Source organism: bacterium (assembly GCA_024742285.1).
Classification (GTDB): Bacteria; Myxococcota_A; UBA9160; order UBA9160; family UBA4427; genus UBA4427.
The window spans coordinates 1-57,671 of sequence record JANSYR010000006.1 but is presented as its reverse complement, the minus strand read 5'-3'; the positions used below and the strand labels follow the sequence as shown (position 1 = coordinate 57,671).

Genomic DNA, 57,671 nt, shown 5'->3' with positions numbered 1-57,671 from the left:
CCGCGACATCGGCGAGCTGATGCGTCGGATAGCGACGGTGGCAGCGACCGAAGTTTCCACGGTTGACGTGTGGTCGCGGTCGGACGTGGAGCATCTGATCTCAACGGCACGCGAGCACGAGCCGCAGTTTGCGCCCCAGCTTGTCATCCTCTTCAACACCGGGCTTCGCCGCGGCGAGCTTTTGGGCCTCAAATGGGACGATGTCGACTTCGAATCGATGAGAATCTCGATTCGAAGGTCGCTCTTGGACAAGGGCCATGTGAGCACTCCCAAGAGCGGCAAGTCTCGGCACGTTGCGATGTCGCCCGTGGTGGCGGACGAGTTCTTCTCGCTGCTCGCTTTTCGTCGCCAGCAGCGAATCGACAACGGTTGGGCGGAGATTCCTGAGTGGATCTTCTCGTCTCGCGCGGGCACGCAGCTCTCGCCGCGAAACCATCAGCGCGTGTGGGATCGCGTCCGTATCCGAGCCCAGGATGAGCACGGAGTTCGCCCACTCAAGCTCCACTGTACCCGCCATACCTTTGCAACGATGGCGCTCGATGCCGGCAAGAGCGTTAAGTGGGTGGCGCAGGTCCTGGGCCACTCCGACCCAGCGCTCACGCTTCGCGTGTACGCCCACGTGGTCAAGGGCGATGAGTCCGATATGAATTTCGCAGATCTTGGCGGCGCAAGACGGCGATATACGGCGCGGCCGGAAATCGATGGGGTGGGGGAGTCGCCTAACCCATTGATTTCAATGGCACGCCGGGAGGGATTCGAACCCCCGACCCTCAGGTTCGAAGCCTGCGGCCCACCCAGATCTAGGCGTTGCTCCGCGAACGCGGAAGGTCGGCTTAGATGCGCGAGATGACGCTGCGGTCAGCCGAGGCTTTCAGAGCGTTGGGCCGGATGGCCCGGCGCGAGACTTTTGACGAGTGCCGCCACGATGCTCACCAGAGCAGCCTATTGCTGATGAGCTGGCACCCGGAGGGCTCTCCTGGTGATTTCCGACTGCCCGCACACCTTCCTACCCAACGCGTAAACGTCGCAGTCCAAGGGTCGGCAAGAGGTGCTGCGCGAGCGCTGATGCCTATCGGAGCCGGTGGCCGATGGCGACAAGCCGAGATCGCGTCGGAATCTTCCGATCTCCTGGGGCTGGAACTCTCAAAGCGATCGCTCGGTTGCTTGTCCCTAGGTCCTGGAGCTCGTCCACTTGCGGCGAGTGCGGCAGGCGGGTCTCTAAGCAGTCGGGTGGTTCGCGTCTTCTTGGTGTGACGAAGGCGACTCGCGGCGCGAGAAGATGCCCACATGGGAACTCGACTACGCGCGGAGCTTCTTCGCGAGATAAACCTCTGAAGTGACTTAACCAAGCGTAGGTGTTCGAAGCCTCGTGCTTGACGTGAGTTACTGGCCAACCACGGCCGCTAAGCATGATCCAACCGGTACAGACCCATGGCGCGATTTGCCCGCCACGTGGGGCACGGACTCTGTCGATCGGGTTCGTTCTCGAAGCTGGGTGTTAATCGTGAAGCAAGGACGGTACTCGTGCGGGCAGCTGATGCGGATTCGAGTGAACGACGAGACGTTTCGCCACACCCCGGTCCGTGGGAATCCCCGATCCCCAAGCGATAGCCATACCTAGTTTGCATTCGGCCGTGGCGGCTTCATGACACTTCGATGAAGTGTAATTCGGGCTACAGAACGGTCGCTTCTCCGAGGATTGCGTCCGCACGTGAGCCCGTGCGAGTCGTTTCTGATTGTCAGTTCGTTGGTACGATGTGCGGAAGGCAGACCGAATCGATCGGTTAAGCGTCGTTGATCCGGACGGCATCGGTGTTAGGTTGAGAGGCGTTGAGCGCCGGGAAGATTTCGCATTCAACTAGCGGGGCCGCCAAGCCGGGAACTCGCGTAGAAGTCACGGTTGAGCAACTGTCAAAGATCTCTGAGTAATAGCGGCGATCACTGGTGACGAGCCGAGACTTGAGATTGAGGGCAATCGAATTGAATCCGCGTCTCATTCTCATTGAGACTTTGCTTCGTGCTCTCGGCAGACCTGTCTCCAGTGCCTGTTGCGCAGTCGGCCCGAGTCTGTCGAGCGGTAGTCGAACCAGTGTTCTTGCGGGGGTACTCGCTGCGTTCCTCCTGTCCGCGAACAGCGGAGAGTCTGCCGTGTTCGAGTTCGGCGACAACGACCCGGGAGGCAGGCCGTATACGGAAGACGACCGATTCTCGAATCTGAGGGCCCAGGGCTCTGGTTCAAGTGTGAGTCGTCGAGATCCCGACGGCGATGGCGACGTTGAGTACTACTTGCGAACGACGTCACCCGCTGCCAGTCGAACGTTTTCGTGGTTGCGGATTGGCCGTCGGGATGAAGGCCCCTTCAACGCGAATTCGGTGGATATCGAGCTTCTCGAGACTGGTTCCGTCGGTGAGGTCTACATTCGCTCTGATCGTGGCGGCGATCTATCGATCACGACGATTGGCTCGATCGACTTCAACTCGGTCGTCGACGTCGGAGACACGCGCCTCTGGGACTCTATTTCCTGGGTCCAGTTCGGTTTTGAACATCCCGCTCCCGGTTCAGCCGGTATCGCGTTCGACCGGCTTGACGTGACCTGGGTTCCCGAGCCTTCTCCGGCCGCACTTATGCTCGTTGGGCTAGCCCTTCTCTCAGGGGTGCGCGCGGCGACCTCGGAGCCAAGCGCTCCGTCCGGCCGTTTCCGGACCAACACGACCGGTCTCGAACTCAAGAACTTCCAGCAAGCTCCGGGTGAGAATGGGAGGGGTAATGACTAGCGGTCTTCGGCGGTGCCAGTTGGCAATGGCGGTTTTCGCCGTCGTATCTCTGCTGAGCGTTGCGCGTCTTTTCGTCCCCGGAGACGCGACGGCACAGACGCAGCCGAGAGTGTTTGCCAGCCCTACGGACAACGGAGAGGAGGGCAACGACGGGCCAGTCGCTGTTGATCCGGACGCGTCGTCACCTCTGTTCATCTACGCCGCCTCGGAGACGTACCCAGGGTGGCAGCTACCCAGTCAGGCGAGTGCGATCGGTACGCCGTGCGTTGACGGCGATGGCGCTGAAACTTGCGCGTTCGATCTCATCCTAGTGACCAGCGACGGCGTTGAGTTTATTGATTTCGACGAGACGCTCGGATCTGAGACAGAGTACGACTTCACGTCGCGGCGCCTGCGAGTAAACGGTCTGTCCGCAGTATCAGGCAGTCTTCCACCTGTTCGCGCCGGAGAGGTGACCGTTACGTCGGGGGCAATCTCGGAGGGCGGGACGGTCCGAATCGAGCGAGCCGAGATCGTGGACGCTGCGCTCGAGATTCGAGACGTTGCCCCCGCTGCGATCGCACGAGTCCCAGAGCCGAAGCTCACGGTCGGGATCGCGACTGCGTTTCTCGCGATGGTCCTCTTGGTGGGTCGGTCGCGAGTGGCTCGGAAGTCCGTTCTGTTCGCGTTTCTTTTGGTGATGATTCCGGGGAGCCGAGCGACCGCGGCGGACGACCTCGACTGGGACGACGACGGCATCCGAAACTACCGGGATAACTGTCCCTATGTGGCAAATCCGATGCAGGAGGACTCCAGCGGCGCTGGGATCCGCGAACCGGATGGCATCGGCGATGCTTGCCAATGCGGAGACGTCGACAACGATGGCGACGTCGATGTTCGTGATCTTGCGCTTCTGAGGCGCTTCGTCGGAGGGCAGCTCGCCAGCCTGCCCTCGCCGAGCAAGTGCAGTCTGGTTGGGACCCCAGATGATTGTTTGCAGGACGATCTCGACCTCCTGGCGGATGCGCTTGCGGAAAGGGTGTCGCCGTGGCCAGAGCCCGTTTGTCGCCCGGCGGTTTCAAATTTCTTGGGTTCGGCCGGTCCGCCCAGCGATCTGGACGTATACGTTGGTGACTCGAGGCTCGTGTTGGATTGGGAGCCGGTCCCTTCCTCGCTTGTCACGGGGTATAACGTCTATCGCGCTGATGTTCCGGGCGGGCCCTATTCGCTCATCACTCCGTCACCCACGACATGGACGAGCTTCGACGACGCGGCAGTCGTAAACGGCCAGCCGTACTACTACGTGGTTCGCGCGATCGAAGGAAGCGAGACTGCAGACTCGGTCGAAAGATCTGGCGTACCGGCGCCGAGCACCGGGCCTGTGAGCATAAATACGGACGTCGTCGCGTCGACCACCTGGACTCTTCTCAATAGCCCCTACACCGTTTCAGGAGACCGTTCGGTGCGGGCGGGCGCAGTTCTAGCAATCGAGCCGGGCGTCGAAGTCGTCTTCACAGGTGGCGCCTCTCTCTCGATCTCGACGCCCCACGAGTCCGGCGGAATCAACGCCCTTGGAGTCGAGGCTGCAGAGATCCAGATGCGTGGCGCGTCCTCGGCGCCCGGCGCCTGGGATGGTCTTCTCTTTGACGAGAACGTGCTCTCCGGGGGGCGCTTCGACTACGTGTCGATCTCCGACGCCGGCGCTGGAGGGCTCGCGGCAGTGGAACTCCGCGACCTCGGCGCCGAAGTACCCCTGCGCCATGGCTCGATATCCAACACCCTCGACGACGGTATTCTGGTTGAAGGCGGCGCGCCAGAGATTGATCACTGGTCGATTGTTGTACCGACCTGGTCTGGTGGCTCTCCCCGTTATCACAGCATTCGAACGGTTGGGCTGCCGAATATCACCCTGACCGACCTTGTCGCGTCCGGCGGGATCCGCGTGGAGCACGACGCGGACGGCGCCCTCTATCGCGATCTGACGTTTGAGAACTACGGAAGCCATTCGCCTCTTCGGATCGATGCCTCGCTTGTTGCCGACATCATGAACACTTCGACGATTACCGGCGAGGCGGTGGATAGTCACGTTGAGGTGAGGAGCAGCTACGTCCGTCGAAGCGGCGCCTGGCCCAAATTCAACTACCGAATTGACGTGGAGCTCTACATCACGGGCGACGATGAGCCGGTGTTGACGCTCGCTCCGGGGACCGTGCTTCAGTTCGATCACAACCGCGAGCTCGAAGTCGGCAGTTCGAACCTGCAGAAGCCCGGTGGCCTTGTCGCCAGGGGAACAGCCGCAGAGCCGATCGTATTCGAGGAGTTCTTGGACGACGGCGAACCGGGTTGGCGGGGAATTCGTATTCTCGAGTCCGCGCTACCCGCTACCGAGCTCGACCATGTTGTGATCAAGGATGTGGGAGTTGGTCAGACGCAGGAGTTTGTTACTTCGAGCCTTCGTCTCGTCGATGTCTCGTCATCGATATCACTACGGAACGGGACGATTCAGAGCGGAGCCTACGCAGGCATTGAGGTCGTCGGCGGGCAGCCGCGGCTCGACGGATGGACGATCTCGCCGGGTTCGTCGCAATTCGCGGTTGAAGGCGAAGATGGCGGAGTGGCGTCGATCCTGAATTCGACGCTGGAAAGCGGTGTCTACTATCCGGATGATAATGCCGCCGCGGTCTTTGAGAACGTCATTTTCGACGGGTACTCGTCTGCTCGCCAGATCTCAGTTCATCCGAATCTTGTGGCCCGCTTGATGGAGGGTTCCTTGATCAACGGTGCGAACTCGTCGAGCTACGTAGAAGCGAGTGATTCCCAGGGTGTCGATCCACCGAACCTGTCGAGAAGCGGATTGTGGAAACAGTTCCGCTATCACCTTCCAGACGGCCTTCTGGTCGGAGCGTCGAGCCCTGTCTTGTTCGGGATTGAGGCGGGCTCTGAGATCCGCGTAGGTGGCGGCGAGTTTATCGACATTGGTGGCGCAGGAAGTGAGGCGGCTTCGTTCAAGGGCACGATCACCGCGGTAGGCGCGAGCGGGAACGAGATCGTCTTCGGTCCGATTACGTCAGCCTGGCGCGGGATTCGATACCAAGATGGAGCGATATCTGGCTCCATGCTCCAATGGATCCGAGTCGAAGGAATCGGGGGAGGCAGTGTCGCGCGTGCTGTCCACTACGATTTCTCAGCGGCGACGTCGACGAGCGATCTCTACCTACTGGACAGCGAGATCGTACTGTCGCTCGCCGGCGCAGACGGTGTCAGGGTGGACCACGCGTCTCCCACGATTGAGCGAAACACGATCACGCTTACCGGCGACGCTGACGACGGCATCGTGTGCGACGAGCCGGAAGCGCGCCCGCTGATTCGCGCCAATACCATAGTTGGTCCCGGAGCGTCGGGCGGGAGCGCAAGCCCGAGAGGGATCACCTTCGACTGCAACCCCCTGATCGTCGGCAACGAGATCTCGAATTTCCAGTATGCGATTGCGGTTCGAGGAAACGGCGAACCGGCGCTACTTCGTGGGAACAACCTCTCGGGGAACTTCGACGCGGCCCTCTTTACCGAATCCCCGGTCCTCATCGACTCGCGAGCCAACTGGTGGGGAGCTGCGGGTGGTCCCGCTCCAGGCGACATCGAAGTAGACCCTGGTCCGCCTCAGGCTCCGGGTACCCTCTCGAATCCGTGGCTGGCTAGCCCGGTGAATATCGGGAGCACGGAGCCCTTCGTCGACTCAGCGGCATTTGGACCGCTCGAGTTTCCGTCTGTCGGGCTGAGTTCGGAGACGGTTTTCTCCGCCGAGTTCAGCGAGTCCGTAGACTGGACGATCGACGTTCGGAACACGGGCGGGCAAGTGGTCCGGACCTTCTCTGAGACTGCTTCATCAGTCTCGCAGCCGTGGTCGGGCGGTGATGGTGGCTCGCCGGAAAACGCACTCGCCGACGGTGTGTACGAAGTAACTCTGAGTGCAGATCGCGCTGGAGCCGCAGTAGCTGCGGCGCCGGATGTTGTCGGAACTGTCGAGATCAACTCCGCGCTGCCTGTGGCCCGCCTCACGGCGCCAGCTGAACTCGGCGTTGCGGCCGCGGGTCCGATCGCGATCGTGGGCGAAGCCGCAGGGGCTGGCGCGACCGCCTATCGCATCAAACAGGCTTACGGCTACAGCCCCGCGGAGTCCGCGTTTTCGACGATTTGCGAATCGCCCGCGGGTGGCCAACCCGGCGATCCGCCCGCATGCGATATCGCTTCGGTCCCGGCAAACGGCCAGCTCGTTTCGTGGGACGCGTCGGCTGAGATCAATGGGATCTACACGGTGAGACTCGAAGTGGACTCGCCAGGTGGAACCGCCGTTACCGACAGGACGGTGCGCGTTCTGCACGCGTCGGCTCCGGCCGCGTCCTTGGCGGTTTTCTCTCCTAACAACGACGGCGCGTTCGACAAGGTGTCGATCGAAGCAGGTTTGAGTCTGGACGATGCAAGCTGGACTCTCGACGTCTTGTCGGGTGGCTCCGTGGTCAATCAGTTCACCGGGAGTGGACGTTCTGCGGTTGGAGAATGGTCCGGACAGGTGTCCTCGGGGACCATTTCCGACGGAATCTATGACTTTCGACTCACGGCGAGTCTTGATGGCGCGCAGTACGTAGCCTCAGGTGGTTCGGTCGTCGTTGATCTGACGCCGCCGGTGGCGGCCATCGAGACGCCGAACAGTCTCACGCCGATCGTGAACTACGGCCCCGTGGAAGTGCGCGGAACCATCGACGACGATCATCCAGGAGACTATCGGCTGCTCTGGGGAGCGGGCCTTGATCCAGTGGACTTCGACGAGTTCGCGAACGATACGGGGAATGTGCAGAGCGGGCTTCTTGGATTTCTGCCAAGCGACAACGGGACGGAAGCCAGATACTCCGAAGAGGACACGATCCGGATCGTACTCCAGGTCTCGGATGCGGTCGGCAACACCAGCGAGACTGGAGTCGACGTGACGGTCGATCGTCTTGAAGTGGTTTCGTTGGAGTTCGATCGAGAAGTGATCGATCCGCTTGCTGGCGAGCAGGTGCAGATCACCTACGAGTTGTCCGCCGATGCGGACGTCACCGTCGAGCTAAAACCGTCCGGTCTCGGCGCGACGACAAAGCTGCTTGTCGACAACGAGTCAAGGACTGGAGGCACTCCCCACTCGGTAGTTTGGGACGGGACCACCGACGAAGTGCCGGTCTCCGTGGCGCCGAATGGTGCGTACTTTGTCGAGATCTCCGCAACAGACGCCAGCGGTCGAAGTGTCGTGCTCAACGATGGCAACGATCGCGCGATTGGCGATCCGCCGTTGTGGCAATTCCCGGCCCAATTCAACGGATTCGAGAATGGTGGGAGCTCGCTGAGCGGTATGCCGGAACCGATCTCGACGTTCATGAACGAGTGGCTCGAGATCGACTACACGATGAATTATCCCGGCAGGCACACGGTCAAGGTCTGCCTCTTTGAACCGGGTGATGACCCCCAGAACCCCGATCCTCCTCAGGTGCAGGTGAGTAGCGACTGTGCGACGGCGTCGCCGACGCCCGATCGTGTCGTGACCCTCCTTGGAAACGAGGTCGTCCCGAGCGGCCCTGTCTCCTTGGTGTGGAACGCGCGCGACGAGAATCGTCAATTCTCGGAGTCGGGTCTCGCATACACCGTATACCTCGAAGTCCCGGAGCCTCTCGAAAGGGACAGCGTAATCGTGAGGACTCCCCCGGCGGAGATCCGTCGGCTCGCCCTCAATCCCTACCTTTTTCGGCCCGTCTTTGGCCAGTCGACGCGGATCTTCTTCGAGCTGTTGCGGCCGGCGACCGTCGACGTCGATGTCTATAGCCCCAACAATCAGCTCATTCGGACGCTCGAGTCGAATACATCCTTTGCGGCCGGGTCGCATTTTCTCGAGTGGGACGGGTTGGACGAGAGCGGGGCCGTGACAACACTGATCGGCAAGTACCGCGTTCGGGTCGAGATCGAGGATCAGGTGACGGGCGAATTCGTTGCCGAGGACCTCGTATTTCGCGTAGACACACGTATCCCGGCTGAACCGCTTGGCGGCTCCGCCGCTTGCAACTGCCCCTGACCCGTGATGCGCGGAACGTCGAGCGTTGCCCTGGTTATCGGCATCCTCGCATTCGGTTGCGCGGGTGGCCATGCAAATCGTCCGGCGGAGAGTGGTCGTGAGGCGATCATCTACAGCCGGCTTGATATGCAGTATTGGCAGGTCTGGGTATTCGACGTCCGAGACCGCACCCATCGGAGGCTAACGACGTCCGGCTTCGACAAGAGGCGTCCGGCGTCTGATGGGCGACGGGTGTTCTTCCGCGACGGGAACGACCGGCTGTTTGTTCTCGACCTCCAAAGCGGAGGCGAAGCGCCGTTTCGGCCCGACCTCTGGCCCGCACTGACGCCGAGGCCGTCGCCGACGGGACGTCGACTTGCGCTCGCTCGGATTCGGACGGATGTCGATGATCGAAGTGCGATCGTCATTCTCGACTCGGACGACGCGTCGCCTCGCCTGGTTACGCCCTCTTCTGGCTTTATTCGTCACTACTCGTGGGCTCCGAGCGGTCGGGAGCTCGTGTACTCCAGCGCGAGCGCGGGCAGTCGCGCCGAGCTTTTTCGAGTTTCCTTGGGAAGCGACCCGAAGCCCGAAGCAATCATGGAAGAGCACTCTCGGGCTCTGGAGCCGGCAGCGGCACCTAGTGGGACCGGTCTGCTCTTCTCGTCGTCGGCCGCAGGGAACTTCGATATCTGGCGCAGAACGAGGTTCGGATTCGTTCGTCGCCTTACGGATTCGACGGACGCGGAGATGTCGCCGTCCTGGTCTCCTACTGGCGAGCAGATCGCGTATGTCCGGGTGCAAGACGGTCAGCCCCATGTGTGGAAGATGTCCAGGGCCGGCGAGCACCAGCAGCCTTTCTGGGGGGGTGACATCGTCGCGTTGGATCCCGAATGGACGATTCTCGAGGTTCAGCCGTGACAAGGAAAAACGCGCGCGGCGAGCGAGGCGAAGAGCGGATGTTGGTGGCCATCGTCGCCCTACTGCTCGCGACCATTGTCGCAGGGTGTGCGTCTCGCGCCGTGAAGGAGTTACCCGAAGCTTCGGAAGCACTCTCCAGATTCGACGCTTCCTGGAATCAGGTTGGTGGTCAGCGGATCGGACGCGTCTCGGGGCGCCCATTTCTCTTTGTGCCGGGTGATGGCGCCACGTATGAGCTTTCGTTCACCCTGCGTGCAAAGGGCAAGCCCGTCATCGTCATCTATGACGAGAGCGGGACCGCGATAAGGCTGATGGAGCTCGATGTAAGGGAGAAGGGGCGCCAGCTCGCCGAGTGGGATGGCGCCGACCAAGGCGGCGCGATGGTCGGTCCCGGCGTCTACTTCTACGCGATCGGTGTGCTGGCTCAGAATGGACAGCTCGTTGCGGCCTATGGGGCCGATCCAGTCGATGGGGGCGAAGAGGTTCTGCCGATGCGGTTTACCTTCGACGATGCGTCCGGTCGCGTCTCCTATGCGCTGCCGGAGCCGGCACGTGTGCGCTTGCGCGCCATGCTGCAGGGACTGCCGCTGCTGCGGACGATTCACGATTGGCAGCCGCAGGCCGCAGGTGAGTATGAGGTGGTCTGGGACGGAACCGACAGCTCGGGTGTGTTGGACATGTCCGGCGACTCGCGCGTTCGCTTCTCCATGCATGCATATGCCTTGGGCCGCAACGCGATTGTCGTTCCTGCGGCACACGACGAGCGTTCGCCGCGGCAGGGCGAGACATCGGCTTTTCGAAGCGGATTTAGGCATGCGCTGCACGCGCCGCGCGACTGTCACGACCCTAGATTCGCGGTGGAGCTTGTTGACCCGGATGGCCTCTCGTCTGGCGGCGTCGCGAAGATTTCGGGGCCGGCGACAGTGCGGGTCACGCTCGATCCTGAGGATCTTCCCAACCTGGTATCGGGAGGATTCGAGGTGATGTTTTTTCTTGACTCGGTTTTCCTCTTCGAAGAGGAGGAGGGGTCAAGCCCATTCAATTTCACCCTGGCGGTGGATGACTTGTCGCCTGGTCTGCACTTCTTGACCGTCAACGTTCTCACTTACGACGATCACGGGGGCGCCGTCACGGTGCCCTTCATTCTCGAGTCGTCGGGGAGTTCTTCATGATCCGAATCGGCCAATCCAAGCATCGTGCGGCGATCGCAGCGATCTCCTCCGCATTGCTTCTCCTCTCCGCGGTGGCGCACGCCTCCGATGTGGGCGGCGTGAGTCGAACTCCGCTGCTCTCGCCCCAAGCGATCGTCGAGCGGATTCAGGCGGGGGAGAAGATCCAGTTCGTTGATGTGCGAGAGCCTCAAGAGTACGCCGAAGGACATATTCCTGGTGCGGTGAACATTCCGGAGCGCGAGTTCGCGGCGAGAGTCGATGAGATCGATCGGTCAGCGCTCGTAATCCCGTACTGCAACATGGACTTTCGAGGTTTCATGGCCGTGAAAGCGCTTCGAGGCCTCGGGATATCCGATGTCGCACTAATGCAGGAGCGCGGAATCAACGGATGGCGCGCGTCGGGCCTTCCGGTTGCTGGCCCTGAGACCGGGCTGACCGACATTGACGCCTCGGCACAGATCGGGGAGGCGGATGCCGAGGTGCTGCTCGGGGAGAACTTCCGGCAGCGAGCTGAGCCGACCGGAGTGACCCACCGGATTACGATGACGGCGAGTGAGTGGTACTTCGAGCCGAACGATCTGAGTGTGGAGCCGGGGGATCGTTTGGAGATCGAGCTGACCTCGACGAAGGGCAATCACTACTTCGTCCAGCCGGACTATGAAGTCGGAGTTGAGCTTCCGGAAGGGGAGACGAGAACGGTCTCTTTCATTGCGGACATATCAGGCGACTTCAGGTTCGGCAGCTGCGAATGGGATGGGACAGACCTGCAGGTGATGAAGGGGCGGTTGCGGGTTCGGTCGGAGGTGAACCGCGATGACTCGTAGCCCGAGGGAATCCACGCTCGATCGCCTGAAGCTCGTAGGATCGTTTCTTGCCATGCTCGTGGTTTTCGGTTGCTTCTTGGTGCCGCCTGCCTTTTCAGACAACTACAACTTTACAGGTGGAGAGACGGCTGAGGAAGAGGAAGACGAAGAGGGTGAGATCGATCCGGACAACCAGAACGACTGCCCAGGAAAGACGGATCCGGTTGACGTCGTCACAGGTGAGTTCATTCTGACGCCGGAAGACCAGCATGTACCCGGACTTTTTATTCCGGGCGCGCGACCAGAGATCTCGATCGATCTTCGGCACAGCTACCGATCGGGTTCGCCGTACGACTCTCCGCTGGGCTACGGGTGGGATTTTGCGGCCAATGTTCGCTTGCGGCAGGCTCGAGAGCCGGTTTCGCCGACAACAGAGGGGAAGCTGATCGTTTCCTTCGGAAACTGCACGACGCGTGAGTATTTCCGCTTCGCGAACGAGTGGTACTCGCCCACTCGCGGAGACGAGCGCATCGTTCAGAACGGTGACGGCAGCTACACGATGACGAAGCCAGATGGTCGAACCTACGACTTCGATTCGCATGGATTGCTTACTCGGAAAGCAGACCGTCACGGCAACGAGGTCCTGTATGAGTGGGACGGGGCGCCGGGTGTGCCTGCGAAGTTCCCGCTCTACGGCCGTCCGAAGTTTTCAATCACGGATCGAATGCTGTCCGCAATCGAGGAGACAGCCCCGCCAGGGGCCAACCTGGAGGATTTCAAGACGCTCATTGGTCGCGACTATCGGTTGATTCGCGTGAAGTTCCCGGACCAGGCTGCAGCGAACGATCGTGCCGTAGATCTTCGATACGATCCCGTCACTGGACGACTGGACGAGATTGAGGACTGGACGGGCCGTATCTGGTCGTACGGACACGACTCGTTGGGCAATTTGACGACGGTGTCCAGCCCCCCGGTCCGGACGTTCGAGACGTTACCTGGCGGGGCGACGCAGGTCGTTGTCGAGCCCGCCGTCGCAAGCTTCGCGTATACCGATCCGCATGATCTCCACAACGTGACCGAAGTTACAAGCCCTGCTTTGCAGGGCTCTAGCACTCTTTTCTTGTCGCAGGTCTACGACGAAGAGGGGCGTGTCACGTCTCAGACCTATGGTGACGGGGCAGGAGTTTCGCTCGACTACACGTCGATTCCGAATACCACCGTGCTCACAGACGGAAACGCTACGGACTGGGAGTTCGAATACGATCCAAGCAACTTCAGAGTTCTGTTCGAGCGAGTTGTTACGCGTGGAGTTCGCACGGGTGAACAGGTTGGTACGAAGTACGAGACAGCGTATCTCTACGATTCGCTAGGTCGTCTAACTGATGTTACGTACCCCGAGAGTAACTCGACGCACTGGGAGTGGCCTCTCGTCTCTGGGCCCGTGGAAGAGCGTGGCAACCTGGTCTACGTCGAGGAGCGGCCCAAACCTGGGAGTACAGACCCGCCTTTGCGCACTTCATTCCAGTACACGACGCCCTACCAGCAAATAGAGACGATCATCACGCCCGAGACCCAGACAACGACGTTCGTATATGACCCGACGACCTACAATTTGACATCGATCCAGTATCCGCTCATTAGCGGCAACAACGACGCCGCGACCATCGTCATCAATTCTCGAGGCCAGCTCGAGTCCTTCGAGGACTCGAACGGGAACACGACGCGGTACGAGTACACGCCGGATCCGGGAAACCCTTCCTTGCCGCCGGATACTCGATATCTGGCGCGAGTGATTCGCGCGTACGGGTCGGCCACCGACGAGGCGACAACGTCTTACGATCCTGACGAGCTCGGGCGTCCGACCGCAATCACCACAGACAACGGGCACCGCACGCAGCTCCTATACGACGAGCTTGACCGCTTGGCGACCATTACGAGACCCGCGCCCTTCGCCTCTCAGACTGAAGAGCGGTACTACGATGCGAACGGGAACTTGAGACAACGCGCAATGCTCGACTCCGCCGTGATTCTCGAGTCATTGACATGGGAGTACGACGAAAGGGACCGAGTTGAGTTCGAACGCAACGGGCTGGCCAACAATGAGATTCAGTACTTCTACGACGGCAACGGCAATCGAACCGGGGTGGAGGATGCTTCTGATTATCGCTGGACGTTCCTATTCGACGAGCGCGACCTTCTGTACACCTCTACTCCTCCGGCGGGAACCACTCTCGGGCCGACGACTTTCGGCTATCACGCGAACGGCACGCTTGACGATGTCGTAGACGGCCGCGGAAACAGGACCGGATACGGGTACGATCCCTTCGATCGGTTGAGCTCGGTCCTGCATGACGGAGATCCCAACTCGTCTACGGACGACAAAGAAGAGTCCTTCGAGTGGGACATGAATGGCGACCTCGATCTAGTCACGACCCGGAGTGGCGTCGAAGTCGATTACGTATTCGACAATCGGCGACGGAACACCTTCCGTACGATCGCTGGAGGCGAGACTCACAGTTTCACTTACGATGGTGCAGGTCGCATGCAGACCGCAGGGGATTCGGGCATCTCGATCGTATTCGGCTACAACGAACGGGATGAGCGGACCAGCGAGACGGTGACCTTCCTCGGCTCGGGCGCACCGACGGGCTCGCGTACCGTCGAGCAGGTCATCGACGGTGCTGGCAATCGCTCCGAGCTCATATTCAGCAATCTCGAGGACTTCTTCCTTGCACATGATGCGATGGAGAGGCTCTCGCAGGTCCGAGCGGAGTCCGCGAGCGCGGCGCTCATGACGCAAGTGTTCGATGGACGTGGGCGCCGCGATTATCGCGACTTCAGCTCTGGAGTACGCCACGACTGGGTTTTTGACGCCGCGGGTCGCGTAGACTTGATCGCGGTCTACGCGCAGCACGGGCTGCCTGGCGAGACGATCCTGCTCTATCGGGACTATGAGTTGGACGCGCGTGGAGTCGTCGAGAGCATCGCGTTCGACGCGAGCCCGTCACCGGCCTCGGATATTCTGACGTACGGCCACGATGGGGCTCGGCAGCTCACAGCGGCCTCCTTCCCTTCTGCGCATGCCGCGACCGGATCGCCGGAGAGCTTCCAGTACGATGCTGCGGGGAATCGGGGCGGCGCATTCGTAGCCAACTCTCTAGATCAGTACACGACCGTTCCGGGTTCTGCTGCGACTGTCAGCTATGACGACAATGGAAACCTCGACGACAACGGCGTTCTCGACTTCGAGTGGGACGCAGAGAGTTCCCTAACCGAGATCAGATCTACGCAGGCCGGTCCGTCAATCGCGACGTATCGACATGACCCGTTCGGGCGCCGATACCAGAAGAGCGTTGCCGGCGGAGACACCACTTGGTTCCTTTGGCTCGGGGAGCAGATGATCGAAGAGCTTGACGGCACTGGCGCTTCGGTCAAGCGCTACGTCTATGATTCTGCAGCGCTGGCACCTCTGTTTGTCGAGGATGGCGTTGCGGCCAATGCGGAACTCTATGCCGTTCATCCGGATCATCTTGGAACTCCGGCCATTCTTGTCGATTCGCAGGAAGAACCTGTCTGGTCCAGTGACTATCGCTCGTTCGGTAGTGCCATTGTCGATGAGAACCCTGACGGGGACTCAGTTAATGTCTCGATGAACCTCCGATTCCCAGGTCAGTACTTCGACTCCGAGAGCGGACTTCACTACAACCGTCATCGATACTACGACCCCAGTTCAGCTCGGTACGTTAGTGCGGATCCGATTGGTCAACGTGGAGGTCTGCACCTTTATCAGTATGCAAGGAACAGTCCTAGTCAGGCGCTTGACCCGATGGGGCTCTTTACATTTAGCGTGGGGCAGTTTACGGCGGGCGGCGCAGGCGCGGGCGGACAGGCGCAGCTTGCGCTCGTTGCTGACGACGACGGAAACGTCGGAATAGCACTTACCTACGGCGTAGGGGCAGAAATCGGTGCCGGCGCATCCACTGGCATTGTGGGCGGTCTTTCAAGCGCGGACACGATTTTCGATCTAGAAGGCGATTCGACCGTAACGGGAGCGTCTGCAGGCGAGGGAGCGGTAGCTGGAGTCGACGTCGTCGATTTCAACTCCCGCAGTGGCTCCGACGAGTTCGGTGTCGAGGTTCAATTCGGGTTGGGGGCCGGCACCCCTGTCGAAGCACATGTCATTCCATCGACTACGATCGTCGAGCCCCTCTTTAACTGGAAGCGCGCGATAGAGGATCTCTTTGGTGACAATGACGACGATTCGTTGGCGGGGCAGTGTCCGTGAGCGATCTGGCTACGAGTTTTCGGGCTGGTTTGGAGCTGATTCGCACTGCTCGCCGACGATTCTGGTGGTCGGCGGCGCTTTGGTTGCCTTTGACAGGGTTGGTGCTTGCGATATCAGGTTCGGATCTGGCGACTATGGTTCTTGGTGTGGGTGGAGCCCTATGGGTTCTCGTCTGTGGAATTAGGATCGTGCTTAGCGAGTGCCCACGATGTGGAGAGCGCTACCACACAGCTAGTAGCGTTCCCGGCATCGGCGCCTCGAATCCGTGGACCCGCAACTGCATGACTTGCGGTCTTCCGCTGTACGCTTCGACTGGAAACGGCCATTTCGGGGGCGATTAGGCCGATCGGATGGAGACTAGGGCCCAGGCGTCGTCGTCCTGCAGCCGATCGTACGCACGTGACCGATGCGGGCGCTCGTGACCCTGCTACCGGCGTTTATCTGCTGACCGAGGCTGATGCTGCCTCCGCCTGAGGTCACGTCGCCGAGTAATTGCTGCCGCGAGCTCCGTCGCCTGAGGCTGATCAACTAGGCGGTAGAGGAGCTCGTCGCGGTGGCAAGAGAGTCGTGGCCTAGACGAATCTCGATGCTGATGGGTCTGAGCTACTCAACAGCCACCTACTAGTTTTTGCGCATCGATGGAGAAACGACGATTTCGGGTGCTCTGCCCTCCCGTCCCCCAGAAAGTAGACTAGGTGAGCTGGGCCGTTTCGAAGGCCTATCCCCTTTGTCAACGATCGGAGTGACGTGCTGCGTTTTCCTGCACCACTTTGGGCTTCCAGAATGGAGGTAGTAGGGTAAGCGCTCGACGAACTACGTCCTGCGGCCGGGTGCCGGATGAGCGCCGGATCGATGCTTTGGGGCAGCAGCGCCTCGACCTGATCGGGCAAGGTCGCCCTGGGCAGGGCATCGAACACGTGCCGCAGATACGCCCAAGGCTCGATCCCGTTCGCTTTGGCCGTCTCGACCAGCCCGTAAAGGTTGGCGCTGGCTCGAGATCCCGCCGTCGCGTCGGCGAACAGCCAGTTCTTCCGTCCGACCACGAACGGTCGGATTGCGTTCTCAACGCGTTTCGTGTCGAGCGGGATCCGGCCATCCGCGAACACGCGAACGAGCTTCGGCCACTGACGGTCGAGGTAGGCCATCGCCTTCCCGGTCAGGCTTTGCGGCGGGACTCGGTCGATCGAGTCGTCCAGCCAGGCGCGAAGCGCCTCGACCAACGGCACAGACTCGGCCTGCCGCACGCGGTGACGTTCCTCAGCAGACGCGTCGTTGAGCTTCCTCTCGATCCGATACAGCGCCTGGATCTGGCCCATCGCCTTTCGCGCCACGCTCTCCTTCGCCGTCTTCTTCGAACTCTTCCTGCTCTTCGACCTCTGTCCGCGAAGCGCCTCGTCGAACTTCCGTCGCGCGTGCGCCCAACAGCCCACGTGCACGACTTTGGGTTCGCGTCCGATCGCGGCATAGCCTTCGTAGCGGTCCGTCTGCAGGAACCCTTCGAACCCGCGAAGCAGCCGCTTCGGCACTTCACCGCTCCGCGAAGGGTCGTACTCACAGTAGATGAGCGGGTGCTCCTGAGGACCGCCGCGAAGCGCCGAGAGATAGGACTGGTTCTGGGCCGTCTTCCCGGGCTCCTTCAAGACCTGGAAGGGCGTCTCATCGCACTAAACGAAGTCGTAGGCGCGGATCTCATGCTTGTGATCCGATCAACCAGCGGTTCGACCAGGTCGCCCATCTTGACCATCCAGTGCGCGAGCGTCGCTCGCGAGAGGTCGAGTCCACAGGCTGACTCCAAGGCCATCTCGCCGTGCATTCCCGGAGGAGCAGTTCAATGCCAGCGATCCGGTCGGTGGGTTCGGGATGTTTCTCGGATCTATTCCCCGTGATATTCAGTCGCTGTTAAAGAAGGTCTCTGCTGGCGCGCGTCGCCTTGTCGAGAGACTCGGTAGTTGGAGCTAGATAGAACTGTTCGAGGGTCGAGTTGCTGGCCCATCCGCCAAGGCGACGAACAGTGTCGATCGGCGTGCCCGCAGCAAGGAGGTGGGACGCCCAGGATCGACGGAGGTCGTGGAGCGGTTTACAGCCCGGTGCCCAGACTTTCGCTTCCTGGGCGTGCCGTCTTGCGGCGTGACTGAGGCCCGATTCGCTCCACTGTCCGTGGTGCCGAGGAACGGCCAGTACCCAGTCCTCTGACGAACTTCGAGCCGCGCGGTGCGCTTGGAGTCGCTCAGCGAGTCGCGGCGACATAGGCACCTCGCGCTCGGCATGTGTCTTGGGCCGCCAGGTCCCCTTCGCTCGAATGATGATGGAGCTTCGTGGTGCATCGACGTCGGCCCAGGTGAGCCAGCGCATCTCCGCTGCGCGAAGTCCCGCTCCGGCCGCGAGTGCGAAGACGACCGAGAACTCGCCGGTATCGGTGACTAGCTGCTTGATCTGCGGCTTCGAGAGGACTCTAGGCACCGCCCGGACCGTTCGAAGCATCCGAATCCGCGGTGCTCGCTCAATGAGTCCATCGTCTCGCGCCTGAACCAAGGCAGCCCGCAGGCAGGCGAGCTCGCGATTCGGAGTATGCGGCCCCACGCCGTCGCGCAGCCGGGCGGCGGCATACCGATCGATCTCAGTCCTAGAGAGACTGGACGCAAGCGCTTGCGCGAAGAACTGGTCGAGCCGCTGGATCGCGGCTTCGGTCGTCCTGATCGTACGGGGTCGGCAATGGAGCCGAGTGCTGGCGAGGTATCGCTCGAGGACCAGAGAAACCGTCGGTTCAGTGTGGTCGGCGGCCTGCTCTCCGTGGTCGATCGGTGACGCGCCGTGGTCCTGGGCGTTGATCCGCGTGAGCAATTGGTCGAGCAACTCATTCGCAGCGTCGCGCGTTGGCGCGCTCCGCCGAACACGACGGCCATCCACCACAACGTCGACCTGCCACCGGTTGCCGCGCCGACGAACCGTGCCTCGCTTGTGACGCGGTGTGACCTCAGCCATGTGCAGATTCCTTCCCTAGGTGCCCGGAGTCCGGGCCTAAGGCCGCTCGCGTCACAGTTCGTCACACATAGACGAGCCGTGCCGGGCGGGAGGAATCTCCATCTACCTGACTTTGAAGAGGAAAAATGGAGCCGACGATCCGACTCGAACGGACGACCTGCTCATTACGAGTGAGCTGCTCTACCAGCTGAGCTACGTCGGCCCCGGGTACGGTCCCGTTCTCTCGTTGCCTCGCCGGCCGTCGCCCGCGAACGATTCTGATTCCTCGCTGGGAGGGAGGGAATCGCGAGATCTCGTTTCCGTGTGTCCTCTAGGGCTTTGCCCGCGTCCCGGACGCGCGTTGGCTTTTTGCGACGGTCTTCGTCGGTTCGGCCGGTGGATCCGGTGGGGCTTTGATGACCTCGGGGGCCATCGGGGCGCAGAATGTAGCGCGAGGCTTCCGGCCCGCCATCCGGGTGGGGCGATTCGGCTCACGAACCGGCGAGTCGTGTGCGACTCACAGGCAGGTGCGACAGTCCGTTTGACCCCGACACCTCGCGCGGATTAGAGTGGTCGGCAGGGGAGGGGACGAGCTTGAGGGGCGGCTGACAGGCGGAGACCACGCCGCGGCCCAGAACCCCAAGGCGTTCGAAGAGCCGGGAAAACCGGAAACGCGGAGAGACCGATGCTGCCTGTGCTTCCTCTGATGGACATGCTGATCCTGGCTGGATGGTCGTCGCTCGCCATCGGCTTCGTCCTGAAGGCGATCGCGGCGCTGACCCGCTGGCAGCCGACCATCCTCACGCTCTCGCCGATCGACTTCCTCTTCATCGCGGTCGCTTCCTTCCTCTTCGCGATCGCGCTCGCCGCCCGGACCTGGGTCGCGGAGCAGCAGCCGGCCGTCTCTGCCCAACGGCGGAAGCAGCAGACCCTCGATGCCTACGCGGCGCTCCACAGCCAGGACGCCGGTGCCGAAGTGGGCGTGGCGGGAGACGGCTACGCGGCGCCGCCGACGGCGCAGGAAGCACCCGTCGCCGACCCCGCCCGGCGTACGGGCTGAGGCGCGTCCCGGCCGGGACCTCGCCGGTCCGGCCCGGTCCAGCCGGCCCCGAAACGCGAAAACCCGGTCTCGGCTTCCTCGAGAGGAACCGGACCGGGTCTCGTGTGTTCCAGCACCGTATCCAGTGCTCGGGCGCATTCACATCCAGATGTGACGTGCCTCGGGGACCTCGCGCTAGCGGTAGGTCTCCGCGCGGAACAGATCGCTCGCGGACACTGCCAGCTCTCGGTAGAGATGGGCAGCGACGACGACGACGTTGCTGGCCTTTCGAATGGCTCGGCTCATCGTGTGGTCCTCCGTGAGTTCGGGCTCTTACTAAAAGAGATGAGGAGAAAAGAAGCGCCTCAATCGCGACCCGGCCCCGTTTCGGCGCGGGGAGATCGCGAGCTTCGTAAAGGGATGTAGACGCGAGTGGGGCTCGCGTGGCACTGAAAATTCCCCCCACGGCGCGTTCGCCCGGGCCGGGCGTCGCGGGGACCCGCCCAGGGAGGCGGGCGAGGGCTTCCCATCTGATACCTTCACGGCCGCGCCGACGCCCCGCGCGTGCCCCATGTGAGGAGAAAACCCTTTGAGTTCAACGGGTTCCGTCTATTCGGGTTCTGACAGTACGAACAGCGCGCCCGACCGCCTCATCTGGCTGGACGGGGAGCTGCGGCCCTGGGGCGATGCGACGATCCACGTCCTCTCCCACGCGGTTCAGCGTGGCTCCCTGGTCTTCGACTACATGTCCGTTCATGACCTGGCCGCCGGGAACGCCGCGGGTCATCCCGCGGGGCTCGCAATCTTCCGCCTGGCGGCGCACGTGGAGCGCTTCTTCCAATCCTGCGCGCTGATGGGGCTCCCGGTCGAGCAGGACGCCGAGGCGATCTCCGCCGCGATCCGCGAGACCGTCGTCGCGAACCCCGGCGCCAAGGCAGTCAAGATCAGCGCCTACTTCGCGTCGGTCGAGATCGACGTGATCCCCGTGGACAGCCACGTGACCGTCGCCGTCGCGGCCTACGACCCGGCCGCCGACATCCAGGCGCGCCTGCCGGTCGAGCCCGCGCCGAAGCCCCGGACGATCAAGCTCTGGATCGAGAAGGAGCGGGCGAATCGCCGCGAGGACATCGTCCCGCCCCAGGCCAAGGTGAGCGCCAACTACGCGTCGCCGATGACCGCGAAGGCCCGCGCGCGGGCCGACGGCTACGACGAGATCGTGCTCGTCGACGAAGACGGCCATCTCGCCGAGGCCCCGACCTCGAACCTCTTCTTCGTCCACGAAGGTTCGCTCGTGACGCCGCCGGCGAAGAAGGTCCTCCACGGCGTGACCCGGAGCTCCGTCCTCGAGCTCGCGAAGGCCGAAGGGATCGACGTCCACGAGCGGGCGCTCGGGCCCGCGGCGCTGCTCGACGCGAGCGAAGCCTTCTTGACCGGCACGACCGCCGGCGTCTGGCCGATCGAGTCCGTCGACGGCAAGGCCCTGGGCGCCTGTCCGGGACCGATTTCCCAGGCCCTGCGCGATCGCTTCAAGCGGGCGTCCGCGGGCGAGGATCCCGAGTTCGCCCACTGGCTGACCCCCGCCGCAGGCTGAGGGACGATTCGCTACACCCGGAGCCCGACTCCGACGCATCCCGAGAAACGAATCCATCACGATGTCCAAGAAGAAGAAAGAAGAAGCAGCCGGGCCCCCGAAGCGGCAGCAGATCGTCCTCTCCGGCACGAAGCCGACCGGCGAGAATCTCCATCTCGGCAACTACTTCGGCGCGCTTCGCCAGTTCGTCTCCCTCCAGGACGAGCACGACACGGCGCTCTACTTCATCGCCGACTACCACTCGATGACGAGCGTGCGGAAGGGTGAGGAACGGCGAAAGAACAGCCTGGCCGTCGCCCTCGACTATCTCGGCGCCGGCCTCGATCCCGACCGCGCGATCCTCTTCCGCCAGAGCGATCTGCCGGAGGTGACCGAGCTGACCTGGATGCTCTCCTCGGTCACGGGCATGGGCCTCCTCGAACGGGCCCACGCCTACAAGGCGGCCCAGGACAAGGGCGAGGAGATCGACCACGGGACCTTCACCTATCCCGTGCTGATGGCGGCAGACATCCTGCTCTACGGCTCCCACCTCGTCCCCGTCGGCAAGGACCAGAAGCAGCACATCGAGATGGCCCGCGACATGGCCACCCGCTTCAACAACTACTACGACACCGACGTCCTCGTCCTGCCCGAGCCCTACATCCTCGAGGACACCGCGACGGTCCCCGGGACCGACGGCCGCAAGATGTCGAAGAGCTACGGCAACACGATCTCGATGTTCGGCTCGAAGAAGCAGATCAAGAAGGCCGTGATGGGGATCGTCACCGACTCGACGCCGGTCGAGGATCCGAAGGACACGAACCAGAACGTGTTCGAGATCTGGAGCCTCTTCGCCAGCGAGCCCGAGCAGGAAGAGATGTTCGCCCGCGCAGCGGCCGGCGGGCTCGGCTACGGCGACGTCAAGAAGGACCTGCTCGAGCGCCTGATGGACTACTTCGAGCCGATGCGCGCCCGGCGCGATCAGTACGCGGAGAAGCCCGACGAGGTCGAGGCGATCCTCCGTGCGGGCGTGGAGCGCGCCCGCGCGCTCGCGATGCCGATCCTCGAAGAGTGCCGCCGCGCGGCCGGGCTGGGCGTTCCGCCTCGGTAGCGACCGGCCGCCCATAGCACGCCGCCTTCGAACGCTTCTCCCTTCACCGGTCCTCGACGGACGGGAGTCCGCCTGCGGTCGGCTTCGGTCCGAGGCGTCCGAAATCGGCGCACTCTGGACGCCCTCCCGTCGTTGGGGATCGCCCTCGGCGTGGGTGCAATCCGATCTCAACCCGCAACTCCGAAGCACCGATGGGGCAAGAGGAGGCGGCCATCCACGGCTGCGCGGGGAGAGCGGTATGCGGATCGGTTGGATCGGACTCGGACGGGGGCTCGTGCTCGCGGCGCTGCTGGCGCTCGTGGGGTGCAACCAGATTTCGGCCGAGCGGGACGGCGACGCCGCTGGCGCGGATCCCGCGCCGTCGCTCCTCGAGCGCGCCGAGGGCGGGGACGTCGCGGCCCAGCTCGCGGCCGGACGCTTCTACAAGGACAATGCGCCGGCTGCGGAGGGCGCCGAGCGCGCGCGCCGCGAGTCCGAGGCGCTCCGCTGGCTCACGCTGGCCGCCGAGGCGGAGAACGCCGAGGCCGCGAGCGATCTCGGGATCGTCCTCGCGACCGCCGAGGGCCAGAACCGGAACGTCGCCGCGGCGCGTCGCTGGCTCGGTCGCGCAGGCCAGGCCGGACAGGCGCCCGCCTACTTCATGCTGGGCGAGCTCTCGAAGACCGGGGAAGGCGCCCCGCCGAATCCCGTCATGGCCGTCGAATTCTGGAAGCAGGCCGCGGACCTGGGCCACGTCGGCGCCGTGCATCGGCTCGGCGAGGCCCACGAGCAGGGCCTCGGCGCCGACGCCGACATCGACGCGGCGATCGCCCGCTACCGGGAAGCGGCGTCGACGGGCTACGTCAACTCGCAGTACCGGCTCGCCGTGATCTTCGACGAGGGCGTGCTGATCGGGCGCGATGCCCTCGAGGCCGTCAAGTACTACCGGATGGCCGCGGAGCAGGGACACGCGCCTTCGCAGGCGCAGCTCGGTTATCTCTACGCGCGGGGCGACGGCGTCGTCCAGCGCTACGACGAGGCGGTGCGCTGGAGCCGGATGGCGGCGGAGCAGGGCGACGCCGACGGCTGCAACAATCTCGCCGTCCTGCATCTGAAGGGACTCGGCGTCGAGCAGAGCTTCGACGAGGCGCTTCGCTGGTACCGGCTCGCGGCCCAGCACAATCATCCGGGCGCGCAGAACATGCTCGGCACGATCTACCTGACCGGTCAGGGCGTCGACATCGACCCGAGCGAAGCCGAGCACTGGTGGCGCATGGCCGCCGACCAGGGCTACGCCTCGGCGCAGTACAACCTGGGCGGCATGTTCTCCCGCAAGCTCTCCGACACGCTCACCCGCGACGAAGCCCTCGACTGGCTCGGTCGCGCCGCGGAGCAGGGCCACCGCAGCGCCGGCAAGGAGCTCGCGGAGCTCCAGGCGGCGATCGCCGCGGAGACGGCCGTGGCGGGCGACGGCGCGACCGAGGATGACGGGCCGGTCCCGGCGGCGCCGGACACGGTCACGCTCTAGGCGTTCCGATCTCGTCGCTGCCCGAACGCGGTGACCAGGCCGACTAGCGCTCCTCCACGATCTCCGTGAGGGCGGCCGCGACCTCCGCCGCGTTTGCCGGTCGTCCGTCCGGCTCGACCGACATGAGGCGCTGGATCAGGATCGCGAGCTTCGCCGGGTAGTCCGGGATGCCTTGCGTCGGGTCCGGACGAGGCGCTTCGCGATGTTTCGCCTGGACGTCGCCTTCCCTGAACGGAAGCCGCCCGGTCGAGAGCTCGAAGAGGGTCACGCCGAGGGCGTAGAGGTCCGTGCGGCCGTCGGCGACGTTGCCGCTCGCCTGTTCGGGCGCCATGTAGAAGGGCGTGCCGGCGATCACGGTCGAGCCGTCCATGCGGACCGCTTCGAGGATCTTCGCGAGGCCGAAGTCCATGATCTTCAGCACGCGGTCGCGCGTGATGAAGAGGTTCGAGGTCTTGATGTCGCGGTGGACGATGCCGGCGTCGTGGGCGTACTGGAGGCCGGCGCAGACCTGGAGCCCGAGGCGCGCCGTGTCGCGCGGCCCGAATCGCCCGCGCTCCTTGAGGATGCTGTTGAGCGGCAGGCCTTCGAGGAGCTCCATCGTGATGAAGAAGCTGCCGTTCTCCTGGTCCGCATCGTAGAGCGTCACGATGTTCGGATGGTTCATGCGCGCCGCCGCCTGCGCTTCGGTCAGGAAGAGCTGCACGGCGGTCGGGTGGTCGCGCAGGTTCTCGGGCATGCGCTTGAGCGCGACCGTGCGGCCGAGCCGTCGATCGCGGGCCTTGTAGACGAGTCCCATGCCGCCGCGGCCGACCTCTTCGAGGATCTCGTAGCGCTCTTCGGCGACGAAGGCGGTGGCGCCTGCCGGCGGGGTGAACGTGGCGCCGGAATCGCGGCGGCTCGCCGCGTTCATCTTCTTGCGTAGGGCCTCGATCTTCCCGGCGACGCGGGGATAGGTCGGGTCGCGGTCGCGCAGGGCGCCCAAGACTTCGAGGGCGCGGGGGACTTCGCCGGAGTCCTCGAGGAGCTCGGCGAGGTGGACCTCGAGGGCCGGGGCGAACTCGCCCGGCGCGAGGGCCTGGAGGCAGCGTTCGATCTGGTTCGCGGCGAGGTCGAGGTGACCTTCCTGTTCGTAGGCGAGGGCCAGGAGCTCTCCGGCGCGTCCGAAGGCCTCGTCGCCCTGGCCGACCTGTTGGAGGAGCCGGATCGCGCGAGCGCGATCGCCGGACTCGGTCGCGAGCGCCGCGGCGCGCAGGATCTCGCCCTGACCTTCGAGGGCACCGATCAGCCCGGCGGAATCGCCGGCCGACTCGTAGCAGCGAGCCGCCGCCGTCCAGTCCTCGAGCGTCGCATACGCCCGGGCGGCCTGGTCGAAGGCCCCGGCGGCGTCGTACATCTCCGCGGCGCTGCGCAGCTCGCCGGCGTTCTCGAAGAGCGCCGCGGCGCGGTCGAAGTCCGAGATCTCCTTGCGGAGCTGGGCCGCCTCGCGATCGCGGCCGGCGTTCTCGAGCTGCTCGGCCGCGGCTTCGGTCCGACCCTGGGCCTGGTGCAGGCGCGCGAGGAGGAGAGACGCCGTGCCCGACTGGCCGTCGCGTTCCAGGGCCTGCGCGGCCTGGGCGAGGTCCCCTTGCAGGAACGCGCCGACCGCCGGAGGGCAGCCCTTGAAGACGAGCCCGTCGGCATCGGCGAGGTCGATCGAGACGACGCTCGGCTCGTAGCTCGTGACCTGGCAGGGGCGCTCGACGATCCGGTCGCCGGCTCCGACCACGATCGCGTGTGCACCGAGGGGCAGGGTCGAGCGGACGACACCGACCTGTGTCGCATAACGGACCGTCGCGGGGCGCGAAGCGAGGCCGAGTCCGACGCCGTGGGCCGGCTGGCGGTCCCAGTGGACGCGGAACTCGATCGGGGCTTCGACGGGGGGGAGCGCGTGCTCGAGCTCGGTGCAGGCGCCGATGGCGATCTCGACGTCGACGGACTCCTCGATCCGGGCGAGCTCGGCGCGACTCTGCGCCGCGTGGAGCCGGCCTTCGATCTCGACGCGCCACGCGCCGGGCGGGACGGCGTCGAACTGGGTCTCGCGGCGGACGCCGACGCGTCGGATCGGCCGTCGGTCGTCGCGGCGCCGGTTTCTTCGGACGAGGCGGATCTCGAAGTCACCGTCGACGCCGTCCGGAAAGAGGAGATGGAGCGTGAGGTCCCCGACGTCGCGCCGGCGGCGTCGCTGGATCTGGCCGAGCACGAGCGCGAGGACGACCACCGCGCCGAGGGCGGTGAGGGCGCCGGCATCGCTCGCGAGGAACGCGTCGATCTCGCGCGCCCCGTTCGAGGAGGCGACCCACGCGTGGTAGGCGGCTTCGAGCGGGCCGATGAGCGCCTCGAATCGAGCGCCGTCGGCCAGCGTCGCCAGCGAGCGGCCGAGCCCCTCCGTGGAGGCGCCCGCGGAAGCGGGCGCCGCCGGGAGGAGACCGGTCGCGCCGATGGCGAAGGCACGGATTGCTCGTTCGAGGATGCGCATACCCGGTATGCACATCGGCGAAGTTGCACATGGAATGAAGATGAGGCCGAAAAGCTACGGTTTGCGCGCGATCCAGTGGCGGTTGAGGTCGCCCTGGGCACCGTCGGCGGAGAAGAGGGCCACGGTCTCGAGGCCGGTCCGGTCGCGCCAGGCCGCGATCTCGGCCTCGTCGGTCTCGTGGCAGTAGCGCGGCGCGGCGGCGGGGTCCTCGCCGAAGCGTAGGAGCGCGTCGCCCTCTTCGAGGAACTCGAGCGCGATCGGCGCTCCGAGCACGGGCCCGACCCCAGCCCAGTCGACGCGGCGCTTCTCGAAGCGGGGCCGTCCGGCGAAGCGCCAGAGGGTGAGCGCGAGCAGGCCCCCCGGGGCGAGCCGGTCGGCGGCGGCCTCGACGAGCGCCGCACGCGTCTCCCGGCCGGGCACGTGATGGAGCACGCCCATCAGCACCACGAGGGAGAAGGGACCGCGAGGCAGCGCCGCGCCGGGCGCGTCGTCTTCGTCGAGGAAGTCCTGTTCGAGGAGCTCGGCCGTCGATCCCGCCTCCGCCAGCGCGGGCGCGACGCGTTCGCGGGCGGCGGCGAGGAGCGCCTCGCTCGCGTCGGTCCCCACATAGTCGAAGGCGATCCCCGACTCCGCGAGCCAGGCGGCGAAGCGTCCGTTCCCGCAGCCGACGTCGAGGACCGAGGGCCGCCCCTCCGGAAGCAGCGCCGCGAGCCGTTCCCATCCGGGCCACGGCAGATCGATCCGGCTCGCATCGAAGGCGGCGGCCCGCTCGTCGTAGAACGCGCGCGAGAGCGCGTGGAGTTGTCGCCGGGTGAACGTGTCCATGGAGCGGGGAGTCTAGGCTTCGACCCCGGCCGCGAAACCGGGCGCCTGCAGGGGCGCCGCCCGCGTTCGACTACACTCGACCGTCGACGTTCCTGGGCGGCCAGGAGAGGAGACCGACGCGTGTCGAAGGCAGCGGCCGAACAGGAGCGGGGAGGCGAGGGGGGCGCATCGCGCGTGCCCGGCCGCTTCCGTGGTCGTGCGCCGGATCGCGACTTCGATCCGGCGGCGGCCCGCGAGGCGCTGCTCCCGCTCCTCCGGGAGATCGAAGCGGTCCCGGACGACGTGGTCGAGCCGCTCGAGACGGAGGTGATCGAGCCGCTGCTCCGGCGACATCCCCGACCCGGCGGCGGCTTCTTCTCGCGCAGTCAGCTGATCGCGGGCTTCCGCGCCTTCGCTTCGGAGGCGGGCTTCCGCTTCGACGAGGCCCGTTTCCGCCGGCGCGTACAGCGGCGCCCGGTCCGGACGCGGAGCGGGGTCACACCGCTCACGGTCCTGACGAAGCCCTTCCCTTGTCCGGGCAAGTGCATCTTCTGTCCCAATGACGTGCGGATGCCCAAGAGCTACCTGTCCGACGAGCCCGGCGCCCAGCGGGCCGCGAACAATCGCTTCGATCCCTACCTGCAGACCTGGAACCGGCTGGCGGCCTTCGACGCGACCGGGCATCCCGTCGACAAGGTCGAGCTGATCGTCCTCGGCGGGACCTGGTCCTTCTATCCCGAGGCGTATCAGGTCTGGTTCGTGAAGCGCTGCCTCGAAGCGATGAGCGACTTCGGGCAGGGCCGGGACGAGCGCGAGGCGTTCGATCCGGGGACCCCGGACTTCGAGGAGATCGACGCCGACGTCCGTGGCGACGCCTTCGATCGCAATCCGTACAACGCGCGGGTGACGGCCTTTCTCAAGGAACGCCAGGACGGCGAGCTCCTCCTCGAACACGAAGGGGCCGACTGGGCGGCCCTCGAAGCCGCTCAGCGCACGAACGAAACCGCCGGCGCCCGCTGCGTCGGGCTCGTGCTGGAGACCCGCCCGGACCACGTCGACGACGCGGAGGTCGTGCGCTTGCGTCGCCTCGGAGCGACGAAGGTCCAGCTCGGGGTGCAGAGCCTCGACGAATCGGTCCTCGAGGCGAACCGTCGGGGCCACGGTCTCGCCGAGACCCGGCGCGCCTTCGACCGATTGCGTCGGGCCGGGTTCAAGCTCCACGTCCACTGGATGGCGAACCTGCTGGGCGCGACGCCGTCGAGCGACCGCGCGGACTTCCCGAAGCTCTTCGAGGACGCGGCCTACCGGCCCGACGAGCTCAAGCTCTATCCGTGCAGCCTGATCGAGACGGCGGAGCTGATGGGGCCATGGAAGCGCGGCGAGTGGCGCCCCTACGAGGATGTGGAGCTGCTCGAGGTCGTGGCCGACGCGCTACCGCGGGTGCCGCGCTATTGCCGGGTCACCCGCGTGATCCGCGACATCTCGAGCGACGACATCGTGGTCGGCAACAAGCGCACCAACTTCCGCCAGATCGCCGAGGACGAGATCGCACGGCGCGGTCAGCGACTCGTCGAGATCCGTGCGCGCGAGATCCGCGGCGCGTCCTTCGACGATGCGACCCTCGAAGCGAAGGACACGGAGTACGTGACCGACACAGGGCGAGAGATCTTCCTCGAGTTCGTCACGCCGGAAGACCGGATCGTCGGCTTCCTCCGCCTGTCGCTCCCGAACGAAGCGTCCTTCGTGGACGAGCTCGGTCCGAGCGCCCTCGTCCGCGAGCTCCATGTCTACGGCGGCAGCGTCCGCCTCGGCCACGCCCCGGACGGCGCCGCCCAGCATCGCGGCCTCGGCACGCGCCTCCTCGACCGCGCCGCGGACCGCGCCCGCGCGGCGGGCTACGACACGCTCTCGGTCATCTCGGCGATCGGGACCCGCGACTACTACCGCAAGCAGGGCTTCGTCGACGGTACGCTCTACCAGCACCGCGCCCTCGACGACGCCTCCGCCACGAAGACGCCCTAGCCCGCGCGCGAGAGTCGGACCCAGAGCGTCGAGTTGCCGCGGCGCACGAGGAGCAGGGGGCGGTCGGCTGTCGCGAGCTTTGCAACGAGGTCGTCGACGTCTTCGACGGATTTCCGGTCGAGCTCGACGATGATGTCCCCGGGACGCACGTCGCTCTCGGCCGCCGGTCCCCCCGGATCGACGCCGACGACGAGCACCCCCGCGACCTCCCCTTCGAGACCGAGCCGGGCTGCATCCTCCGGCGTGACGTCGCGCACGCGCATCCCGAAGCCCTCGTTCTCCGGATCCTTGCCGCGAACCGAGGAGAGCGCCGGCCCGTCCTCGAGCCGGCCGACCTCGACGGCGAGTGTCCTCTTCTCTGCGTTTCGGACGACGACGAGGCTCGTCGTCTTGTCGACGGGCGTTCCCGCGACGATCAGGCGCAGGGACTGCACGTCGTCGATCGGTTTCTCGTCGAACTCGAGGATCACGTCGCCGCTCTCGAGCCCGGCCTTCTCCGCAGGCGAGTCCGCCAGGACCGATCCGATGAGCGCGCCGCGCGCCTGGTCGAGGCCGAAGGCTTCCGCCAGGTCCTGGGTCAGGGGCTGGAGCGCCACCCCCAGCCAGCCGCGCGTCGCCCGGCCTTCCGCGCGCAGCGAAGGCAGGATCTGCTTGGCCATGTTGATCGGGACGGCGAAGCCGAGGGTGTTCGCCTCGGCGCGGATCCGCGTGTTGATCCCGACGACGCGTCCTTCCAGATCGATGAGCGGCCCGCCGGAGTTGCCGGGGTTGATCGCCGCGTCGGTCTGGATGTAATCCGCGTAGGACTGGGGGACGAACTCGGAGAGATCGCGGCGGTGGACGCCGGAGACGATCCCCGCGGTGACCGTGTGGTCGAGGCCGAAGGGGTTGCCGATCGCGACGACCCAGTCGCCGGGGCGGATCGCCTCCGAGTCGCCGAGGGCGATCGTCGTGAGCCGCTCGCCTTCCGGGTCGATCTTCAGCAGCGCGATGTCCGTCTTCGGGTCGAGGCCGACGATCGCGGCGGGGAGCTCGCGGCCGCCCAGGAAACGGACGGTGATCTCCTCGGCGCCTTCGACCACGTGGTTGTTCGTCACGATGTAGCCGTCGGTCGAGATCACGAAGCCGCTGCCCATCCCCTCCTGCTCGAAGGGCTCGCCGCCGCCGAAGGGCGGGAGGCCGAAGCCGCGCGGATGCCCGGGGATCATGAGCCCGTCGAGGCGGACCGTCTCGCGGGTCTGGATGCTGACGACCGCCGGCGCCACCCGTTCCGCGAGATCCGCGAAGCTGGTCGGGATGCCGGCCGGGCGGGCCTTCTCGATTCCGCTCTTCGAGCGCCAGAACGCGCCGGGCCAGGCTTCCTTCTCTTCGTCTTCTTCGTCGCCGCTTCCGAAGAAGTCGATCGCCCGCGCGGTCGCGGGACCGAACCCGAGATCGGCGCGCTCGGACGACGGGACGAAGGGGCCGAGGGCGGAGACGGCGAGCGCCAGCAGTGCGCCCGAAACGAGATTGCGTCGCATGTGAAGTCGGCTCCTGGGTGGGAGGGCGTCCTCCCGGAAGGGATCCACGACAGTCGGGCGCGACGAAGAGCAGGTCTTCGCCTGCGCGAAGACTATTGGAGCGGGATCGTGAGATGGTATCGGCCGGGTCCACGCTGGACCAGGACGAGGGCGCGTGTCTTGCCGCGGACCTTGGCGATGCCGCGTCGAAGGGATTCGTAGTCGCGGAGGACCTCTCCGTTCAGCTGCAGCAGGAAGTCGCCCGCGCGGATGCCGAGCGCCTCCGCCCCCGAGCCTTCGCGGACGCTGCGGATCGCGTAGGCCTGCTCGCGCTCGGTGTGCTCGAGCTCGAGACCGAGGCGGCTGTGCGCGATCCGCGACACGACGGCGATGGGCATCTCCGCGGCGACGGCCTTGGCTTCGAGGATCTCTCCCTCGCGGAAGAGCTCGAAGTCGATCGATTGTCCGTCGGTCAGGCGATTGAAGCCCTCGTTCAGCGCCGCCGCGCTGGCCACCCGGCGGCCATCGACCCCGACGATGATGTCCCCGCGTTCGAGGCCGGCCTCGGCGGCGGGACTGCCGGGTTGGACGCGCTGGACCAGCACGCCGCGGGCTCCATTCGGGAGGTCGAGGATCTGCTGGAGGGCCGGGTCGATCCGCTGGAACTCGAGGCCGAGCCAGACGGGACGGACCTCGTCGTAGAGGAGCAGCTCGTTGATGATCCGGCGGGCGGTATCGATCGGGATCGCGAAGCCGATGCCCTGGGCGCCGCCCCAGATCGCCGAGTTGATGCCGATCAGGCGCCCCTCGGCGTTCAGCAGGGGGCCGCCGGAGTTGCCCGGGTTGATCGAGGCGTCGGTCTGCAGGAGCCCGTGGAGCGGAAGGCCGCTGCCCTTGTTGAGGGTCCGGTCGACGGCGGAGATCACCCCCGTCGTGACCGTGTTCGAGAAGCCGAAGGGATTCCCGATCGCGATCACCGGCTCACCGACCATCAGGTCCTGGGACTCGCCCGGGCGGGTGAAGGGCAGGGTCTCGCGTGGCTCCATCTGGATCCGCAGAACCGCGAGGTCGTTGCTCTCGTCGGCGCCCACGACGTCCGCCGCGAAGACCCGCCCGTCCGAGAGCGCCACCCGGATCCCGCGCACGCCCTCGATCACGTGCGCGTTCGTCAGCACGTGGCCCTCGCGGTCGAAGATCACGCCCGAGCCGAGGGTCTTGCCCACGCGCGCGCGCGGATCGTAGAAGGCGCCGAAGAATTCTCCGGACTCGGTGTCGGAATTCGGGCGGCTGAAACGGAAGGGGCTCTCCTGCCGGACCGCGTCCTCCGCGAGGATGTTCACGACCGAGGGACCGACGCGCTCGACGACGTCCACGGTCGCGGTTCGCCGGAGGAAGGGATCCGCCGCCCGCGCGGGGAGCGCGGCGCTGAGCCCGACGGCGGCGAGGGCGAGCGCGGCGAGCAGGGTCGCGCAGGCCGCGCGGAGCCCGAGCGCCAGGAGCCGCGCGTTCTGAATCGGTCGTCGGAGGTCTCGGTTCATGGGGTTCGACTCGGAGCCCGGCTCGCCGGCGATGGCGTGAGCGTCCGTCCCGCTACGCGGGGGACGAAACCGGGCCACGCTCGTCTGTCGCCGCCGAAGGCGGATCGGTTCGCGCTCCATTCCGCTTCCCCCCGGTCGGGCTCGCGCAAATCACGAGCAGAAACCGGAGTTTAGCCGTGCGCGTCGAGTCGTCGTCTGAGGGGGGAAAGGAACGACTCCGGATCCGCGCCCCGCGAGAGCGCTCCGGTCACGGCGACGCCTGCCGCCCCCGAGGCCACGGCTTCCGCCGCCCGATCGGCATCGAGTCCGCCCTGCGCGAAGACGGGCAGCCCGCCGCGGGCCGCCTCGGCGAGCGCATCGACGCCGAGGGCCGGGCGCTCCGCCGGCTTGGAGTTGGGATTCCAGATCGGGGCGAGATGGACGTAGTCCGCCGGGGTCGCCCGCGCCGCCTCGGCGCGGATCTCCTCGACCGTGTGCAGCGACCGTCCGACGATCGCGCCCTCGCCGAGCAGCGCCCGCCCGTCGGCGGCGCCGACCGCGTCGAAGCCGAGGTGGACGCCGTCCGCGCCCGCGGCGAGCGCCACGTCGACCCGCTTGTTCACGAGGACGCGCAGGCGTTCCCGGCGTTCTCCGGCCTCGGCGCGCGCGCGCTCCCGTGCTTCGACCAGCGCCCGAGCGGTGGCGAAGAGGGCGGCGTCCGCGACCGTCCGGTCGCGCAGCTGGACCCAGTCCGCGCCCGCCGCGAAGAGGGCGTGCGCGCGCTTCGTCGGCTCCGTTCCGAACCCGGCCGCGTCGAGGACGACGCAGAGGAGCGGAGCGCCGCCTTCGAGCTGCGGGAACAGCGCGGGGCCTCGTCCGCGCCTAGAAGCTTGCGGTGCCGTCGAGCGGACTCGACGCCGACGCGTAGAGACGCTTCGGCATCCGGCCCGCCTCGTAGGCGGCGCGGCCCGCTTCGACGCCCTGGCGCATCGCCCGCGCCATCTTGACCGGATCCTTCGCGTGGGCGATCGCCGTATTCATGAGCAGCGCCGTCGCGCCGAGCTCCATCGCGTACGCGGCATCGCTCGCCGTCCCCACGCCCGCGTCGACGATCACGGGCACCTCGACCGTCTCCATGATGATGCGCAGGTTGGCGGGGTTCCGGATCCCCATGCCCGAGCCGATCGGGGCGGCCAGCGGCATGACCGCGGGACAGCCGAGCTGCTCGAGGCGCTGGCACGCGACCGGGTCGTCGGTGATGTAGGGCAGGACCGTGAAGCCGTCGGCGATCAGGCGCTCGGCGGCCTCGAGGGTCGCCGGCACGTCCGGGAAGAGCGTGCGCTCGTCGCCGATCACCTCGAGCTTCACGAGGTCGGTGTCGAGGAGCTCGCGGCCCATCTGCGCGGTCGTGACCGCGTCGTCGGCGGTGTAGCAGCCGGCCGTGTTCGGCAGGATCGTGAACTCGGAGGGCTTGATCACGTCGAGCAGGCGCGGTCCCTTCTCGGCGTCGAAGTTCACGCGCCGGAGCGCGACCGTGATCATCTCGGCGCCGGACGCGCGCGCGCACTCGAGGTTCTGCTCGAAGCTCTCGTACTTGCCCGTACCGATGATCAGGCGGGAGTGGAAGGCGTGGTCGCCGATCCGGAAGGCCGGCTCGGAGGTCTCGTTCTGGGGGTGGCTCATCGTGTTCTCCGGTTGGGACGGAAGGGGGCGCGGGGCTCGAAAGAGGGCGGTCGTTCTCAGCCGCCGCCCACGGCTTCGAGGATCTCGATCCGGTCGCCGTCGGCGACCCGGTGCTCCGCGTAGCGCGAGCGGATCACGACGTCGCGATTGACCGCGACTGCGACGCGCTTGCCGCCGAGGTCGAGGGACACGAGGAGCTCGGAGACCGTGCACGGTTCGGCGAGGGTCGTCGGCTCTCCGTTCACGTCGACTTCGATCGCGTGCTCGGGGCGGGCCTCGGTGTCGGCGCTCATGTTCGGAACCCTCCGTCTCCTCGAGGCGAAACGTACCCGAGGCGCTGTCCGCGCGCCGCGGAGAACGGCTCCGCGCGGCCGGATTCGGTAGTCTCCGAGGGCCCCTGGGAGACCCCACTGTTGTCGATCGATCCGGATCAACGCGCGTCCGCCGAGCAGCGCCCGGCCTGGGCGTGGATCGACCGTGCGGCGCTGCGCCACAATGCGCGGCGCGCGATCGAGCTGGCCGAAGGGCGCGCGGTGATCGGCGTCGTGAAGGCCGACGGCTACGGCCACGGCGCGACCGACGTGGCCCGGGCCCTGCTCGCCGAGGGCGTCGCGCGGCTCGCGGTCGTGAGCGTCGCCGAAGGCGCCGCGCTCCGACGGGACGGAATCGGCGCGCCGATCCTGCTCCTCGGCGGGATCGACGATGCCCGGGTGGCGGAACGCGCCGTCAAGTGGGGCCTGGTTCCCGTCCTCCACGACGAGCACGGGCTCGCCCTCGCGCAGAGCTTCGGGAGCGCCGAGGCGCGGCTCGCGGTCGAGCTCGAGGTGGATACGGGCATGCGACGGATGGGCGCTGCGCCGATCCACGCGTCGTCGCTCCTCGCCCGGGCCCTCGACGCGTCGCAGCTCGCGGTGGGCGGGGTCTTCACCCATCTCGCCTGTGCCGACGAGCCGGATCTCGAGAAGAGTCGCGTCCAGGTCCGCGCCCTCACGGCGCTCGTCGACGAGGTGGTTCGGGCGGGGGAAGGGCGGCCGGAGCTCCACGTCGCGAACTCCGCCGGGCTCTTCCGGCGCGAGGCGATCGAAGGCGGGCTGATCGAGTCGACCGCGGTCCGACCCGGGCTCATGCTCTACGGCGTCTCGCCCTTCGAAGACCGGAGCGCCGAGGATCTCGACCTGGAGCCCGCGATGACCCTGGCGGCCCGGGTCGTCGCGACCCGGCGGATCGGTGCCGGGGACTCGGTCGGCTACGGCGGGGCGTGGACCGCGGACCGGGAGACGACGATCGCGACGCTCCCGCTGGGCTATGCGGATGGGATTCCGCGAGCGGTGCTCGCGCGGGGGGAGGTCCATCTCGCGGGGGCGATGCGGCCGATCGTGGGGCGGGTCTCGATGGACAGCGTCTGCGTCGACGTGGGCGACGAGGCTGTCGCGCTCGGCGACGTCGCGACGGTCTTCGGACGGACGCCGGAAGGGGAGCGCGTCCCGGTCGAGGCGCTGGCCCGGGCCGCCGGGACGATCGGCTACGAGCTGCTGGTCGGGGTCGGCGCGCGGGTGCCGCGGCTGTCGGCGGACGGCCCGCCGAGCGCCTGAGCCGGCTCGCGCCGGAGGCCCCGCCCGATCCGTCACGTCGCCCGGGAAGACACTCGACCTGCGGGGCAGGCCGGCCTGCGCGCTCTCCGATTGACGCGCCCGGGTCACGCGGGTACACACTCGCCAACCCCCTGGATCCCCGGCCAGAAAGCGTGCGCCGACTCGTTCGGACGCCGTTCGGAAGACCCGCCGCGCCGCCGCCCACCGACTCCGGTGGGAGCCGCGACGATGGGGGTCCCCGGCTTCTCGGCCGGTCCTCGTGCCGGCGGACACGACCGAGATGCCGCTCGGGGGCCGTTGGACGACGACACGCGCGCCCGATGCGCGGCCGCCCGGCACGGATCGATCACAGCTCGAGGGTGACCCGAAAGTCGCTCGCCATTCGCTTACTCTTCCCTACTTCCTCTCTCAAGGAGCCGACAGCCATGCCCCCCAGCGATGACGTGCAGCCCGTTCGGCGCGCGCTGCTCTCCGTTTCCGACAAGACCGGGCTCGTCGAGCTCGCCAAGGGCCTCGCCGACGTCGGCGTGGAGCTCGTCGCCTCCGGTGGGACGGCCGGCGCGATCCGCGACGCGGGGCTGCCGGTCCTCGATGTCGCCGATCTGACGAAGAGCCCCGAGATGCTCGGCGGCCGAGTGAAGACGCTCCATCCGAAGATCCACGGCGGGATCCTCGCCCGCCGCGACCTGGCAGAGGACCAGGCCGACATGGAGGCGAACGGGATCGGGGCGATCGATCTCGTCGTCTGCAATCTCTATCCGTTCCAGGCGACCGTCGCGAACCCCGACGTGACCCGGCCGGAAGCGGTCGAGAAGATCGACATCGGCGGCCCGTCGATGATCCGCTCCGCCGCGAAGAACCACGCGTTCGTCGGCGTCCTCTGCGACCCCGCGGACTACTACCGGGTGGTCGGGGAGCTTCGGGAGAGTTCGGGGCTCAGCGCCGCGTTGCGGCGCCGACTGGCCCTCAAGGCTTTCCAGCACACGGCGGCCTATGACTCGGCGATCGCGACCTGGCTCGCGGCGAACGATCCGGTCGAGGAGCCGGAGGTGTTTCCCGAGACGCTCACGATCGCCCTCGAGAAGGCGGACGAGCTCCGGTACGGCGAGAACGCCCACCAGCGCGCCGTCCTCTACGGCGACTTCCTCGAGATCTGCGAGCTCCATCACGGGAAGGCGCTCTCCTACAACAACCTGGTCGACGCCCAGGCGGCCCTCGCCTTGATCGCGGACTTCATGCCGACGGATCCGGCGTCGAACGCCGGCGAGCGGGCGGTCGTCGCGATCCTCAAGCACAACACGCCCTGCGGCGTGGGGGCAGGGGCGACGCCGCTCGAGGCCTATGAGAACGCCTTCGCGACGGACCCCGACTCGCCCTTCGGCGGGATCATCGTCTCGAACCGCCCCTTCGACCTCGACCTCGCGAAGGCCGTCGACGAGATCTTCACCGAGGTCCTGATCGCGCCGTCCTTCACGGACGACGCCCTCGAGTTCCTCAAGAAGAAGAGGAACCGCCGACTCCTCTCCTTCGAGCGCGACAAGATCGATTCGAGCCAGACCGAGGTGCGCCGGGTCTTCGGCGGGCTCCTGGTCCAGGAATCCGATCCGGCGCCGGAAGAGGTGATGAGCGCGGAGGTGGCGACGGACGCGCAACCCTCCGACGAGCAGCGCACGGCGATGGAGTTCGCCTGGCGCGTCGTCAAGCACGTGAAGAGCAACGCCATCGTCTTCGCGACCCACGACCGGACCCTCGCGATCGGTGGCGGGGCGACGTCGCGGGTCGACGCCGTCTTGAACGCGGTGGCGAAGGCGGGCCGCGTCGGGCTCTCCCTCGACGGCTGCGTGCTCGCCAGCGATGCCTTCTTCCCGTTCCCGGACGGGCTCGAAGCGGCGGTCGAGGCCGGAGCGGCGGCCGTCGTCCAGCCCGGCGGCTCGAATCGCGACGAGCTCGTGATCGAGGCGGCGAACAAGCTGAACGTGCCGATGCTCATGACCGGCAAGCGACATTTCAGGCACTAGTCAGGCACTAGGCGAAAGGGTTCCCCATGAAGGTCCTGGTCGTCGGCAGCGGCGGGCGCGAGCACGCGCTGGTCTGGAAGATCGCCCAGAGCAACAGCTTGACCGCGCTCCATGCGGCACCCGGCAGCAAGGCGATCGGTCGCCTCGCGACCTGCCATGCCGACGTGAAGGCGAACGATCTCGACGCGATCGTGGCGCTCGCCCAGCGCGAGTCGATCGATCTCGTCGTCGTAGGCCCCGAGGACCCGCTCGCGGCCGGGCTCTCGGATCGTCTGCGTGACGTCGGCGTCGCGACCTTCGGTCCGTCGGCCGCAGCGGCGCAGCTCGAGGGCAGCAAGGCCTTCTCCAAGGACTTCATGGCGCGGCACGGGATTCCGACGGCGGCGTACGAGGTCTTCGACGACGCGACCGCCGCCCACGCCTACGTGGACGCGCTCGGTCGCCCCTGCGTGGTCAAGGCCGACGGGCTCGCCGCGGGCAAGGGCGTGGCGATGTGCGCCGAGGCGGCGGCGGCCCATGCGGCGATCGACGAGATGATGGCCGACAAGCGCTTCGGCGACGCGGGAGATCGCGTCGTGATCGAGGAGTGGCTGCAGGGCGAAGAAGCGTCCTACTACGCCCTCTGCGACGGCGAGCGGATCGTGACCCTCGCCGCGGCCCAGGATCACAAGCGCGCCCTCGACGGCGACCAGGGCGAGAACACCGGGGGCATGGGCGCCTACTCGCCCGCGCCCGTCGTCTCCGACGCGGTCGAGAAGAAGATCCTCGAGCGCGTCGTCCACCCGACGATCAACGGTATGAAGGCCGACGGCCACCCGTACCAGGGCGTGCTCTTCGTCGGGCTGATGATCGACGAGGCCGGCGATCCCTACGTGATCGAGTTCAACGTCCGCTTCGGCGATCCCGAGACCCAGCCGCTGATGGTGCGCATGGAGGGGGACCTCCTGCCGATCCTGGATGCGGCGGCGCGCGGGACGCTCGATCCGTCGACGGCCCTCGGCTGGGGCGACGCCGCGGTCTGCGTCGTGCTCGCGTCCGGTGGATATCCGCGAGGCTACGAGACCGGCAAGGAAATCACCGGCCTCGCCGCCCTCGACGGTGACGACACCCTCGTCGTCTTCCACGCGGGGACGACAGGCTCCGCCGACGGCGACGACTTCGTGACCGCCGGCGGCCGGGTCCTCGGGATCACGGCTCGGGGCGGCTCGGTCGCCGAGGCCCGCGAACGCGCCTACGCCGCGGTCGAGGGCGTCGCCTTCGAAGACATGCACTTCCGACGCGACATCGCCGACCGCGCCCTCGGCCGCTGAGGCGTCGCCCCCGTTCGTCGCTCGCCTTTCGAACGCCCGAAACCGTCGAAGGAGTCCGTTCTCGATGACCGTCGCCCGCCCGCTGCGCGCGCTTCGCTACGACACCGATCGTGTCGACTTGTCCCGGGTGATCGTGCCGCCCTACGACGTGATTGCCGACGACGAACGCGGCGACTTCTTCGACCGGGACCCGCACAACGCGATCCGCTTCGAGCTGACCCGCGACGCGAACGACGAAGCCGCCGCGGACTACGGATGGATCCGCGAGACCCTCGACGCCTGGCGCGCCGAAGGCGTCCTGGTCCGCGACGACACGCCGGCCTACTACGTGATGGGCCAGCGCTACGAGGCCCCGGACGGGCAGCGCCTCGAGCGGATCGGTTTCTTCGCCGAGCTCGGGCTCGCGGAGTACGACGAGCGGGTCGTGCGTCCCCACGAACGGACCCTCGCCGGGCCGCGGGCGGATCGGTTGAAGCTCCTGCGGGCGGCGGAGGCGAATCTCTCCACCGTCTTCCTTCTCTACGAGGATCGCGAGGACACCCTCGGGTCGCTCCTCGCGGAAGCGCTCGAGCGGGGCGACGTCGCGCGTGCGGCGTTCGGGGAGGTCGAGTACCGGCTCGCGCGTCTGGACGATCCTGCGGCGATCGCGCAGGTCCGCGCCTTCATGGACGCGCGGCCGAGCGTGATCGCCGACGGCCACCATCGCTACGAGACGGCGCTCGAGTACCGCCGACAGCAGACCCTCGCGCACGGAGACGATCCCGACGCCCCCTGGCAGTCGACGATCGCCTACTTCGCGAACGCCTGGGCCAAGGGCAGCCTGCTCCTGCCGATCCACCGCGTCGTCCGCGAGGTCGCGGCGCCCTCCGAGGCCGAGTGGCGGGCGAAGCTCCCGGACTGGACGATCCGCGCGCTGGCGCCCGTCGATCTCGAGGGCGTCGAAGCCCGGCTCGCCGCGGAGCTCGCGCCGCTGGCGGGGCGGCCGGCGTTCGTCGCGGAGAGCGCCGGCGGCGCGGCGCTGCTCGTCTCGCGCGATGAGCCGCTCGGCGACGAGCTGATGGTGCGGCTCCTCGAGCGGGACGTACTCGGGACCGTCTTCGGGCTCGACGCCGAGGCGATTCGCGGCGGGGCGGTGGCCTTCCCGAAGAGCGCGCGCCGCGCGGGGCAGGAGATCCGGGAAGGGAAGGGGACCGTGGCCCTCTACCTGAACGCGCTGACCCCGGACGACGTGTTCCGCGTGACGGAGGCTGGCGAGGTCATGCCCCAGAAGTCGACCTTCTTCCATCCGAAGATCCCGACCGGGATGGTCTTCCGCGACCATCGCGCCGATCCCTCCTCCGACGCCGCCGGAGCGGTCTGAGCGTGGCGCGGGACCGGGGACCGGGCGGACGGCGCAAGGGGCGCATGCAGCCGGTCGGTGATCTGGTGGGGCGGGTCCTCGGCGAGCTCGGCCTCGACGGGGTCGCGCTCGCCCATCGGATCGGCAGCGAATGGCCGGAGATCGTCGGCGAGAAGGTCGCCGAGCACTGCCGACCGCTCGGCCTGCGAGCCGGCGTGCTCGAGGTCCAGGTCGACAGCCCGGTCTGGTCGCAACAGCTGCAGCTGCGCAAGGCAGAATTGCTCGAGAAGCTCGAGGCGCGCTACGCGAGGCAAGCGCCGCGGGAGGTTCGATTTCAGGTCGGCTATCCTCGGCGCCGTTGAGCGTCCGCGCTCCCTCCCGCCGGTGGAGCTGCCCCCGGCTCGACCCCCACTCAAGACGTTCGGACCCCGATGGCGAGTTCCCCCACCCCTGATCCCGAGATGACGGGGCGAAGCTGCGATTTCTGCGGCGACGTCGTGTCGTCGGTTCGCCGCGTCGCCCTCGACCAGGAATACGACCGGCTCCAGAAGGCGCACAAGGAGCTGTACTCCTGTGCCGACTGCTTCGAGAAGAAGGAGCAGGAGCGGCTGGGCCTGGCCCGGCGCTGAATCGCGTCCCCGCGAGGACGTCTTCGCGGCCGCCGCGCCTCCTCCGCCCGGCCTCGGCCCGACCTCCGCCCGACCTCCGCCCGACAAAGTTGACCCGGGCGGGCGGTTTCCCTAATTTGCGCGCCTGCTTAGGGCCGGTGCGCGCCGCTGGGCTCGCCCTGGAACGATCGCGCCGCCCGCCATTTTCCCCGTCCAGCTCGATGCTCCCTACCGGCGCGCCTCGCGACCGCTGGAATCGAGCTGCCCACACTTTCGATACACCGTCGGAGCGAGGCTCCGCGACACGAGGACCGAACGAACATGGTCAAGATCCGGCTGACGCGAATGGGCTCGAAGAAGCGCCCGTTCTACCGCGTGATGGCGATCGACGAGCGCAAGCAGCGCGACGGTCGCCCGCTCGAGTTCCTGGGGACCTACGACCCGCGGATCGATCCCGCCTCGCTGAACCTCGACCTCGACGCCATCGAGGCCTGGGTCGGCAAGGGCGCGCAGCTCTCGGACACGGTCCGCAGCCTGGTGAACCGCCTGAAGCGCGAGGGCAACACTGCCAACACCGCGAACGCAGGAGCCGCCTAGCATGTCGAAGAAGGGCAAAGACTCCGCAGAGCTCGTCTCCTTCCTCGCGAAGGCGATCGTTTCCAACCCCGACGACGTCGACGTCGACATCGAGGACGACGGTGAGCTGATCGAGCTCGAGACCGCCGACGGTGATCGTGGTCGCGTGATCGGTCGACAGGGCCGGGTTGCCAAGGCGTTGCGCGCGATCCTCAACGCGACCGCCGACGGCGCCGGGGCACGACTCGACATCGTCGATTGAATTGCGACTTGCAGGCGTTTTGGGCAGGCGGTGGTCACGCATCGCTTCGGGACGTCTGAGCGGATTCGGCGGATCGGAAGGTCCGAGCTGAAATCGAAGTGGATGGCCGCGGCGCTGATGGGCGCTGCGGCCTTTTTCTTTCGAGGGTGCTGGAAGAACGACCATGCCTCTTTCTCCGGGACAGAAGCTGCCTTCCGCGGAGCGGATCGTGCTCGGCGAAGTCGTCGGGGCGCACGGACTTGCGGGCGAGCTTCGCGTTCGGGTCGCCGGGGACGGACCGGAGCACCTGCTCTCCGCCGAGGTCGTCTGGCTCGGGAAGCGGGCGAAGGACCCGGAGGCGAAGCGCCGGATCGTGACGGGCGCGGGGATGGCTCCGCGGGGCGAGGTCCGGCTGCGACTCGAGGGCGTCACCGGTCGCGAGGACGTGCAGCCGCTCGTCGGACTGCTCGTGACGGCTTCGCCGGATCTGCTGCCCGCGCTGCCGGAAGGGGAGTTCTACTGGTACGAGCTCGTCGGCTGCCGGGTCGAGTCGGCCCAGGGCGAGGACATCGGGACCGTGCGCGAGATCTGGGAGACCGGGGCACACGACGTGCTGCTGGTCGAAGACGAGGACGGGGTCCGGCGACTCGTGCCGACCGCCGAGGCGCTGCTCGAATCGATCGACCTCGCCGCTCGAAAGATCGTCGTCGCCGACGTCCCGGGCCTGCTCGAGCCCGTTTAGCAGCCCGTTGAACAACCCTCGGAGTCGCCATGCACGCGCCTTTTCCGACCACTCTTCGTTGCGAAAGCTTGCCTGGGTTCACCCAGGCTGCGCTTCCGCGCCTCGATTGGTCGGAAAATCCACGCACCTGGCTCCGCGAGGGCTGTTCAAAGGGCTGCTGGGGGGGCTGATGCTCGAGGTCGACGTGCTCACGATCTTCCCGGAGCTCTTCGGGCCCTTCCTGGAGACCGCGTTCGTCGGGATGGCCCGTCGCGACGGGGCCGCCCGGATCGAGACCCATGACCTCCGGGAATGGGCGACGGATCGCCACCGGTCCGTCGACGACACGCCCTACGGCGGCGGGCCCGGGATGGTGATGACCCCGGAGCCCCTGATCCCGGCGATCGAGGCGCTCGCCGGCGCGAAGGGCCCCGGCCGGACGGTGCACGTGATCTGCCTGTCGCCGCAGGGGCGTCCCCTCGATCAGGCGCGCCTGGCGGAGCTGGCGGCGGGCCCGCCGCTGCTCTTCGTCTGCGGCCGCTACGAGGGCATCGACCAGCGGGTCCTCGACCTGGCGGTCGACGAGGAGCTCTCGATCGGGGACTACGTCCTGTCGGGAGGGGAGGTCCCCACGATGGTCGTCCTCGAGGGCCTGGTCCGCCTCCTCCCTGGCGTCCTCGGAAATCCGGACTCGATCGAGACAGAATCGTTCCGCGGGGGGGGCGTTCTCGAAGGACCGCAGTATACTCGGCCGCCGATTTATCGGGGCCTCGAAGTCCCGCCCGTCCTCCGCTCGGGGGACCACGCCGCGATCGAGCGGTGGCGGCGGGAGCAGGCCCTGGACAGAACTCGCGCTCGAAGACCCGAACTGCTCGACTCCGCTCCGGAAATCCGATCCGACGAATCCGGAGGGGCGTCGCGCCGGGCCCCAGGCGCTCCGAACGACCGACAGAAAGAATGATCCCGCGTGGGCCGACCGGCCGGCGCGAACCCACCCACCACCCCTCGTATCCAGCCGCCGGATCTCCGGATCCGTCGGGTTCCCCGTTCCGCACGACACGATCGCCGTGCAGGACGGGTCCCGCGTACGAAGCGTGGCGACGAAGCGACCCAAAGGAAGAGACCGATGCGTACTCTGGACTTCATCGAAAACGAAATGCTCCGCCGGGACCTCCCGCCCTTCAAGGTCGGCGACACCATCGCCGTCCACGTGAAGGTTCGCGAGGGCGACAAGGAACGCATCCAGGTCTTCCAGGGACTGGTCATCCGCCGTCGCGGTGCCGGCGCCGGCGAGACCTTCACCGTTCGCAAGATCTCGAGCGGTGTGGGCGTCGAGCGCGTCTTCCCGGTCCAGTCGCCGCTGGTGACGAAGGTCGAGATCAAGGCGCGAGGCTACGTCCGTCGCTCCCGGCTCTACTACCTGCGCAATCTGTCGGGCAAGAAGGCCCGACTGCACAGCAAGGTCCGCGACCTGTCCGGTCTGATCTCCGAGGAAGAGGCCGAGGCGCTCGCGAGCGCCGGCGACGTCGAGGCGGCGGCGCCGGAAGTCGTCGAGGTCGAAGAGACGACCGAGGAGGCGACGACCAAGGGCGGCAAGAAGCTCAAGGGCAAGGCCCTCAAGAAGGCCAAGGCCGCCGAGAAGGCGAAGCGAATGGAGCAGCTCAAGGCCGAGGAGGCCGAGCGCGCCTCGAAGAAGGCCGAGGAAGTCGAAGAGACCGCTGACGAAGCGGAAGAGGCCGCCGCGGACGCGGGCGACGACGCTCCCGCCGAGGAGGCCGAAGAGAGCAAGGACTGAGTCCTCCGCTTTCTTTCGCTCGGGCGCTTTCCCGCTCGTGGCTATTCTTCGCTCGTGGCCGTCAAAACGCGGCCTCCCAGTGTTCGATCGACCACCGCGCATCGTGAGGGTGCGCGGTGTCGTCGTTTCGGGGGGCGAGTACGCCGAACCGCTCGTCCCGTAGGCACGTGATCACGTCGAAGCGCACCCGCGTGCGACCGCGGCGCGCCTCGGGATGTTCGGCGAGCCAGGCGGCCGCCCCGCGACGCAGCCGCGCCTGCTTTCGGGCATCGACGGCCTCCGCGGCCGATGCGTGACGGCCGAACACGCCGCGTGAATCCCGTCGCCGCGTCTTCACCTCGACGAAGACGATCGCGCCGCGGCCACGGACGATCAGGTCGATCTCGACCCGCGCCGCGCGGACGTTGCGTGCGACGATCTGATACCCTCGCGCCTCGAGATGACGCGCGGCGCGCTCCTCCCCCTCGCGCCCGAGGGATCTCCGTGCTCGGGACATGACCGGACCTGTGGCCTCGCTCGGGACCGGGTCGGTTGGCCAGGAACGGGGCCGGGCGGTCCAAGCCTGTCCGAGCGTCGTCCGACCTGTTCGGGGTCGGGGCAGGATAGGGATGGGAACGCTCCACATCGTCGCGACACCGATCGGTCACCTCGAGGACGTGACCTTGCGGGCACTCCGGGTGCTCCGCGAGGCGGACTGGGTCCTGGCCGAGGACACGCGACGGACGCGCGTCCTCCTGGATCACTTCGAGATCCCGCAGAAGCCGACCTCCCTCCACGCACACAACGAGGCGGGGCGGATCGAGTCGGTCCTGGACGCCCTGACCGAAGGCAGGCACGTCGCGTTGGTCTCGGACGCCGGTACACCGCTGGTCTCGGATCCCGGCGAGCGACTCGTGGCCGCAGCGGTCGAAGCCGGTCATCGCGTCGAGGCCGTGCCTGGCCCCTCGGCGCTGTTGACGGCGCTCACGGTCGCCGGCTTCTCGACCGAGCACGTGCTCTTTCTGGGCTTCCTGCCGCGCAAGGTGGGGGCCCGGCGGAAGATCCTCGAAGCCCAGCGCGGCCGGGGCGAAACCGTCGTCCTCTTCGAGTCTCCGAAGCGGGTCGCGACGACGCTTCGCGAAGTCGCCGAGACGCTCGGCGCCCGCCGTGCCTGCCTGGCGCGCGAGCTCACGAAGCAGCACGAAGAGGTGCTGCGCGACGAGGCCGGCGCCCTCGCGGAGCGCCTCGAGGCGTCGCCGCCGCGGGGCGAGTGCACCCTCGTGATCGAAGGCGGAGACCCTGCCGAGGAGGCCGCGGGAGGGGCCTGGACCGATGAAGCCGTCGACGAGGCGATCGAGGCGGCGCTCGCGTCGGGGCGTTCGGTCAAGGACGTCGCGAGCGAGATGGCGGAGCGCACCGGACGCAAGCGGCGGGCGCTCTACGCGCGGACCGTCGAGCTCCGCGATCTCCGAAGCGAAGGGCAGGGCGACGCATGAGTCGACCCGAGGCGATCCTCGGCCTCGTCGGCAGGGCGCCGACGGTCCTGCGTACCGTCGCGCACCTGCGTCCAGCCCAGGTCCGCGCGCAGGTCACCCATCTCTTCACCGGCGTGCCCGCCCCGGTTCGTCTCGACGCGCCGCATCTCTCGCTCGCGGTCACGACCCCGTCGACGCCGTTTCTCGCTCCGGCGCCGCATGTCGACGTGCGGGCCGCGGCGGGAGACGCGGTCGCGCTCCAGCTCCTCGGTCTCGATCTCGAGATCCCGTTCGATGCGGTTCCGTGGACCAGTGATCGTCACGGCCCGCTGTTCGCCTATCACCTGCACGAGCAGGCGTGGCTTCGACACGCGGGCCTCTCGCCGGGGATCCGACGGGCGATCGTCGACGACTGGATCGATCGACACGACGAAGGCATCGGCTGGGATCCCCACCCGATCTCGCTTCGACTGCTCGCATGGGGGAAGCTGCTGCTGACCGAGGGCGCTCTCCCTGCCGAGGAAGAGCGCTCGACGCGGATGCTCCGTTCGATGGCGAACCAGGCCGAGACCCTCTCGCGCGGACTCGAGATCCGGCTCCAGGCGAACCATCTCCTGTCGAACCGGATCGGCGTCGTGTGGGCGGGGCTCCTCTTCGGGGGCGAGGCCGCGGACCGGTGGCGCGCCGGCAGCGAGGCCCTGCTCGCAGAGTTCGACGCGCAGGTCCACCCCGACGGCGGTCACGAAGAGCGCAGCCCGATGTATCACGCGTTGATCCTCGAGAACGGGCTGGACCTGCTGAATCTGGCGCGCGCGAGCGAGCGCACACCGGAGGGCTTCGCCGAGGCCCTCGCCGGGGTCCTGGCGCGCATGACCACGGCGCTCGCGCGCTGGACGGGTCCCGACGGGCGGATCACGCTCTTCGCTGACTCGGCCTGGGGTGTCGCAGCGGAGCCCGAAGCGCTCTTCGACTACGCCCGCCGTCTCGGCGTGATCGACGCGCCGCCGACCGCGGAAGACGGCGCCGCCGAAGGCTCGGCCTACGAGCGGCGCACGAACGGAGACTTCGTGCTGATCGCCTCGACCGGCGGCCCCGCCCCCGCCCACCAGCCGGGCCATGCCCACTGCGACGCGCTCGCCTTCGAGCTCTTCGTCGATGGACGCCGCCTCGTGACGGACACGGGCGTCTACGAATACCGACCGGGTGCGTTTCGCGACCGGGCGCGGGCCACGTCCAGCCATGCGACGCTCGCCTTCGACGGCAGAGAGCAGTCGGAGGTCTGGTCGGCGCACCGCGTCGGGGGGCGCGCGACGACGGCCCGTCTCGAGTCGGGCGAGACGTTCTCGGTTCGGGAGGTCCGGGGCTGGTCCCGAGGTGCGCCGCGGCACGTCCGTCGGTTCGACCTGGCGGGGGAGGCCGTCACGATCGAGGACACGGTCCGCGCGGGGGGCCATTCCGTCGAGAGTCGTCTGCCGCTCGCCCCGGAGTGGACCGTCGAGCTCGCCGGTGGCGACTTCGCGCGCCTCCGTCACGCGGACGGGACGCAGGCCGAGATCGCGTTCGAGGGTGGGCTCGCGTGGACCGTCGAGCGCGCGCCCTTCTACCCGGGCTTCCACAGGGAGGTCGATCGCACCGTACTCGTGGGGCGCGGCGTGACCCCGATCGCGACCCGGATCACGTTCCGCCTCGCATGAGGGTCGAGCGCGCTCAGCTGCCCGCGAGCAGCGCTTCGATCCCCGCCTCGTCGAGGACCTCGACGCCGAGGTCGGTCGCCTTCTTGAGCTTGCTGCCAGCGGCCTCGCCGGCCACGAGGTAGTTCGTCTTCTTCGAGACCGAGCCGGTGACCTTGCCGCCGGCGGCTTCGATGCGTTCCTTGAAGTGGCCGCGGGGCTTGGAGAGCGTGCCGGTCAGGACGAAGACGAGGCCTTCGAGGGTCTGGGCCGCGGCGTCGTCCCCGGTCGGTCGGGCCGGTGGCGCTTCGATCGCGAGGCCGAGCTCGAGGAAACGTGCGAGCTCGGCGCGGTTGCCGGGGTCGCCGACGAAGCGGCTCACGCTCTCGGCGATCGTCGGGCCGACGCCTTCGATCGCCGCGATCTGCTCGGCGCTCGCGTCGAGCAGTCCATCGAGGGTCCCGAACTCCTCCGCCAGGAGCTCGGCCACGGTCTCGCCGACGTGGCGGATCCCGAGTGCGATCAGGAGTCGCGGCAGGGTCGTGGTCCGCGCGCGTTCGATCGCGCTGATCAGATTCGCGGCGGACTTGGCGCCCATCCGCTCGAGGCCGGTCACGGCCTCCTCTTCCAGGGCGAACACGTCGGAGAGGCGCTCTACGAGGCCCGCTTCGACGAGCTGGTCGACGAGCTTCTCGCCCAGACCATCGACGTCGAGGGCGCTTCGGCTCGCGAGGTGGCGCAGGTTGTTCTTCAGCTGGGCCGGACAGTCGAGGTTCGCGCAGCGGGTCACCGCCTCGCCCTCGAGCCGGACCGTCTCCGACGCGCAGATCGGGCAGGTGTCCGGCAGGGAGCAGCGCACGAGGGTCCGCCCTTCGGCCCAGGCCTCGTGGCGCCGATCGAGGCGCACGCGCACGATCTGCGGGATCACGTCCCCCGCGCGCTGGATCACGATCCGGTCGCCGACCCGGATGTCCTTCCGCTCGATCTCGTCCTGATTGTGGAGCGAGGCGTTCGAGACGGTGACGCCGCCGACGCGGACCGGCGCGAGTCGGGCGACCGGGGTGAGGGCGCCGGTCCGGCCGACCTGGAACTCGATCGCCTCGAGGAGGGTCTCCGCCTGCTCCGGTGGGAATTTGAAGGCGATGGCCCAGCGCGGGGCGCGAGCGAGGGTCCCGAGCGCTTCCTGCTGATCGAGTCGGTCGACCTTGAAGACGGTGCCGTCGATCTCGACGGGCAGGTCGCCGCGCTTCGAGAGCAGTGCCTCGTGGTAGGCGATCGCGGCGTCGACTCCGGTGCAGACTTCGATCTCCGGGCTGATCACGAAGCCCCAGGCGGCGAGCAGGTCGAGGGTCTCGCTCTGGCGTTCGAACGCCTCCGGGCGACCTTCCGCCAGGGCGTAGCCGCGGAACTCGAGGCTGCGGAGGCGCGCGTAGTCGATGTCGTGGATCTGCCGGAGGCTGCCGGCGGCGGCGTTGCGGGGGTTCTCGAAGGGGCGCAGCTCGCGCTCGATGCGGCCCGTGTTCAGCGTCTCGAAGGCCGCGAGGGGGAGGACGATCTCGCCGCGGACGCTCGCGATCTCCGGTGGGTCGTCGGTCGCCAGGGTCTCGGGGATCGAGGGGACGTGGCGCAGGTTCGTCGTCACGTCCTCGCCGGTCTGTCCGTCGCCCCGGGTGAGACCCTGGACGAAGCGGCCCTTTTCGTAGATCAGCTCGATCCCCGAGCCGTCGAGCTTGGGCTCGGCCATGAAGTCGAACGCGCCGATCGCGTCCTCTTCCTGCCCGGTCTCCGAAGCGAGCATGCGGCGGATCCGCGCGTCGAAGGCGCGCATCTCGTCCGCGTCCATCGCGTTGTCGAGGGAGAGCATCGGCGAGCGATGGGGCGCGGTCTCGAAGCCGTCGGCGGGCACGGCGCCCACGACCTGCGTCGGCGAGTCGGGGAGGACGAGCTCCGGGTGATCGGCTTCGAGGGCGAGGAGCTCGCGCTGGAGGGCGTCGTATTCGGCGTCACTGACCTCCGGCGCGTCCTCCTGGTAGTAGAGGGCATCGTGACGTCGGAGGGCCTCGGAGAGCTCCGCGATTCGCGCGCGGGCCTCATCGAGGGCGCCCTCGGGCCCGCCGGCCTGCGTCTTCGCTGCTTTCCCCTTGCTCTTTCGGGCGGCCACCGGTCCGCTGGGCTCCTCGTTCGTCGCCGCGCCAGCGTTGCCGGTCGCGTGCGGTCGGGCTGCGTAGGCGTGCGGGGCGGGCTGGCCTGGATGAAGGGAAATCCCATCAAGGGGGCTTTCCAGGGGGCCGATGAATCCACGAGCGCACGCGTGGTCCGGGCTCGTCCGGACGCGCGGACTCTACCACTGCCCCCCGGTCGCGCCGACTGCGGGGCGCTGCCCGAATGGACGCCCCCGGATGCCCCGTGCCTCGGACATCACCTCCCTCGAGGAGGCCCGCGACAGGATCGCGGCGCTCGAGGCGCGGCTCGACGACCAGGCGCGAGCGCGAACGGAGTTGATCCATCTCGTGAGCCACGAGTTCCGGACGCCGATCACGGTGATCTCGGGGTTCGGTCGGTTGCTGCAGAACGAGGGGCATGGCGCACTCAACGACGAGCAGCGCCGCTTCGTCGCCGAGAGCCTGAAGGCCTGCCGACGCCTCGACGACTTCGTGGGCGACCTGCTCGAAGCGCGAACCGATCCGGCGACGCCCTTCGCGATCGAGGTCGCGCCCACGGATCTCCACGAGGTGATCGAGGCGCCCCTCGAGGCCCTGGTGCCGATGCTCGAGGAGCGGGGCATCAAGGTCGAGATGCGCCTGCATGCCCCGGATCCCGTGCTCCCCCTCGATGCGCGGCGCATCGAGCAGGTGATGACGAATCTGTTGACCAACGCGATCCGCTACGGCCGCTCCGCCGGCGTGATCCGGGTCGCGACCGAGACGCCCACCGACGGCAGCGGCCTCACCTGGGTGTCGGTCGAGGACGACGGGCCCGGGATCCCGCCCGAAGATCGCGGACGTCTCTTCGCGCCCTACGTCCGCGGCGCCCTCGCCGGCGAGGTCCGTGGCCTCGGCATCGGACTCGCCCTCTGCCGCCGGATCATCGAGGCCCACCGCGGCCAGATCCACGTCGAGGAAGGCGCGCTCGGCGGAGCGCGCTTCGTCTTCGGACTGCCCTGCGCGTCCGCTTCCCCCGATTCCCGGAGCTACGCCTCCGATGCCTCCGATGCCTCCGATGCCTCCGACGCCTCCGAGGCGCGACCGGAAGGAGAGACCCGATGAGCGCCCGACCCGATCGCGGGAATACGGACGAGGAAGCACCGCGCCGCCTGCGCGCGCTGATCGTCGACGACGCGGAGGGCATGCGCGCCTATCTGGCGACGCTCTTCGAGACCCGCGGGTTCGACGTGGACACGTGCGACGACGGCGCGCGCGCGCTCGCGCTGCTCGAGAACGGCGCGGACCCGGATCTCGTGCTCCTCGACGTGATGATGCCCGGGACCGACGGGCTCGCCGCGCTCGCGCGGATCCGGGAGACCTGGCCCGACGTGCCGGTCCTGATGGTGTCGGTCGTCGGGAAGGCGGGCACGATCGTGCAGGCGATGCAGCTCGGCGCCGCGGATTACCTGACCAAGCCCTTCGAAGAGGCCGAGCTCGATGCCGCGCTCGATCGGCTCGGCCTCCATAGCGTGCCTCGTCGTGACGCGACTCGAGAGGGCGCCGACGTCGGGCAACGGATCTGGGTCAGTCCCGCCATGCGCGAGATCCGCGCCGTGATCGAACAGATCGGCGACACCGACGTGACGGTCCTGATCCAGGGCGAGAGTGGCGCCGGCAAGGAAGTCGTCGCGCGGGAGGTCCACGCGGTCTCGACCCGCGCGACGGGTCCCTTCGTCAAGGTGAACTGCGCCGCGCTTCCGACGGATCTGCTCGAGAGCGAGCTCTTCGGCTACGAGAAGGGGGCCTTCACCGGCGCCAATGGCCGCAAGCAGGGCAAGTTCGAGCTCGCGAGCGGCGGCACGATCTTCCTCGACGAGATCGGCGAGATGTGTCCGTCGCTCCAGGCGAAGCTCCTTCAGGTCCTCCAGGACCAGGAGTTCACGCGCCTCGGCGGCAATCGCGAGGTCCGCGTCGACGTCCGCGTCGTCTGTGCGACGAACCGCTCCCTCGTCGACATGGTCGCTCGCGGGGAGTTCCGTGAAGACCTCTATTTCCGCCTGAACGTCGTCGCGATCGACATCCCGCCCCTGCGCGAACGTCGCGACGAGGTGCCGCTCCTCGTCGAGACCTTCCTCTCGCGCTACGCGGCGCTCTACGAGCGGCCGCGCGCCGGACTCTCCCAACGCCTGATCGAGGCGTTCAACGCCTACGACTTCCCGGGCAACGTCCGCGAGCTGGAGAACATGATCAAGCGCGTGGTCGTCCTCGAGAACGAGGAGTCCATCCTCCGGGAGCTGTCACGGTCGCGCGCCGATCGCAGTGGGCGTCGGGCGGAGCTCGACGCGATGCTCGAGGAGATCGAGGAGACCGCCGGCGAGCTGCCGCTCAAGGAGGTCGGGCGTCGTTTCGCGCAGGAAGTGGAGCGCGAAGCCATCGAGCAAATGCTGCAGCAGACCGGCTGGAACCGGAAGCGCGCCGCATCGCGACTCGGCATCAGCTACAAGACGTTGTTGCAGAAGATCCGCGACTGCGAAGTCGACGTCCGCGGCTAGCGCGGTCGCCTCGAGCCGCGTCCGCCTAGCGGTCGCGTTCGAGGGTCGCTTCCAGGAACGTCGCCATCCGCCGCGCCAGGTCGTCGCGGAGGAAGCCCTCGTCGACCCACCGGCGGCCGGATTCCGCGCGGGTGCGGGCTTCGTCCGGCGCGTCCATCACGCGCTCGATCGCGGCGACCATCTGGTCCGGGGCTTCCGGATCGATGACGAGCGCGCCCCCCGCCTCCTCCATCATCCGGCGGATCTCGCCCTTGGCGGCGAGGACGACGGGGCGCTCCTGGGCCAGGAACTCGAAGATCTTCGACGGGATCACCGTCTCGAAGACCGGCAGGTCCCGCAGCATCACGAGCAGGAGATCGATCGAGGCGATCCACTCGGGCATCGCCTCCCGCGGCTGGAGCCCGAGCATCACCACGTTGTCCAATCCGCGACGGCGGACCTCCTCCTCGAGCTTCGCCCGATCCGCACCGTCCCCGATCAGGACGAAGCGCAGCTCGGACCGCGCCTTCATCCGTTCGGCGACGTCGATCAGCAGGGTCAGTCCGTGGGCCATGCCGAGGGTGCCCACGTAGGCGACGGTGAAGCGACCGTCGAGATCGTGCTTCGCGAGGAGCTCGCGATTCGGGGGGCGCGGTTGGAAGAGGGCGGGGTCGATCCCGTTGTAGATCAGCTCGATCCGGTCGTCGGGAACACCGCGCTCGCGGATGTGTCCGCGGAAGGTCCGCGTGTTGACGACGACGCCGGCGGCACTCCGGTAGAGCCACCTCTCGAGGGCTTCGAGCACCGAGAGGATCGGTCCCGAGCCGAGCTGGCCGAGCTCCACGACCGATTTCGGCCACAGGTCCCGGATCTCGAGGACGAAGGGGCGGCGCTTCAGCTTCGAGACGATCGCGCCGGCGACCCCGACGAAGAACTGCGGGCTGGTCGCGACGACGAGATCCGGGCGGTCTGCCCGGAACGACGCGAGGATCGCGGTGACCATGAAGCCCAGGTAGTTGACGACGCGCTTCGCGAAGCCCGAGTTCGGCGTGAGGTACATCCAGGTCCGAAGGACGCGGATCCCGTCGATCGTCTCTTCCTGGAAGAGACGATTCTCGTAGCCGTCGAAGATGACGCCGCGAGGATGGTTGGGGACCCCCGTGATGACGGTGACCTCGTGACCGTCCTGGACCCACCTTCGGCAGTGCTCGTGGGTCCGGTTCGCCGGGGCATTCACTTCCGGCGGGAAGTAGTGCGTGATGAAGAGGATCTTCATGGGAAAGCAGGCACTAGTTCGGAGCCGGCTCGGGACTAGTTCGGAACATAGTCATCGAGCATCGGCGTCACGAGGCCCGCGAACTCCTGGAACACGGCCTCCGCTGCCGCTTCGTCGCCGTGCACGATCGGGGTCGTGAACCGGACGAGGGAGCCGTCGGTCCGGCCCTCGCGGGCCCGATCGAGGAACATGTAGAGGATCTTGTGATGGCTCTGGGCGATCACGCGGCCGCGCGAGTGGTACCAGAAGTACACCAGGGCCCGCTGGTTGCCCTTGGCGATCACGAAGCGCTTCGCTTCGCCCTGGACGCCGTCCGCGACGCCGTTTCGCATGAGCGAGATCGGCACGACCTGCGAGTCGATCACGTCCCAGCCGGAGCCCGGCAGACAGTGCTCCGGCGGATGGATCACCGTCGCCTTCCCCGATTCGCGGTCGCGGGTCTGACGCTCGTGGTAGCCGATGTAGAGATGGCTCTGCGCGGCGGCCTCGGGGCTCACGAAGTTGCACGCGATGTAGTCGGTGACCATCAGATTGTTGACGGTCTTGTCGTCGAGGACCTCGCGGCCCGTGCATCGCCAATCCTCGATCTCGTTGGGGAAGAGCGAGAACTGGGCGCGCGGCGGGATGACTTCCTCGCTTCCGAGATACCAGTAGACGTATCCGTTGAGCACGAGGAAGACGAGGGCGGCGGCGATCTTGGCGGTCATGCCGGGGCATCTCCTGCGGCATCCCCCGCGTCGCGGCTGCGATCGCGGAGACCCGTGAGGAATTCGATCAGCCGACCTTCGCCCAGCAGGATGATGAATGCGAGCACGAAGGTGAACACGCCCTGGAGGTCGTGGATCGTGCCCGAGGCGAGGCTCTCGTCGTGGTGCGCCAGATAGCCCGTGAGCGCGACCCGGAACGCGTTCACGAAGATCGCGATCGGGATCGTCGAGGCGACGAGGACGAGCTGGACCCAGAGAACGCCCGGCTTGAAGAAATAGGCGAAGACGACGCCCAGGGTGATGAGGGCCATCAGGCTGCGCAGGCCGCTGCACGCCTCGTGGACGAAGAGCTCGGTATGGGCGAGGTGGATGATGTTGCCCTCGACGAGGGCCGGGATCCCGATCTCCTGCAGGCTCAGGACCGCCGACTTCGCGGCGATCAGCTGGAGCGGGAAGGCGACGGTGTTCACCAGTGACTGGGGAAGGGGCACCATCAGGAAGAGGAAGAAGAGCGGGAACGCGAGGATCCGGAAGATCTCCTTGCCGAGGAGCAGGAGCACGAGTCCGATCAGCGTGAACAGGAAGCCGCTGCGCATCGTCATCAGCTCGGTGCCGAGCCGGCCGATCATCAGGCTCGTCACGCCGATCACCAGCGGGATCAGGCCGAGCCAGGAGCCCTCGATCTTGGCGTCCTCGAGCTCCCATCGCTTCTGATAGGCGAAGTACACGTCGAGGGGGGCGATGATGAACCCGTGCTGGTAGTCCTCGACCACGCTCCAGTGGTGGACCATGTTGCGCAGGATCGGGAAGTAGATCCCGAAGAGCGCGACGATCGTGCCGCAGGTGATGTAGACGGCCTTGCGGTCGTCGCCTTCGCCGGCGACCACGTCGGTCGTCATTCTCGTCGCATCAGCCATCGTCAGGCAGATCCCGATTCTTGTTTCGCGCGTGCCGCGAGGACATCGCGCTCGAGAATGTCGACGATCCGGACAGCGGCTTCTCCGTCCCACAACGCGGGGCGCTTGCCTTCGCGCGGGGCGCCGCTGCGCAGCCGTTGAATGGCTGCGTCGATGTCCTTCGGATCCGTTCCGACGATCTCGTTGGTTCCTTCGGTGACCGTGACCGGGCGCTCGGTGCTCTCGCGAAGTGTAAGGCACGGAACGCCTAGCGCGGTGGTTTCTTCCTGGATGCCACCGGAATCCGTGAGCACCATCTGAGCATCCGTCAGCAACCTCAGGAAGTCGAGGTAGCCGAGCGGATCAGTCAAATGCAGGTCCGGTGTCACACCGCCGAGATTGTCGGCGACGGCCTTGGCCGTCCGGGGATGGATCGGAAAGACCACCGGGATCTCCCGGTTGAGGCGGCCGAGGACTTCGAAGAGTTTCGCCAGCTGCTCTGCGTGGTCGACGTTGCTCGGGCGGTGGAGCGTCAGGACGGCGTACTCGCCCGGCGTGAGCTCCAGTCGTTCGAGGGTGTCGAGCTCCTGGGCGCGCGCCTTGTGCGCGAGCAACGTGTCGATCATGACGTTGCCGACGAAGTGGATCTTCTCCGCGGGGATGCCCTCGCGGAGCAGGTTCTCCTCTGCGGACGGCTCGGTCGTGAAGAGCCAGTGCGAGACCGAGTCGGTCAGGACGCGGTTGATCTCCTCGGGCATCTCCCGGTCCCAGGAACGAAGACCGGATTCGACGTGGGCCACCGGGATGTGCAGCTTCACGGCGGCGAGGGTCGCCGCGATCGTGGAGTTGACGTCGCCGACCACGAGTACGACGTGGGGCTGCCGTTCGACCAACAGGTCCTCGATCTTCATGAGGACCTGCGCGGTCTGGTGTCCGTGGGTTCCGGACCCGACCCCCAGGTTCACGTCGGGCTCGGGGATTCCGAGATCCTTGAAGAAGGAGTCGGACATGGCCTTGTCGTAGTGCTGCCCCGTGTGGACGAGGATCGGCTCGAAGCGGTCCGCCCGACGGGCGAACTCGTGCATCAGCGGAGCGATCTTCATGAAGTTCGGCCGGGCGCCGGCCACACAGAGGACGCGGATCTTCTCGCTCGACGACGGGGGGGCGGCGGTCATGCTTCCTTCCTGGGTTCCCTTGAGAGGGAGGGGAGGGCGACGCGGTTCGATCGGGGCGCAGGCCCCGACCCACCCGTCCTCCTCCGGGGATTTCGGGATTCGGAAGCCCCTTCTTTAGCATCGGTCCCCGGTCGCGGGGCGGATGCCGCCGCGCTGCGCCCTCGGGGGATTGCTGGGTGCAAAAGGGGGGCAAGCTCCCGAAATCCGTGGGGTTCCCCGCGGAATTGATCCAAAGGCTCCCCCCACGCGCGCCGATGAGGGAAAGGGGTTTCCCACCGGGACACCGAGTATCCATATCTGGAATTCTTTTCCACATTGTGACGGAAAAGGATGTCCACCTATGGCTACTCTTCGGCCACTACCCGGAGAGGAATCCCGCCAGCTCGGAAATCGAACAGAGTTTGGTCGGTGATCGACCGCCGGCCGCGGGAAAGCATTGTGGCGAAAACGATTCACCCGTCGTTCTCGCTCCGGGAGTTCCAGCCCGAACATGAGTGAACGGACCACGGTTCTCGTGATCGATGACGATCCGGGGATCCGCGAATACCTGGAGACGCTGGCAGCGCGCCAGGGCTACGGCGTGTACTCCGCCGAGGACGGCGAGACTGCGCTCGCGGAGCTCGACCAGGTGCGTCCGGACATCATCACGCTCGACGCCGTGCTTCCGGGGATCGACGGACTCGAGACGCTGCGACGGCTGAAGCAGCGCGCGCCGGAGATCCCGGTCGTCATGCTCTCCGGCCACGGGCAGGCGCGCACGATCGTGGACGCGATGCGGCTCGGTGCGGCGGACTTCCTGCGCAAGCCCTTCGAGGTCGAAGAGCTCGAGCTCGCCTTCTCGAAAGCCCTCGAGAATCGCGCCCTCGAAGAAGAGGTTCGCAGCCTTCGCGGTCGTGTCCGGAGCGACGTCGATGGCCTCCTGATGGGCGGCGACAGCCCGAAGATGCGAGAGGTCAAGGAGATCATCGAGCAGGTCGCGGACACGGACATCACCGTGCTCGTCCGCGGCGAGAGCGGGACGGGAAAGGAGCTGACGGCGCACGCCATCCACTTCAACAGCCCGCGGAGCGCCGGGCCCTTCGTCACCGTGAACTGCGCCGCCATCCCCGAGACCTTGCTCGAGAGCGTGCTCTTCGGGCACGTCAAGGGCGCGTTCACCGGCGCCACGGCGGACAAGGTGGGTGAGTTCGCCAAGGCCGACGGCGGCACGCTCTTCCTCGACGAGCTGGGCGAGCTCCCCGTGCCGCTCCAGGCGAAGGTGCTGCGCGCGGTGGAGGACGGGGAGGTGCAGCCGCTCGGGAGCAACGCGGCCCCGCTCTCGGTCGACGTGCGCTTCGTCGCGGCGACCAACCGCGACCTCGCGACGATGATGGAGCGCG

41 protein-coding genes, 1 tRNA gene and 2 pseudogenes are annotated in these 57,671 nt (G+C 67.1%); 28 read left to right on the top strand and 16 right to left on the bottom strand.

What is annotated here, in order from left to right; genetic code table 11:
* Window positions 1-37: 37 nt before the first annotated feature.
* From NXI30_12625 to NXI30_12595, 7 genes are all read left to right on the top strand, one after another.
* Entirely contained in the window at window positions 38-850 is an 813-nt protein-coding gene (locus NXI30_12625; GenBank protein ID MCR9095055.1) for a site-specific integrase, read from the top strand.
* Window positions 851-2,148: 1,298 nt separating this feature from the next.
* Window positions 2,149-2,775 (top strand): hypothetical protein, encoded by a 627-nt coding sequence (locus NXI30_12620; GenBank protein MCR9095054.1) that lies wholly within the window; start codon window positions 2,149-2,151, stop codon window positions 2,773-2,775.
* Window positions 2,776-2,800: 25 nt separating this feature from the next.
* A complete protein-coding gene (locus tag NXI30_12615; protein MCR9095053.1) occupies window positions 2,801-8,851 on the top strand; it encodes a thrombospondin type 3 repeat-containing protein in 6,051 nt (2,016 codons plus the stop codon).
* A gap of 6 nt (window positions 8,852-8,857) precedes the next feature.
* Window positions 8,858-9,751, top strand: a complete 894-nt coding sequence (locus NXI30_12610; protein MCR9095052.1) for a hypothetical protein — start codon at window positions 8,858-8,860, stop codon at window positions 9,749-9,751.
* Window positions 9,724-10,923 carry a hypothetical protein gene (locus tag NXI30_12605; protein ID MCR9095051.1) on the top strand — a complete coding sequence of 400 codons (1,200 nt, stop codon included), beginning with the start codon at window positions 9,724-9,726 and terminating at the stop codon, window positions 10,921-10,923. The genes NXI30_12610 and NXI30_12605 overlap by 28 nt, the downstream gene beginning before the upstream one ends.
* Window positions 10,920-11,747: a rhodanese-like domain-containing protein gene (locus NXI30_12600; GenBank protein MCR9095050.1), complete on the top strand. Its 828-nt coding sequence runs from the start codon at window positions 10,920-10,922 to the stop codon at window positions 11,745-11,747. Before NXI30_12605 ends, NXI30_12600 begins: the two co-directional genes overlap by 4 nt.
* A complete protein-coding gene (locus NXI30_12595) occupies window positions 11,737-16,011 on the top strand; it encodes a DUF6531 domain-containing protein (GenBank protein MCR9095049.1) in 4,275 nt (1,424 codons plus the stop codon). Before NXI30_12600 ends, NXI30_12595 begins: the two co-directional genes overlap by 11 nt.
* Before the next feature lie 572 nt (window positions 16,012-16,583).
* Here NXI30_12595 and NXI30_12590 read toward each other — a convergent pair.
* The 3 genes and pseudogenes from NXI30_12590 to NXI30_12580 form a co-directional block, all read right to left on the bottom strand.
* Window positions 16,584-17,660 (bottom strand): annotated as a pseudogene (locus NXI30_12590) (IS66 family transposase).
* A 250-nt stretch (window positions 17,661-17,910) separates the two neighbouring features.
* A complete protein-coding gene (locus tag NXI30_12585; protein MCR9095048.1) occupies window positions 17,911-18,993 on the bottom strand; it encodes a site-specific integrase in 1,083 nt (360 codons plus the stop codon).
* Window positions 18,994-19,119: 126 nt separating this feature from the next.
* Window positions 19,120-19,195: transfer RNA gene (locus tag NXI30_12580), tRNA-Thr, on the bottom strand.
* 462 nt (window positions 19,196-19,657) lie between these two features.
* Between NXI30_12580 and NXI30_12575 the strand changes: the two genes are divergently transcribed.
* From NXI30_12575 to NXI30_12560, 4 genes are all read left to right on the top strand, one after another.
* Entirely contained in the window at window positions 19,658-20,032 is a 375-nt protein-coding gene (locus NXI30_12575; GenBank protein MCR9095047.1) for a hypothetical protein, read from the top strand.
* Between the two features lie 568 nt (window positions 20,033-20,600).
* A complete protein-coding gene (locus tag NXI30_12570; GenBank protein ID MCR9095046.1) occupies window positions 20,601-21,602 on the top strand; it encodes an aminotransferase class IV in 1,002 nt (333 codons plus the stop codon).
* Window positions 21,603-21,663: 61 nt separating this feature from the next.
* Complete coding sequence (trpS, locus tag NXI30_12565; protein ID MCR9095045.1) at window positions 21,664-22,692, top strand: tryptophan--tRNA ligase; 1,029 nt, start codon at window positions 21,664-21,666, stop codon at window positions 22,690-22,692.
* A gap of 238 nt (window positions 22,693-22,930) precedes the next feature.
* Window positions 22,931-24,199, top strand: a complete 1,269-nt coding sequence (locus tag NXI30_12560) for a sel1 repeat family protein (protein ID MCR9095044.1) — start codon at window positions 22,931-22,933, stop codon at window positions 24,197-24,199.
* A 43-nt stretch (window positions 24,200-24,242) separates the two neighbouring features.
* On the opposite strand, the gene NXI30_12555 is transcribed toward NXI30_12560, so the two are convergent.
* The gene (locus NXI30_12555; GenBank protein MCR9095043.1) at window positions 24,243-26,714 is read right to left on the bottom strand and encodes a protein kinase; all 2,472 of its coding nucleotides are present in this window, start codon (window positions 26,712-26,714) and stop codon (window positions 24,243-24,245) included.
* 54 nt (window positions 26,715-26,768) lie between these two features.
* Window positions 26,769-27,539, bottom strand: coding sequence for a class I SAM-dependent methyltransferase (locus tag NXI30_12550; GenBank protein MCR9095042.1), 771 nt, complete (start codon window positions 27,537-27,539; stop codon window positions 26,769-26,771).
* A 120-nt stretch (window positions 27,540-27,659) separates the two neighbouring features.
* On the opposite strand from NXI30_12550, the gene NXI30_12545 reads away from it, so the two are divergent.
* Window positions 27,660-29,540 (top strand): tRNA uridine(34) 5-carboxymethylaminomethyl modification radical SAM/GNAT enzyme Elp3, encoded by a 1,881-nt coding sequence (locus tag NXI30_12545; GenBank protein ID MCR9095041.1) that lies wholly within the window; start codon window positions 27,660-27,662, stop codon window positions 29,538-29,540.
* Here NXI30_12545 and NXI30_12540 read toward each other — a convergent pair.
* From NXI30_12540 to thiS, 5 genes are all read right to left on the bottom strand, one after another.
* Window positions 29,537-31,060: a Do family serine endopeptidase gene (locus NXI30_12540; GenBank protein ID MCR9095040.1), complete on the bottom strand. Its 1,524-nt coding sequence runs from the start codon at window positions 31,058-31,060 to the stop codon at window positions 29,537-29,539. The genes NXI30_12545 and NXI30_12540 overlap by 4 nt on opposite strands.
* A gap of 92 nt (window positions 31,061-31,152) precedes the next feature.
* Window positions 31,153-32,577 (bottom strand): trypsin-like peptidase domain-containing protein, encoded by a 1,425-nt coding sequence (locus NXI30_12535; protein ID MCR9095039.1) that lies wholly within the window; start codon window positions 32,575-32,577, stop codon window positions 31,153-31,155.
* Window positions 32,578-32,747: 170 nt separating this feature from the next.
* Window positions 32,748-33,419: a thiamine phosphate synthase gene (locus tag NXI30_12530; GenBank protein MCR9095038.1), complete on the bottom strand. Its 672-nt coding sequence runs from the start codon at window positions 33,417-33,419 to the stop codon at window positions 32,748-32,750.
* Between the two features lie 19 nt (window positions 33,420-33,438).
* On the bottom strand, window positions 33,439-34,239 hold the full coding sequence (locus tag NXI30_12525) for a thiazole synthase (GenBank protein ID MCR9095037.1): 801 nt from the start codon (window positions 34,237-34,239) through the stop codon (window positions 33,439-33,441).
* A 56-nt stretch (window positions 34,240-34,295) separates the two neighbouring features.
* Window positions 34,296-34,496 (bottom strand): sulfur carrier protein ThiS, encoded by a 201-nt coding sequence (thiS, locus tag NXI30_12520; GenBank protein MCR9095036.1) that lies wholly within the window; start codon window positions 34,494-34,496, stop codon window positions 34,296-34,298.
* 156 nt (window positions 34,497-34,652) lie between these two features.
* On the opposite strand from thiS, the gene alr reads away from it, so the two are divergent.
* The 11 genes and pseudogenes from alr (at window position 34,653) to rplS (ending at window position 44,112) form a co-directional block, all read left to right on the top strand.
* A complete protein-coding gene (alr, locus tag NXI30_12515; GenBank protein ID MCR9095035.1) occupies window positions 34,653-35,831 on the top strand; it encodes an alanine racemase in 1,179 nt (392 codons plus the stop codon).
* A 425-nt stretch (window positions 35,832-36,256) separates the two neighbouring features.
* Window positions 36,257-37,849, top strand: coding sequence for a bifunctional phosphoribosylaminoimidazolecarboxamide formyltransferase/IMP cyclohydrolase (gene purH / locus NXI30_12510; GenBank protein MCR9095034.1), 1,593 nt, complete (start codon window positions 36,257-36,259; stop codon window positions 37,847-37,849).
* Window positions 37,850-37,875: 26 nt separating this feature from the next.
* A complete protein-coding gene (gene purD, locus NXI30_12505; protein MCR9095033.1) occupies window positions 37,876-39,159 on the top strand; it encodes a phosphoribosylamine--glycine ligase in 1,284 nt (427 codons plus the stop codon).
* Window positions 39,160-39,223: 64 nt separating this feature from the next.
* The gene (locus NXI30_12500) at window positions 39,224-40,519 is read left to right on the top strand and encodes a DUF1015 domain-containing protein (protein ID MCR9095032.1); all 1,296 of its coding nucleotides are present in this window, start codon (window positions 39,224-39,226) and stop codon (window positions 40,517-40,519) included.
* A 2-nt stretch (window positions 40,520-40,521) separates the two neighbouring features.
* Window positions 40,522-40,860 (top strand): DUF721 domain-containing protein, encoded by a 339-nt coding sequence (locus tag NXI30_12495; GenBank protein MCR9095031.1) that lies wholly within the window; start codon window positions 40,522-40,524, stop codon window positions 40,858-40,860.
* Window positions 40,861-40,929: 69 nt separating this feature from the next.
* On the top strand, window positions 40,930-41,127 hold the full coding sequence (locus tag NXI30_12490) for a hypothetical protein (protein ID MCR9095030.1): 198 nt from the start codon (window positions 40,930-40,932) through the stop codon (window positions 41,125-41,127).
* 300 nt (window positions 41,128-41,427) lie between these two features.
* A complete protein-coding gene (gene rpsP, locus NXI30_12485) occupies window positions 41,428-41,703 on the top strand; it encodes a 30S ribosomal protein S16 (GenBank protein ID MCR9095029.1) in 276 nt (91 codons plus the stop codon).
* Between the two features lies 1 nt (window position 41,704).
* Window positions 41,705-41,944, top strand: a complete 240-nt coding sequence (locus NXI30_12480; GenBank protein MCR9095028.1) for a KH domain-containing protein — start codon at window positions 41,705-41,707, stop codon at window positions 41,942-41,944.
* A 163-nt stretch (window positions 41,945-42,107) separates the two neighbouring features.
* Window positions 42,108-42,665, top strand: a complete 558-nt coding sequence (gene rimM, locus NXI30_12475; protein MCR9095027.1) for a ribosome maturation factor RimM — start codon at window positions 42,108-42,110, stop codon at window positions 42,663-42,665.
* Window positions 42,666-42,834: 169 nt separating this feature from the next.
* Window positions 42,835-43,605 (top strand): tRNA (guanosine(37)-N1)-methyltransferase TrmD, encoded by a 771-nt coding sequence (gene trmD / locus NXI30_12470; GenBank protein ID MCR9095026.1) that lies wholly within the window; start codon window positions 42,835-42,837, stop codon window positions 43,603-43,605.
* Between the two features lie 165 nt (window positions 43,606-43,770).
* A pseudogene (gene rplS / locus NXI30_12465) lies at window positions 43,771-44,112 on the top strand (50S ribosomal protein L19).
* A 388-nt stretch (window positions 44,113-44,500) separates the two neighbouring features.
* Here rplS and NXI30_12460 read toward each other — a convergent pair.
* Entirely contained in the window at window positions 44,501-44,935 is a 435-nt protein-coding gene (locus NXI30_12460; GenBank protein ID MCR9095025.1) for a YraN family protein, read from the bottom strand.
* A gap of 112 nt (window positions 44,936-45,047) precedes the next feature.
* On the opposite strand from NXI30_12460, the gene rsmI reads away from it, so the two are divergent.
* Both rsmI and NXI30_12450 read left to right on the top strand, forming a co-directional pair.
* Window positions 45,048-45,914: a 16S rRNA (cytidine(1402)-2'-O)-methyltransferase gene (rsmI, locus tag NXI30_12455; protein ID MCR9095024.1), complete on the top strand. Its 867-nt coding sequence runs from the start codon at window positions 45,048-45,050 to the stop codon at window positions 45,912-45,914.
* Window positions 45,911-47,587 (top strand): heparinase II/III family protein, encoded by a 1,677-nt coding sequence (locus NXI30_12450; protein MCR9095023.1) that lies wholly within the window; start codon window positions 45,911-45,913, stop codon window positions 47,585-47,587. The genes rsmI and NXI30_12450 overlap by 4 nt, the downstream gene beginning before the upstream one ends.
* Before the next feature lie 13 nt (window positions 47,588-47,600).
* Here the strand turns inward: NXI30_12450 and ligA are convergent, their stop codons facing one another.
* Window positions 47,601-49,724, bottom strand: coding sequence for an NAD-dependent DNA ligase LigA (ligA, locus tag NXI30_12445; protein MCR9095022.1), 2,124 nt, complete (start codon window positions 49,722-49,724; stop codon window positions 47,601-47,603).
* A gap of 238 nt (window positions 49,725-49,962) precedes the next feature.
* On the opposite strand from ligA, the gene NXI30_12440 reads away from it, so the two are divergent.
* Both NXI30_12440 and NXI30_12435 read left to right on the top strand, forming a co-directional pair.
* On the top strand, window positions 49,963-50,829 hold the full coding sequence (locus tag NXI30_12440; GenBank protein ID MCR9095021.1) for a HAMP domain-containing histidine kinase: 867 nt from the start codon (window positions 49,963-49,965) through the stop codon (window positions 50,827-50,829).
* Complete coding sequence (locus NXI30_12435) at window positions 50,826-52,259, top strand: sigma-54 dependent transcriptional regulator (protein ID MCR9095020.1); 1,434 nt, start codon at window positions 50,826-50,828, stop codon at window positions 52,257-52,259. Before NXI30_12440 ends, NXI30_12435 begins: the two co-directional genes overlap by 4 nt.
* 25 nt (window positions 52,260-52,284) lie before the next feature.
* On the opposite strand, the gene NXI30_12430 is transcribed toward NXI30_12435, so the two are convergent.
* The 4 genes from NXI30_12430 to wecB are packed head-to-tail and all read right to left on the bottom strand — an operon-like array spanning window position 52,285 to window position 56,292.
* A complete protein-coding gene (locus tag NXI30_12430) occupies window positions 52,285-53,514 on the bottom strand; it encodes a glycosyltransferase family 4 protein (protein MCR9095019.1) in 1,230 nt (409 codons plus the stop codon).
* Between the two features lie 35 nt (window positions 53,515-53,549).
* Window positions 53,550-54,221, bottom strand: a complete 672-nt coding sequence (locus NXI30_12425; protein MCR9095018.1) for an EpsI family protein — start codon at window positions 54,219-54,221, stop codon at window positions 53,550-53,552.
* On the bottom strand, window positions 54,218-55,120 hold the full coding sequence (locus NXI30_12420; protein ID MCR9095017.1) for an exosortase/archaeosortase family protein: 903 nt from the start codon (window positions 55,118-55,120) through the stop codon (window positions 54,218-54,220). Before NXI30_12420 ends, NXI30_12425 begins: the two co-directional genes overlap by 4 nt.
* Before the next feature lie 20 nt (window positions 55,121-55,140).
* Window positions 55,141-56,292 (bottom strand): UDP-N-acetylglucosamine 2-epimerase (non-hydrolyzing), encoded by a 1,152-nt coding sequence (wecB, locus tag NXI30_12415; protein MCR9095016.1) that lies wholly within the window; start codon window positions 56,290-56,292, stop codon window positions 55,141-55,143.
* Window positions 56,293-56,782: 490 nt separating this feature from the next.
* Between wecB and NXI30_12410 the strand changes: the two genes are divergently transcribed.
* Window positions 56,783-57,671: sigma-54 dependent transcriptional regulator (locus tag NXI30_12410; protein ID MCR9095015.1), on the top strand; the 889-nt coding region annotated here is incomplete at its 3' end.

What these genes read in the sequence shown, in the direction of transcription:
- NXI30_12615 (MCR9095053.1), top strand. Translation starts at nt 2,801, where the DNA reads ATGGCGGTTTTCGCCGTCGTATCTCTGCTGAGCGTTGCGCGTCTTTTC.
- NXI30_12610 (MCR9095052.1), top strand. Translation starts at nt 8,858, where the DNA reads ATGCGCGGAACGTCGAGCGTTGCCCTGGTTATCGGCATCCTCGCATTC.
- NXI30_12605 (MCR9095051.1), top strand. Translation starts at nt 9,724, where the DNA reads ATGGACGATTCTCGAGGTTCAGCCGTGACAAGGAAAAACGCGCGCGGC.
- NXI30_12600 (MCR9095050.1), top strand. Translation starts at nt 10,920, where the DNA reads ATGATCCGAATCGGCCAATCCAAGCATCGTGCGGCGATCGCAGCGATC.
- NXI30_12595 (MCR9095049.1), top strand. Translation starts at nt 11,737, where the DNA reads ATGACTCGTAGCCCGAGGGAATCCACGCTCGATCGCCTGAAGCTCGTA.
- NXI30_12585 (MCR9095048.1), bottom strand. Translation starts at nt 18,993, where the DNA reads ATGGCTGAGGTCACACCGCGTCACAAGCGAGGCACGGTTCGTCGGCGC.
- NXI30_12575 (MCR9095047.1), top strand. Translation starts at nt 19,658, where the DNA reads ATGCTGCCTGTGCTTCCTCTGATGGACATGCTGATCCTGGCTGGATGG.
- trpS (MCR9095045.1), top strand. Translation starts at nt 21,664, where the DNA reads ATGTCCAAGAAGAAGAAAGAAGAAGCAGCCGGGCCCCCGAAGCGGCAG.
- NXI30_12560 (MCR9095044.1), top strand. Translation starts at nt 22,931, where the DNA reads ATGCGGATCGGTTGGATCGGACTCGGACGGGGGCTCGTGCTCGCGGCG.
- NXI30_12555 (MCR9095043.1), bottom strand. Translation starts at nt 26,714, where the DNA reads ATGCGCATCCTCGAACGAGCAATCCGTGCCTTCGCCATCGGCGCGACC.
- NXI30_12550 (MCR9095042.1), bottom strand. Translation starts at nt 27,539, where the DNA reads ATGGACACGTTCACCCGGCGACAACTCCACGCGCTCTCGCGCGCGTTC.
- NXI30_12540 (MCR9095040.1), bottom strand. Translation starts at nt 31,060, where the DNA reads ATGCGACGCAATCTCGTTTCGGGCGCACTGCTGGCGCTCGCCGTCTCC.
- NXI30_12535 (MCR9095039.1), bottom strand. Translation starts at nt 32,577, where the DNA reads ATGAACCGAGACCTCCGACGACCGATTCAGAACGCGCGGCTCCTGGCG.
- NXI30_12525 (MCR9095037.1), bottom strand. Translation starts at nt 34,239, where the DNA reads ATGAGCCACCCCCAGAACGAGACCTCCGAGCCGGCCTTCCGGATCGGC.
- purH (MCR9095034.1), top strand. Translation starts at nt 36,257, where the DNA reads ATGCCCCCCAGCGATGACGTGCAGCCCGTTCGGCGCGCGCTGCTCTCC.
- purD (MCR9095033.1), top strand. Translation starts at nt 37,876, where the DNA reads ATGAAGGTCCTGGTCGTCGGCAGCGGCGGGCGCGAGCACGCGCTGGTC.
- NXI30_12500 (MCR9095032.1), top strand. Translation starts at nt 39,224, where the DNA reads ATGACCGTCGCCCGCCCGCTGCGCGCGCTTCGCTACGACACCGATCGT.
- NXI30_12490 (MCR9095030.1), top strand. Translation starts at nt 40,930, where the DNA reads ATGGCGAGTTCCCCCACCCCTGATCCCGAGATGACGGGGCGAAGCTGC.
- rpsP (MCR9095029.1), top strand. Translation starts at nt 41,428, where the DNA reads ATGGTCAAGATCCGGCTGACGCGAATGGGCTCGAAGAAGCGCCCGTTC.
- NXI30_12480 (MCR9095028.1), top strand. Translation starts at nt 41,705, where the DNA reads ATGTCGAAGAAGGGCAAAGACTCCGCAGAGCTCGTCTCCTTCCTCGCG.
- rimM (MCR9095027.1), top strand. Translation starts at nt 42,108, where the DNA reads ATGCCTCTTTCTCCGGGACAGAAGCTGCCTTCCGCGGAGCGGATCGTG.
- trmD (MCR9095026.1), top strand. Translation starts at nt 42,835, where the DNA reads ATGCTCGAGGTCGACGTGCTCACGATCTTCCCGGAGCTCTTCGGGCCC.
- NXI30_12460 (MCR9095025.1), bottom strand. Translation starts at nt 44,935, where the DNA reads ATGTCCCGAGCACGGAGATCCCTCGGGCGCGAGGGGGAGGAGCGCGCC.
- rsmI (MCR9095024.1), top strand. Translation starts at nt 45,048, where the DNA reads ATGGGAACGCTCCACATCGTCGCGACACCGATCGGTCACCTCGAGGAC.
- NXI30_12450 (MCR9095023.1), top strand. Translation starts at nt 45,911, where the DNA reads ATGAGTCGACCCGAGGCGATCCTCGGCCTCGTCGGCAGGGCGCCGACG.
- NXI30_12440 (MCR9095021.1), top strand. Translation starts at nt 49,963, where the DNA reads ATGCCCCGTGCCTCGGACATCACCTCCCTCGAGGAGGCCCGCGACAGG.
- NXI30_12435 (MCR9095020.1), top strand. Translation starts at nt 50,826, where the DNA reads ATGAGCGCCCGACCCGATCGCGGGAATACGGACGAGGAAGCACCGCGC.
- NXI30_12430 (MCR9095019.1), bottom strand. Translation starts at nt 53,514, where the DNA reads ATGAAGATCCTCTTCATCACGCACTACTTCCCGCCGGAAGTGAATGCC.
- NXI30_12425 (MCR9095018.1), bottom strand. Translation starts at nt 54,221, where the DNA reads ATGACCGCCAAGATCGCCGCCGCCCTCGTCTTCCTCGTGCTCAACGGA.
- NXI30_12420 (MCR9095017.1), bottom strand. Translation starts at nt 55,120, where the DNA reads ATGACGACCGACGTGGTCGCCGGCGAAGGCGACGACCGCAAGGCCGTC.
- wecB (MCR9095016.1), bottom strand. Translation starts at nt 56,292, where the DNA reads ATGACCGCCGCCCCCCCGTCGTCGAGCGAGAAGATCCGCGTCCTCTGT.